The following is a 57,671-nucleotide window of genomic DNA, read 5'->3' on the forward strand; positions in this document are numbered from 1 at the left end:
GAACACGGAAGTTAAGCTCTTTAGCGCCGATGGTAGTTGGGGGCTTCCCCCTGTGAGAGTAGGACGTCGCTAGGCACCTGAAAAAGTCGAGGATTTATTCCTCGGCTTTTTTTATTTTATAGAAAAATAAAAAAATGGTACAATTGCCTAACCATATACATGATGGTCGTTGATTAATGGGGGAATTAAAAATGAGGCGTAATCTCTTTTCTACTATATCCATCATATCCTTCTTGATTACATTTTTAATGTTTGGCTATGATACATCAAAATGGTATGGTATTTTTTTTAATTTCCTTTGCGAGCTAAGTATTTTTACGCCATTTGTATTAGGAGGACTAGGAATAATTAGCGCAATTTTTGGCTTAAAAGGTGATATCCGTATGGTCTTGATTGTGCTCAATGCTTTTTTAATGATCCTATTCCTTGGTGCATATTTAATGGGAATCTTCGGGTTTTAAAATCCTTAATAAAGAACTGCAGCGTTTATATTTTTCTGCAGTTCTTTTAATATGTCTTCGATTTGTAACAATAAGATATAATTCCTTTTTAGCTTCTTCAGAAAGAAGTTAAAACTTCCGCTAATGTCACGGAATCGGAAAGGCGTTCGCATAGGATTTTAGGCTAACTGACCTGCATCCTGTTGCTGTTTCGTCTTCGTACAGAAAAAAACGTGATGTTGTTGCTACTACCCTTTCACACAGACAAAACACATTGCCGCTGTCGCTACGCTTTCGCGCAAACGAAACACATTGCTGCTGCTTCGTAAGCACTACGTTTTTGCGCAAAAAACATTTGTTGTCCAATGCCCCAGGAAAGCACCCAGACGGAACGGAAATTAACCTCACGCTATGTGAAAAATATTTTATTAATAAATCATAGATATAAAAGGTATAATGAAACTCAAATGAAGAAAAAATTTTGGATATAAGATCGAAAGGAAGAAAGATTTGGGAAAAAAGCAAATTTGGTATGAAGTAGAAGAAAACGAGACAATTGAAGATTGTTTGGCAAGAATGCGTCGAGATGGTTATATGGCAGTGGGAAGAAAAGAAGAACCGATTTTCCACTTAGTCAATGGAGAACCAACGTATTTACGTCAAAAAATACAATTCAAAGCCATGTTATGGCAAGAATTCGAGTAAATTTGACCGAAATCCGAACGTTTATAAATAGCTAAAATAAAATGTTCGCATTTTTGCATTGACGATAGAGGAATGACTTGTTAAAATGTGAGAAGGAAAAACAAATAAATCCCACATATATGCTAGAGGATTGGCTCTAGTGTCTCTACCCAGCACCGTAAATGCTGGACTATGCGGGAAAGCACTTTTGGCATGTTACGGGAAGGTGTATGTGCAGAAATGTACATTTGCATATTCTTTTCATAATAAGTCCTCAAGTAAGCTGCTTTCACGTGTATGGTAGGGAGTAGTTTATTTGGGGACTTTCTTTGTTATAAAAGAATTGTAGTAGCTATATGAGGAATAGAGGCTTGCACAATATTAGATCATTTTTCTAACGTTAAAAAGGAGCGACAATCATGAATCCGAAAATCGGTGTCATTATGGGGAGTTCAAGTGACTGGGAAACAATGAAACATGCATGTGATATTTTAGATGAATTACAAGTACCGTACGAGAAAAAGGTTGTGTCTGCACATCGTACTCCAGATTTAATGTTCGAGTATGCAGAATCAGCACGTGAGCGAGGTATTCAAGTTATTATTGCTGGTGCAGGTGGAGCTGCGCATTTACCTGGAATGGTAGCAGCTAAAACAACGCTACCGGTAATCGGTGTACCTGTGCAATCCCGTGCTCTTAACGGTCTTGATTCTTTATTATCAATCGTTCAAATGCCTGGTGGTGTACCTGTAGCAACAGTAGCGATTGGCAAAGCGGGAGCGACAAATGCAGGTTTGCTAGCAGCGCAAATTTTATCGACAACAGATGCACAGCTTGCAAAAAAATTAGATGCTCGACGTGAAGCCACAAAACAACAAGTACTGGAAAGCACAGGTGACTTAGTGTGACAAAGATAATTTATCCAGGGCAGATGATAGGCATTATCGGGGGAGGGCAACTTGGCCGTATGATGGCACTTGCTGCTAAAGAGGCAGGCTTTAAAGTTGCCGTTCTTGAACCATCAATGGATTCACCATGTGGACAGGTTGCGGATGTACGTATTGTAGCACCATATGATGATGAAGCAGCTTTAGAGGAGCTTGCAGAGGTTAGTGATGTTATAACGTATGAGTTTGAAAATATCGATTATGATGGCTTAAAACGTTTAACACAAATGGCTTACGTTCCACAAGGAGCAGAGCTTGTACGCATCACACAGAACCGTGTGACTGAGAAAGAAGCAATTGTGAATGCAGGTTGTCCAGTAGCCCCTTATTTGGTTGTAAATACATATGAAGAATTACTAGCCAATATCGATAGGATTGGTTATCCTTGTATAGTCAAAACAGCAAGAGGTGGTTACGATGGCAAGGGGCAGCAGCTTTTAAAATCTGCCGAAGACCTATCGTTGGCAAAGGAGCTTTTCTCTCATTCGCAATGTATTGTTGAGGGATTTGTGCCTTTCGCTAAAGAGGTGTCCGTCATTGTCCAAAGAAACGGTAATGGTGAATCATATTGTCAGCCAGTTGGAGAAAATATTCATGTGCATCATATTTTACATGAAACGATTGTTCCAGCTCGTATAAAAGAGGAAACAGCAAAAGCTGCAGAGCGTGAAGCAAGAAAAATTGCTGACTACTTGGATTTAGTAGGGACATTAGCTGTAGAAATGTTTGTGTTAGAAGATGGTGGAATTGTTATTAATGAATTAGCACCAAGACCTCATAATTCAGGTCACTATTCAATAGAAGCATGTAATGTTTCACAGTTCCATCAGCATATACGCGCTGTTTGTGGTTGGCCATTACGTAAACCACAACTTTGGGCACCATCTATAATGGTTAATGTTTTAGGGCAGCATGTCATGCCACTTAGTAACTCAATTGCTAAATATCCTGAATGGTCTATACATCTTTATGGGAAAGCTGAAGCTAAGGTGAACCGTAAGATGGGCCACGTAACGATTATGACAAAAAACTTAGAGGAAACACTACAACAAATCGAGAGTTCTGGCATTTGGTCAGAATAGAAGGAGAAACGCAATGATCGAACGTTACACAAGACCCGAAATGGGCGCAATTTGGACAGAACAAAATAAATATCAAGCTTGGCTAGAAGTTGAAATTTTAGCATGTGAAGCTTGGGCAGAAATTGGAGACATTCCGAAAGAGGATGTAGCTAAAATTCGTGAAAATGCTTCATTTGACGTTAATCGTATTTTAGAGATTGAAAAAGAAACACGTCATGATGTAGTTGCATTTACTCGTGCCGTTTCTGAAACACTTGGTGAAGAGCGCAAATGGGTACACTATGGTTTAACTTCTACGGACGTAGTTGATACAGCCCTTTCTTATTTGATTAAACAAGCGAATGATATTTTACGTAAAGACATCGTGAATTTCATTGATATTATTGCTGCTAAAGCGAAAGAGCATAAGCATACAGTTATGATGGGACGTACACATGGTGTTCATGCTGAGCCAACAACTTTCGGTTTAAAACTAGGTTTATGGTATGAAGAAATGAAGCGTAACCTAGAACGCTTTGATGCAGCGGCAAAAGTAATTGAAACAGGAAAAATGTCTGGAGCAGTTGGAACATATGCCAATATTGACCCTCGAGTTGAGCAATATGTATGCGATAAATTAGGACTTACAGCGTCTCCTATTTCAACACAAACCTTACAACGTGATCGCCATGCTCAATATTTAGGAGCGTTGGCATTAATCGCAACTTCAATAGAGAAATTTGCAACAGAGATTCGTGGCTTGCAAAAATCTGAAACACGTGAAGTTGAGGAAGCATTTGCAAAAGGACAAAAAGGCTCGTCAGCGATGCCTCATAAACGTAATCCAATCGGATCTGAAAACATGGTTGGTATGTCACGATTAATGCGTGGCTATATGGTAACAGCTTATGAAAACGTAGCATTATGGCATGAGCGTGATATTTCACATTCATCTGCTGAGCGCGTTATTTTACCGGATGCAACGATTACACTTAACTATATGTTAAATCGCTTCGGTAACATTGTGAAAAACTTAACAGTATTCCCTGAAAACATGAAACGTAATATGGGTCGCACTTTTGGTCTAATTTACTCTCAACGTATCTTATTAGCACTTATCGATAAAGGGTTAGTGCGTGAGGAAGCGTATGATACAGTACAACCTTTAGCGATGCAGGCGTGGGACGAGCAAGTTCAGTTCCGTACGTTAGTCGATGCAAGTGAAAAAATTACATCGTATTTAACGAAAGAAGAGCTAGATGAGTGCTTTGACTACAACTACCATTTACAGCATGTAGATATGATTTTTGAACGTCTTGGACTTAACTAAGCTAAATTGATGGAATAGAGTCACTAGCGGATGTTGCAGAATTGAATCGTATACGTACGATTCAATTCTGAACAATACGCGTGTATTTCATAATATCAGGGGGAGTAACGAAATGACTGAAGGTCAACTTTTGTATGAAGGTAAAGCAAAAAAATTGTATACAACAGAGGAACCAAATGTGTTACTCGTTGAATACAAGGATAGTGCAACAGCGTTTAATGGTGAGAAAAAAGAAGAAATTGAAGGCAAAGGCATATTAAATAACCGCATCACTTCTGTAATTTTCGAAAAATTACAAGCAAACGGAATTGCGTCACATTTCGTAAAACAATTATCTGATACGCAACAGCTTGTGAAAAAGGTAGAGATTATTCCAATTGAGGTTGTTGTTCGTAATATAGCGGCAGGCAGCTTAGCGAAACGCCTTGGCTTAGAAGAAGGTACACCATTAAAACGTCCGATCGTTGAGTTTTATTTTAAAGACGATGAACTAGGCGATCCGCTCATTACGACGGAGCATATTGACGTACTTGATCTTGCAACACCAGAGGAAGTGACAGCCATTTATGAGGGTGCACTTGCAGTGAACAAAGTGTTGGAGCCTATATTTGCGGATGTCAACGTTACACTCATTGATTTTAAATTAGAGTTTGGACGTGACAATGACGGAAATGTACTACTGGCAGATGAAATCTCACCAGATACATGCAGACTTTGGGATGCAACTACAAAGCAAAAGTTAGACAAGGATGTCTTTCGTAGAGACCTTGGTAATTTAACTGAAGTTTATACTATTATACTTTCTAGACTCGGAGGCAAATAACAATGAAAAAAGTTAAAATTTACGTAACATTACGTGAGAGCATTCTTGATCCACAAGGTTCAGCAGTACAAGGTTCTTTAGTGAACATGGGTTACGCTGAAGTAGAAGATTTACGTATCGGTAAATATCTTGAACTAACTATTAAAGATACAGAACGTGATATTGATACTCTAGTAAAAGAAATGTGTGAAAAGGTTTTAACTAACGTTGTAATCGAAGACTATCGTTACGAAGTCGAGGAGGCTAACTAATCATGAAATTCGCAGTACTCGTTTTCCCTGGGTCAAACTGTGATATCGATATGTATCATGCGATTAAAGACGAGCTAGGTGAAGAAGTAGAATATGTATGGCATACAGCAACAGATTTAAGTGACTTTGATGGCATTTTAGTACCGGGAGGCTTCTCATATGGGGATTACCTTCGATGTGGTGCGATGGCAAACCAATCTAATATTATGGCAGAGGTCAAGAAGGCAGCAGATGCAGGTAAGCCAGTATTAGGCGTTTGTAATGGATTCCAAATATTAACTGAAGCGGGTTTGTTACCAGGTGCATTACTTCGTAACAAAAATTTGAAATTCATGTGCCGTACAATCCAACTTAAAGTTGAAAACAATAATACCTTATTCACAAACCAATATGAGCAAGGTCAAATGATCAATATTCCAATTGCGCATGGTGAAGGTAACTACTACTGTGACGAGGAAACTTTACAACAATTAAAAGATAACAATCAAATCGTGTTTACATACTCAGGCGAAAATCCAAACGGTTCTTTAGAAGATATCGCAGGGATTATAAACGAGCGCGGCAATGTACTAGGTATGATGCCTCACCCAGAGCGAGCTGTTGATGCACTGGTGGGCGGAGCAGACGGTCTAGCAGTATTTAAATCAATTGTGAAGCAGTGGAGGGAAAATCATGTCAACAACTAAGTTTGAGCCAACAGCACAGCAAATTAAAGATCAGAAGTTATACGCTGGTATGGGGATGTCAGACGAAGAATTTGCAATGGTAGAAGGTATTATTGGACGTCTTCCGAACTGGACAGAGACGGGTCTTTTCTCGGTAATGTGGTCTGAGCACTGCTCATACAAAAATTCAAAACCAGTGTTACGTAAATTCCCTACTAAGGGTCCACAAGTTTTACAAGGTCCAGGTGAAGGTGCTGGTATCGTCGATATTGGTGATGAACAAGCCGTTGTATTTAAAATGGAATCCCATAACCACCCTTCAGCAATTGAACCTTATCAAGGTGCTGCTACAGGTGTTGGTGGTATTATCCGCGATGTTTTCTCAATGGGAGCACGTCCAATTGCGATGCTGAACTCACTCCGCTTTGGCGAATTAAAATCAGCGCGTGGAAAATATTTATTTGAAGAAGTCGTTGCTGGTATCGCAGGTTACGGTAACTGTATCGGAATTCCTACAGTAGGTGGCGAGATTCAATTCGATCCTTGTTATGAAGGCAATCCACTAGTGAATGCAATGTGTGTAGGTTTAATTGATCACAAAGATATTCAACGTGGAATCGCAGCTGGTGTAGGAAATACAGTCATGTATGTTGGCGCTAAAACAGGTCGTGACGGAATCCATGGTGCAACATTTGCATCTGAGGAGTTAACAGAAGAATCTGATAACCAACGTCCAGCAGTACAAGTAGGAGATCCATTTATGGAGAAACTTTTACTTGAAGCATGTTTAGAAGTTGTAAAATCTGACGCTCTAGTAGGTATTCAAGATATGGGTGCAGCTGGTCTTACTTCTTCATCAGCAGAAATGGCTTCTAAGGCTGGCTCTGGTGTAGAAATGAACTTAGATTTAGTACCTCAACGTGAGACAGGCATGACAGCCTATGAAATGATGTTATCTGAATCTCAGGAGCGTATGTTACTTGTTGTGAAAAAAGGTCGCGAAGATGAAATTAAAGCGATTTTCGATAAATATGATTTAGATGCGGTGGCAATTGGTCGCGTGACGGATGATAAAATGCTACGCCTTTTACATAATGGTGAAGTTGTAGCTGAAGTACCTGCTGATGCACTTGCAGAAGATGCACCAGTTTATCACAAGCCATCAGCAGAACCTGCTTACTACGCTGAATTCCAGGCGATGGAAAATACAGAACCAGAGGTAACTGATTACAAAGAAACATTAAATGCACTTTTAAAAGCGCCAACAGTTGCTTCAAAAGAGTGGGTTTACGATCAATATGATTATCAAGTACGTACATCAACAGTCGTTGCACCAGGTTCTGATGCAGCCGTTATCCGCGTACGTGGTACGAACAAAGGATTAGCGATGACTACTGATTGTAACTCTCGTTATATTTTCCTAGATCCAGAGGTAGGCGGTGCCATTGCAGTAGCTGAGGCAGCCCGTAACATCGTAGCAACTGGAGGTACACCATTAGCGATTACTGACTGCCTAAACTTTGGTAATCCTGAGAAACCAGAAATCTTCTGGCAAATTGAAAAATCAGCTGATGGTATTTCAGCGGCTTGTACTGCACTGAATTCACCAGTAATCGGTGGTAACGTATCTCTTTATAATGAGCGTTCTGGTGAAGCGGTTTACCCAACACCAACCATCGGTATGGTGGGACTAATTGAAGATTTAGCACATGTGACAACTCAAGAAGTAAAAGCTAGTGGGGATGTAGTATTTGTGATCGGTGATACAAACACTGAATTCGGTGGCTCGGAGCTTCAAAAATTAGTAAACAACGGGGTTATTTCAGGGAAAGCACCAGCTATTGATCTACAGATTGAAGCTGCACGTCAACAAGCTTTACTTACAGCAATTAAAGCAGGAATCGTACAATCTGCACATGATGTAGCAGAAGGTGGTCTTGCGGTGGCGCTTGCCGAAACAACATTTGGCGCTAATGGTTTAGGTCTTGATGTGACATTAACAGGCTCTGCTACAACAGCATTATTCAGTGAAACACAATCTCGCTTCGTTGTAACAGTGAAAGAAGAAAATGCAGCTGCATTTGTAGAAATTGTAAAAGACGCAAAGAAAATTGGTGTCGTAACAAACGATGCGCTTGTTAAAATCAACGGTGACAACGGTGTGCTTGTAGAAGGTACAGTGGAGGAATTCCGTTCTAATTGGAAAGGAGCAATCCCATGCTTGCTGAACTCAGAGGCTTAAACGAAGAATGTGGGGTGTTTGGTATTTGGGGCAACCCGAATCCAGCACACCTTAGTTATTACGGGCTTCATGCTCTTCAACACCGTGGCCAAGAAGGCGCTGGAATCGTCGTTTCTGACGGCCAGCATCTTCGCGCGGTGAAAGGCGAAGGACTAGTTAATGATGTTTTCAACGAAGAGAAATTAAAGGCAGTGGACGGAAAAGCAGCAATTGCCCATGTCCGTTATACGACTGCTGGAGGAGGCGGTATTGAAAATGTACAGCCGTTATTATTCCACTCGTCAACTGGTAGCCTTTCAATTGCTCATAACGGTAATTTAGTCAATGCAACGCACTTAAAACAGTACTTAGAGCGCCAAGGTAGTATTTTCCATTCTAGCTCCGATACTGAAGTACTAGCACATCTTATTAAGAAAAGCTCGCATTCACCATTCCGTGCAAAGGTGAAAAATGCCCTCTCGTTATTAAAGGGTGCTTACTCGTTCTTAATTATGACTAAAGATGAAATGCTTGTCGCACGTGATCCACATGGTTTACGTCCATTATCTCTTGGAAAGCTAGGAGATGGTTGGGTTGTTGCCTCTGAAACTTGTGCATTTGATTTAATAGGTGCAGAATTTGTTCGATCTGTTGAACCGGGTGAATTATTAATTATTAACGATGAAGGTGTAAAATCTGATCGTTTTGTAGAAATGGATAAACGTGCAATGTGCGCGATGGAGTATGTTTATTTAGCACGACCTGATTCTGATATTGATGGTATTAACGTCCACATGGCTCGTAAGCGTATGGGCAAACAGCTTGCTCGTGAATGTGCACATATTGAAGCTGACGTTGTAACAGGTGTCCCTGACTCAAGTATTTCAGCAGCAATCGGCTTTGCAGAGGAAAGCGGTATTCCGTATGAGCTAGGTCTTATAAAAAACCGTTATGTAGGTCGTACATTTATCCAACCGACACAGGAATTACGTGAACGCGGTGTGAAAATGAAACTTTCTCCAGTTGTTCAAGTTGTCAAAGGTAAACGAGTAGTGATGGTGGACGATTCAATCGTTCGCGGTACAACTTCAAGACGTATTGTAAAAATGTTAAAAGATGCAGGAGCAACTGAAGTGCATGTTGTGATTTCTTCACCACCGATGACGGATCCTTGCTATTACGGGATTGATACTTCAACACATGAAGAATTGATTGCATCTAGTCACAGTGTAGATGAAATCCGCGATGCTATAGGAGCAGATTCATTAACATTCCTTTCAGTTGAAGGCATGGTAGAGACGATTGCTAGACCATATGAAGATGAAAATCGCGGATTATGCTTAGCATGCTTTACGGGTAAATATCCAACAGAAATTTTCCCAGATACGATTTTACCACATGAAAAAGAACTATTACGTTAAGAAAAACATCTAAACACAACTAGTAATGATGGCACATGTGCCAAGTCGATTTGGATGATAAGGAGGAACTCTGCGTGTCAAAAGCATATGAACAAGCAGGTGTAAATATTGAAGCAGGCTACGAAGCCGTAAAACGAATGAAGTCTCACGTTGAACGAACAAACCGTCTAGGTGTGATGGGTACGTTTGGTGGTTTTGGCGGTATGTTTGACTTGTCAGAACTAAATCTTAAGGAACCTGTTCTTATTTCAGGTACAGATGGTGTTGGGACAAAGCTAAAGCTAGCGTTTATGGTGGACAAGCACGACACGATTGGTGTGGACTGTGTAGCGATGTGTGTCAATGATATCGTAGCGCAAGGTGCGGAACCATTGTACTTTTTAGATTATGTAGCCCTTGGCAAGGCAGAGCCAGCGAAAATTGAGCAAATTGTAAAGGGAGTTGCAGATGGCTGTGTGCAATCTGGTGCGGCATTAATCGGTGGAGAAACTGCAGAGATGCCTGGTCTTTACGAAGAAGATGAGTATGATTTAGCTGGTTTTGCAGTAGGAGCCTGTGAAAAATCAGCCATCGTAACAGGTGAGCAAATCGTAGAGGGTGACGTACTTGTTGGGATTGCTTCTAGTGGGGTGCATTCAAACGGGTACTCATTAGTTCGAAAAATTGTCTTTGCGGATAATCATTACGCAGTTGATTCGATTGTGGAAGGCTACGAGGATCTTGGTCCTATCGGAGAAGCCTTGTTAGTGCCAACAAAATTATATGCAAAACCTGTACTTGCAGCTTTAAAAGCAGCAAACGTTCATGGCTGTGCACATGTAACTGGCGGCGGCTTTTATGAAAACCTACCACGTATGATGCCTAAAGGTTTAGCAACTGAAATTGACTTAGGTTCTTGGCCGGTCTTACGCATTTTTGAGTTTTTAAAAGAAAAAGGACAGTTAGAAGACAAGGATTTATATAATGTCTTTAACATGGGTATTGGCTTCGTGTTAGCTGTACCTGCAGATGCAGTAGATAAAGTGCTTGCTACAGTAGAAGCAAATGGTGAAAAAGCATACAAAATTGGTCGCGTTGTGAAAGGCGAGGGCGTTGTATTCAATGGCTCACATGATGGGAGTTTAGTGTAATGACTGCTCCAACTAAAATTGCCGTTTTTGCTTCAGGCAGCGGCAGTAACTTTCAAGCTATTCAAGAGGCCATTGAACGTGGCGAACTACATGGAAAGATCGAACTTGTTGTGACAGACAAACCTAGCGCATTTGTAGTGACACGTGCTGAGAACTATAGTATTCCAGTGCTAGCTTTAAGTCCAAAAGAGTTTTCATCAAAGGCAGATTACGAGACTGCTATTATTGAGGCTCTTCATGAACGTCATGTAGAATGGATTGTCCTTGCAGGTTATATGCGCTTAATTAGTGAAGTATTGCTAGCGGCATACCCACAGCGCATCGTGAATATTCACCCTTCACTATTACCGGCTTTCCCTGGTAAGGATGCCATTGGTCAAGCAATGGAACATGGCGTTAAGATAACGGGGGTAACAGTCCATTTTGTAGATGAAGGTATGGACACAGGGCCTATTATTGCCCAATCGGCAGTTCAAGTTGTTGAAGGTGACCGTGAGGCAACAGAAACGGCCATTCATAAGGAAGAGCATGAACTATATACAAAAGCTTTACAGCAATTATTAAAGTAATTCAGTGGTGAGGAGTTAGGTCTTATGAAACAATACAGCCTAACTCTACTCTATCAATAATAGCAAGACATATTCGTGGCAAACACGATGAAAATTGGTTCATCACCAAAAGTTATGGATGACTTTTGTTAAAACGTCTACTATGTAAATAAGTTGATTGGAGTGGAGGCTGGGCGACTCCTTGGGGATTAGCGATAGGGGAACGAAGGCTAAGAGCATCACGTCCTGTGATAACGCCTTCGTGACCAACATCCTGTTGCCCCGACGCCCCCAGGAAGCTCTGCTCTGCGCGAAAGCGAAGCGTCAGCTACAAAGCGCCCAGCAGGAACGGAAATCAACCACACGTTTTAGTGATGATTCTAAAAATTAGGAGGATTTTGTTGTGACAAAACGTGCATTAATTAGTGTTTCCAATAAAGATGGTATTTTAGAATTTGCAAAGGAACTAGTAGTATTAGGTTATGAAATTTTATCAACTGGTGGTACGAAAAAAATGTTACAAGACAATAATGTTGCCGTAACAGCAGTAGATGAAGTAACTAAATTCCCTGAAATTTTAGATGGTCGTGTAAAAACTTTAAATCCAATGATTCACGGTGGACTATTAGGAAAGTTTGACGATGCGTCTCACCAAGCGCAAATGAATGAGCATGGAATTGAGCCAATTGAGATTGTTTGTGTCAATCTTTACCCATTTGTTGAAACAATTTCAAAGCCTAATGTAACATTGGATGATGCGATCGAAAATATCGATATCGGCGGTCCAACAATGTTACGTTCTGCAGCAAAAAACCATCAATATGTAACGGTAATTGTGGACAGCAATGACTATGCGAACGTATTAGAGGAACTTAAAGCTAATGGTGCAACGACAATTGAAACACGTCGTAAGTTAGCTGCAAAGGTTTTCCGTCACACAGCTGCTTATGATTCATATATATCAAACCACTTAACAGAAGAAGAGTTCCCAGAGAGCTTAACAATGACATATGAATTAAAACAAAACTTACGCTACGGTGAAAATCCTCATCAAAAAGCAGCGTTCTATCAAAAACGTCTAGGCTCGGATTTTTCATTAGCTTATGCTACGCAATTACATGGTAAAGAATTATCATACAACAATATTCAAGATGGGAATGCAGCATTACAGATTGTCAAAGAGTTTGAGATGCCTGCAGCAGTAGCTGTAAAGCACATGAACCCTTGTGGTGTTGGAACGGGCGCAACATTAGAAGAAGCGTTTGATAAAGCATACGAAGCAGATTCAACGTCTATTTTCGGTGGCATTATTGCTTTAAATATGGAAGTAAATGCAGCAACTGCTGAAAAACTAAGCCATATCTTTTTAGAAATTATCATTGCGCCTACTTTCTCTCAAGAAGCGCTTGATATTTTAACGAAGAAGAAAAATATTCGTTTATTAACAATTCCTTTCGAACAAGCAAAACAAGACAAATTCAATGTTGTATCAGTTGAAGGTGGACTTCTTGTACAAGAACCAGATCGCTACGGTTTTTCTAATGCAGATATTAAAGTAGTCACAGACCGTGAACCGACAGCACAGGAATGGGAGGCATTACAACTTGGCTGGGCAGTTGTGAAGCACGTTAAATCTAATGCTATCGTTGTAACAGATTCGCAAATGACTCTTGGAGTTGGAGCTGGTCAAATGAACCGTGTTGGCGCAGCTAAAATCGCCTTTGAGCAAGCTGGCGAAAAAGCACAAGGTGCAGCACTAGCATCAGATGCATTCTTCCCAATGAACGATACTGTAGAAGCAGCTGCAGCGGCAGGTATTACAGCCATTATTCAACCAGGTGGCTCTATCAGAGATCAGGATTCAATCGATAAAGCGAATGAATACGGCATTGCGATGGTATTCACTGGCGTACGTCATTTCAAACACTAAAATATCAAAAACTAGACCGAGATGTTGGCTCATCTCGGTCTTACGCACAAAGAGGAGGATTTCCTGAAATGAAAGTATTAGTTATTGGAAGCGGCGGTCGTGAGCATGCTATCGCCAAACAATTTAGTATTTCACCATCTGTTCATAAAGTATTTGTAGCACCTGGTAATGATGGTATGAAGGGCGATGCGGAAATCGTTGCTATTGATACGATGGATTTTGCTGGTCTTGCACAATTTGCAAAAGAAAATGCAATAGATTTAACATTTGTAGGGCCTGAGCAACCACTTGCTGAAGGCATAGTAGATTTCTTTACTGCTCGCGGATTACGAGCGTTTGGTCCAACAAAGATAGCAGCACAAATCGAAAGCAGTAAATCATACGCGAAAGATATTATGAATAAATATAATATCCCAACAGCGGCCCATGAAACGTTTACTGAAGCAGCCAAGGCTATAGCCTATATTAAGGAGCAAGGTGCGCCAATCGTTATCAAGGCAGATGGTTTGGCAGCTGGTAAAGGTGTAGTTGTCGCAATGACTGAAGATGAAGCGATTGAAGCTGTGGAGGATATGATTGGGAACCAACGTTTTGGTGAATCATCTTCTCGTGTTGTCATTGAAGAATTCCTGGACGGAGAAGAATTCTCCTTTATGTCCTTTGTCCATAAAGGTCAGATTTATCCAATGGTGATTGCTCAAGACCATAAGCGTGCGTATGATGGCGATAAAGGGCCAAACACAGGTGGGATGGGAGCTTATTCGCCAGTACCTCAAATTTCTCAAGAAGTAGTGGATATTGCCTATAAGACGATTGTTGAACCCACTGTGACAGGTATGGAGGCAGATGGTGTATCGTTTACAGGGATTTTATATGCAGGATTGATATTAACAAAAAGTGGCCCAAAAGTGATTGAGTTTAATGCACGCTTTGGAGATCCAGAGACACAAGTAGTTTTACCACGAATGGCATCCGATTTTGGTGCATTTATGACAGCCTTGATGGATGAAAAGCCATTTGATTTGCAATGGTCTGAAGAAGCGATGCTTGGTGTAGTTATTGCTGCAGAAGGTTATCCAGGGGACGTTGAAAAAGGACATGCATTACCTAACTTAGAGGCTCTATCATCTTCACACGCAGTATTCCATGCAGGTACAAAACTTGTTGATAAGAAGTATGTTGGGAATGGTGGCCGAGTTTTATTAGTTGGAGCAAAGGCATCTACTTTAAAAGAAGCACAAGAAAAAGTATACGCAGGCATTGCAACAGAAAAATGGGACAACTTCTTCTACCGTAAAGATATCGGCTGGCGTACGTTTAAGTAGTAGTTGAGTAAATGTTAGACGAAATTTGTTAAAATATATGCTATGTGTATAACTTGATTGAAGTACGATACGAGTGATTTATAGTAAATTTTGATCCATATTTTAATTTAGAGATGACCCTTTGTTAAAACGTATGCAATGCAATAGTTGATTGTAGTGGAGACTGGGCGACTCCTTGGGGATTAGCGTCACAGATGAGACCCTGGAGCGAGCAACGCGAGTGAAGCGGCTCATCGGACGCCCCCAGGAAAGCGCCCAGTCGGAACGGAAATCAACCTTACGCAATGGTGATGGTCACTATAATTAAATATATACTTTGAAACTTCTTATTGTTTTCAAACGTATGATTTAAAAGGGTGAGAGCCGTCTCAATAATACAATTGAGACGGCTCCTTTGACTAAGAAGGATTTTGTGCAGAACTTTTACTTTCTGAGGAATTTTGATTGGAAGTGCTGGCGTCAGATTGCTTTGATGTTGTTGCGTTTGATCCTGACGTAGTTCCAGATATAGCAGAGGAGAAATCCTTCATGAGTTTTTCGATTTGTTCAGATGACATAGAATTTTGGCCGCCGAGCATACTTTCCATAACAGAGTTGCCACTGCCACTGCTATTGCTATGGTTATTGCTGTTATTCATACCATTCTGCATATAGGAGCTCAGTAAGGCTTTAGTTGGGCAATATTTAAAGATACCCTCAGCCATTTTCATGGCACCAAATGCAATCATCAATCGACCTTTCGTACACTCAGGATTTCTTGAGATCTTAGCGATACCAAATGCCGTTAAACTTGCCCCCATGGCAAAACGACAAAAGGAATTTTTTTCGCTTAAATTCGTTTCTTGCATCATAATATTTCCTCCTTTAGTCATTGTGGAAAAAATAAAGCGGGGTGCACTTTGCTTTATGAAAGTGCTGTGTTACGATTGAAACAAGATGATTACATAAAGCACTAATTTTATGAAAAAAAGCGTTTATGCAGTAGTAGTATGTGATTTCAAGTAAGATTTACTCAATGAAATTTTACGTAATTTAGGAAGGGGCGAATAGAATGGATCCAGTATGGAAAATTACAGAATTACGTCAGCAAATAGCTGTTATTGATGGTAAAAAAGCACCGGATATAGTATTAAAAAATGCACGTTATTTACATAGCATGCTCAAACAGTGGATAGTAGGGAACATTTGGATTTTAGGGGATCGTATTGTCTATGCTGGTGATAGAATGCCTCCGTTATTAGATGGGACAGAGGTGGTTGATTGTACGCATAAAACAATTGTACCAGGATATATTGAGCCACATGTTCATCCGTTCCAGTTATACCATCCGCAATCTTTTGCTGATTTTTGTGGACAGCTAGGAACGACAACGTTCATTTCAGATAATTTAAGCTTCTTTTTATCTTTAGAAAATAAGAAAGCGTTTTCAATACTAGATAATTTGAAAAAGCTGCCGTTTTCATTTTATTGGTGGGCTCGTTTTGATTCGCAAACTGAAATGGAACAGGAGGAAGAAATTTTTTCAAACACGTCCATTTTAGAATGGCTAGAACGAGATGATGTTTTACTTGGAGGCGAATTAACGGGCTGGCCAAAGTTGTTACATGGTGATGACCAAATGCTCTATCGGATGCAAATGGCTAAAATCTATGGGAAAAAAATTGAAGGGCACTTCCCTGGTGCATCCGAACGAACTTTAGCACGTATGAAGCTACTTGGTGCAGATGGTGATCATGAAGCTATGACAGTGGAAGAAGTAGAGCGACGTATTATGCAAGGGTATGCTGTAACGCTGCGTCATTCTTCAATCCGCCCAGACTTACCACATTTATTAAAAGGAATAGTTGAAAAAGAGCTACCGATTTTTGATCATTTAATGATGACAACAGATGGCTCAACACCTTCTTTTCATGTGGATGGTGTGATGGATAAATGTATTCAAGTAGCATTAGATGCTGGTGTAGCACCAATAGATGCTTATCAAATGGCTTCTTATAATGTGGCACGATATTATAATATGTCCAACTTACATGGCTTTATCGCAACGGGTCGATTTGCCTCTCTTAATATTTTACAAGATGAATGGCATCCAGTTCCTGAGAGTGTATTATCGAAGGGTGTTTGGTTAAAACGCGACGGAGAGCGAGTGCAAAGACTTGCTGAAATTGATTATTCAGCTTTCCCTGCATTTGACTTAGATTTTTCGTTAACGTCTCATGATTTTCAATTCTCCATGCCTTTTGGCATTGAAATGGTGAATGATGTTATTACGAAACCCTACAACTCATTAATTACTAGAGAAGGGCAGCTTGCAGATCATGATGAATGTTATTTAATGCTCATTAATAGAGAGGGCAATTGGCATGTTAACACGATGATTAAAGGTTTTGCTACTAGTGTTCAAGGCTTTGCCTCCTCTTATTCGAACACAGGCGATATTTTACTGATCGGAAAAAATAAAGACGATATGTTCAAAGCCTTTGAAGAAATGAAGGCAATGCGTGGTGGTATTGTCCTTGTTGAAAAAGGAGAAGTAATTACTGCAATTCCTTTAACAATTGGCGGTCTTTTATATGATGGAGATGTTAAGGAGCTAGCAGAAAAAGAGAAGTTCTTAAAACTAGCATTAGCGGATCGTGGTTACCAATTAGGGGATGCAATTTATTCACTATTATTTTTACAATCTACACATTTACCATATATCCGTATAACGCCAAAAGGGATTTTTGATGTTATGAAGAATAAGTTATTATTACCAGCAGTGATGCGTTAGTTGAAGTTTCCCTACCGGTATAGCCACAGAAATTACAGTTGTAATGACTAAAGGAGAGTAATGCTTGTGTTCAAATCAAAGAAACTATTTATCGCCATGGCTTTTAGTACCTTGTTGATAGGAGGATGTTCCAAAGATTCATCGGAAGTGAAGGAAGATGATACGACCAAGGTTGACGATGGGACTGCAATTGAAGAGCCTGTACAAGAAGGAACGAAAGTTGCTCCGTTAACAGGTGAAGCTGTGAAGGAAGAAATTACGCAACGCCCAATTATTGTTACCATTAATAATCATCCGAAAGCACGTCCGCAATCGGGAATAGAAGCGGCAGATATCATTTATGAAATGCTGGCAGAAGGCGATGTTACGCGTTTATTAGCAGTTTATCAAAGTGAGCTGCCAGAAAATATAGGGCCTGTTCGTAGTGCTCGATCTTATTTTGTTGATCTTGCGAAAGGCTTTGATGCATTTTACGTAGCACATGGCTATAGTCCAGAGGCAAAATCGATGCTTACTAATCATGTAGTCGACAATATAAATGGTATGGATTATGATGGTACACTTTTTAAACGTTCAAAAGATCGTGTTGCTCCACATAACTCGTATATTACATCTGAAAATATAGTAGACGGAGCGAAAAAAGTGGGCGCTTCAATGAGTTACCGTGAAAAAGTACAAGAGGCTTTTTATGAACCCGATGAACGTGGTAAAATAGGCAATGAAACAAGTCGAGTTGACATTTACTACGGAAATAGTGAGTATTTCCATAATTCGTATTTATATGATAAGCAAAGTAATCGTTATGGACGACAATCGGCTGGCGTTGACACAAAGGATATGTTAACAGGTGACACATTATCATTTGCAAATGTTCTATTTTTTGAAATGAAACATCGAACTATTGATAATGAGGGGCGCCAAGAAATTGATTTAACTTCTGGTGGAAATGCGTATGTATTTCAAAATGGCTATATGAGGGAAGTTAAATGGGCTAATATTGATGGAATACCAATGGCTGTTGAAGAGTCTGGGGAGCTTGTGAAGCTAGTACCCGGGAAGTCTTGGGTTAATTTCGTACCAACTTCACCAGGATTAAAAGCAATGGTGAAAACGCAGCCTTAAAGGGAGGAAAATTGCATGCAAATCGAAAAAATTCGAGGGCATCAAACAGATCAATTATTTAAAGCAGTGTTAGAGCTGAAAGACATTGAAGAATGCTATAAATTTTTTGATGATTTATGTACGATTAGTGAAATTCAATCGCTGGCACAACGCTTTGAGGTTGCGCATTTATTACGTTTAAAGAAAACCTATGAATCCATTAAAAAGGAAACAGGTGCAAGTACAGCAACTATTTCGCGTGTACGTCGTTGTTTTGATTATGGGAATGATACTTATGATGAAATGTTAGGTCGTTTGTATCCAGATGAAAAGCCGTTTCAAGCACCAAAAGAATAGTAGGTAAAGAGGCTGGGTAGAGGTTCTGCTCAGTCTTTTTCATTTTTTTGTAGACAGTCATAAGCTATACTTGTAAACGAATAGATAGAAAATGATAGGTGGTAAAATAGATGGATTATTTAGAATGGAGACATGTGTTCAAGCTAGACCCAGCTAAAGATATTTCAGATGAAGCACTAGAAAAAATTTGTGAATCAGGTACAGATGTTATTATAGTTGGTGGAACTGACGGTGTAACTTTAGATGGTGTATTAGATTTACTTGTTCGTGTAAGACGCTTTGAAGTACCAATCGCGCTTGAAATTTCTTCGATTGATTCGGTAACACCCGGTTATGACTATTATTTCATTCCAACCGTGTTGAATAGTGATGATCCAAAGTGGATTAAAAATCTACACCACGAAGCCATTAAAGAATATGGAGATATTATGGTATGGGATGAATTAGTCGCTGAAGGTTATTGTATTTTAAATCCAAATTGTAAAGTAGCGCAAGTAACAAATGCAAAAACGGATATATCTATTGATGATGTTGTTGCCTACGCACGTATGGCTGAAAATTTCTTTAGACTACCTGTATTTTATGTCGAATATAGCGGTACTTATGGAGATATTGAGGTTGTAAGTGCTGTTAAAAATGAACTGAAAAATACTCGACTGTTTTACGGTGGAGGTATTACATCTGCTAAGCAAGCTGCGGAAATGGCAAAATATGCAGATACAGTAGTAGTGGGTAATATTATTTACGAAGATTTAAAAGCTGCACTTGCGACTGTTAAGGCTGTAAAAAATAATATATAATAAATCATATAAGAACAAATGTTTGTAAGGCGGTGCGAAATGGAGCAGTTAACGAAAAACTTATTAGCAGGTATGAACCCTGAGCAGGAAAATGCAGTTAAAACAACTGAAGGACCGCTTCTTATTATGGCGGGTGCTGGATCAGGGAAGACACGTGTATTGACACATCGTATAGCATACTTAGTAATCGAAAAAGAAGTATATCCATCAAAGATTTTAGCTATCACATTTACTAATAAAGCTGCACGTGAAATGCGAGAGCGTATAGATGGTATTCTCGGTAATGGAACTGGCGATAGTATGTGGGTATCAACATTCCACTCAATGTGTGTACGAATTTTACGACGCAATATCGATCAGCTTGGGATATCACGTAACTTTTCAATTTTAGATTCTACTGATCAGCTATCCGTTATTAAAAATGTGATGAAGGATGAAAATCTTGACACGAAGCGTTTTGAACCACGTGCGATTTTAAATGCGATTAGTTCAGCAAAAAACGAATGTAAAACTGCGGACGATTATGCAGGTCAAATGAATGAAAATAATCCTTATGAAAAAACAATTGCCCGTGTTTATAAAGGTTATGAAAAAAGACTACGCCGCAATCAGTCACTCGATTTTGATGATTTAATTATGACAACTATTACATTATTCAAGCGTGTACCAGAAGTGCTTGAATACTATCAAAATAAATTCCAATATATTCACGTAGATGAATATCAAGATACGAATAAATCCCAATATTTACTCGTTCAGTTGCTTGCTAAGAAATTTAAAAATATTTGTGTTGTAGGTGATTCAGACCAATCGATTTATCGTTGGCGTGGTGCAGATATTGGTAATATTCTTTCATTTGAAAAGGATTATCCAAATGCTAAAGTCATTATGCTTGAGCAAAATTATCGTTCAACAAAACGCATCCTACAAGCGGCAAATGACGTCATTCAAAATAATACAACACGTTATCCAAAAGAACTGCGTACAGAAAATGCCGATGGTGAAAAAATTGTATTGTACAAAGCTTATAACGAGCAAGAGGAAGCGCAATTCGTTGTTCAAACAATCCAACAGCTTATTCAAAAAGAAAATCGTTCATTTAATGACTTTGCGATACTATATCGTACAAATGCTCAGTCTCGTGTGATGGAGGAAGTACTTGTTAAGTCCAATATGGCTTATCAAATAGTTGGTGGTACTAAGTTCTATGATCGTAAAGAGATTAAGGATTTACTTGCCTACTTGCGCCTCATTGCCAATAATGATGATGATTTATCACTTGCGCGTATTATTAATGAGCCAAAGCGTAGTATAGGTGCAACCTCCTTTGAAAAAATGGCGCGCTATGCGATTGAACAAGATCGCTCTATTTTTGATGCCATGAACGATCTTGTATTCATGGGGCTTACAGGGAAGGCTGCTAATTCAGCCGAGCAATTTTATGCGATGATTAAAGGCTTTACAGAAATGCAAGAGTATTTATCGGTGACAGAAATTGTGGAGCAGGTCATTGATAAATCTGGTTATCGTGCAATGTTACAAAACGAAAAGACGATTGAAGCAGAAAGCCGCTTAGAAAATATTGAAGAATTTTTATCAGTAACAAAGGCTTTTGAAGAGCGTAGTGATGATAAGAGCTTAATTGCCTTTTTAACAGATCTAGCGCTAATTGCAGATATTGATGCACTTGATAAAGATGATGCATCGAAGGGTAATATTATTTTAATGACGATGCATGCCGCTAAGGGCTTAGAATTCCCTATCGTCTTTATCATTGGAATGGAGGAAAATATCTTCCCGCATTCTCGTTCACTAGATGATATGGATGAAATGGAAGAAGAACGTCGTCTAGCATATGTAGGTATAACTCGCGCAGAGGAACGTTTATATTTAACAAGTGCACAAAGTCGTACAATTTTTGGGCGTTCTAGCTATAATAATGTCTCACGTTTCTTAGGTGAAATTTCGGAGGATATTACAGAATCAATATCCAAAGGAGGTTCTAAGCCTGAAGTTCCGTTTGCTTCTAGTAATCGTTCGGCAGGTGGCTATCAAAAACGTACACTTGGAGCAATTCAGAAAACACAGCCTGCAACAGCTCGTTTACAAACAACTGGTGGAGACCAATTTGGCTGGAAGGCCGGAGACAAGGCGATCCATAAAAAATGGGGAACAGGTATGGTTGTTAGTGTAAAAGGTGAAGGTGATAGTACAGAGCTAGATATTGCCTTCCCACAACCTGTTGGTATTAAGCGATTACTAGCACAATTTGCACCTATTGAAAAAGGGTAAGCGGGGGAAATGAAATGAACGAAATTGAACAGCGCATTGCGGAGTTAAATAAATTATTGCACGAATACGGTCATGCCTATTACGTGCTGGATAAACCTGTCGTAGCAGATAGTGTTTATGACCAATTATTACATGAGCTTATTGCATTAGAGGAAGCAAATCCATCACTTATTTATCCAGATTCACCGACACAGCGTGTTGGTGGGGCTGTGGTAGAAGGCTTTAAAAAAGTGACGCACGATTACCCTATGCTCAGCCTATCAAATGCTTTTAATGAAGAAGACTTACGCGAATTTGACCGTAAAGTGCGTCAAGCAATCGGTGATAACTTTTCCTATGTTTGCGAGCTAAAAATTGATGGTCTTGCCATTTCATTAAAATACGAAAATGGCGTTTTTGTACAAGGAGCAACGCGAGGAGACGGTGTTGTAGGGGAAGATATTACAGCAAATTTAAAAACGATTCGAGCAATACCTCTTCGATTGAAGGAACCAATTACAATTGAAGTACGTGGCGAAGCGTATATGCCTAAAAAGTCATTTGAAAAATTGAATACCCTCCGTGCTGAAAATGAAGAAGAATTATTTGCTAATCCTAGAAATGCAGCTGCTGGCTCTTTACGCCAGTTAGATCCTAAAATAGCAGCAAGTCGTCAGCTATCAACCTTTATTTATGCAATTGGGGGAGATGGTGAGGCATACGGTATCGACGGTCATGCAGAGATGCTCGATTATTTAGAGGGTCTAGGTTTTCCATCGAACAAAGAGCGCCAACGCTGTTCAACGATTGAAGATGTACTAGCCTTTATCGAAAAATGGACAGAAAACCGTCCGAATTTAGCCTATGAAATTGACGGTATTGTTATTAAGGTGGATCGCTATGCGCAACAGGATGAGCTTGGTTATACAGCAAAGAGTCCACGTTGGGCAATTGCCTATAAGTTCCCTGCTGAGGAAGTAGTGACAACATTACTTGATATTGATTTAACGGTTGGGCGTACAGGCGTTGTTACACCAACGGCTATTTTATCGCCTGTACAAGTGGCAGGTACAACGGTTCAACGTGCATCATTACACAATGAGGATTTAATTCGAGAGAAAGATATTCGACTAGGAGATACAGTCATTATTCGAAAAGCAGGAGATATTATTCCACAAGTTGTAGGTGTCATACTGGAGCAGCGCCCAGAGGACTCAGTACCATATGAAATGCCTGAAAATTGTCCTGTTTGCGATAGTGAACTTATTCGTATCGAAGGAGAAGTGGCATTACGTTGTGTAAATCCTGCATGCTTTGCACAAATTGCAGAGAGCATTAAATATTTTGTATCACGAAATGCTATGAATATTGACGGTCTTGGCGATAAAGTCGTTGAGCAATTATTACGTGCAGATTTAATTCATGATGTCTCTGACTTGTACCACTTAACTGTAGAACAGCTTGTCGAGCTGGAGCGTATGGGAGAAAAGTCAGCGGCGAATTTAGTCAATGCTATTCAGGCTTCCAAGGAAAATTCGATGGAGCGTTTACTTATTGGATTAGGTATACGACATGTTGGTGAAAAAGCTGCAAAAATTGTTTCAGAGGAGTTTGGTACGATAGAAGCGGTGATGGCAGCAACAGAGGACCAACTAGTGGCGATTCATGAAATCGGCGATAAGATGGCTTCATCCCTTGTCGAATATTTCTCAAATGAGGATGCACGTGCAGTCATCGGGCGCCTTGCTGATGTAGGCGTCAATATGACGTATAAAGGTAAAAAAGTAGAGGTAGCTGTAGGGGATAATCCTTTTGCAGGTAAAACAATTGTATTAACTGGTAAACTTGAGCAATTGACACGTAACGAAGCAAAAGCGAAAATAGAAGAGTTAGGTGGTATTGTTACAGGTAGTGTCAGCAAAAAAACTGATCTTGTTATTGCAGGAGCAGATGCGGGATCTAAACTAACAAAAGCTGAGCAGTTAGGTATTGAAGTTTGGAATGAAGACAGCCTTGTCGAACAATTTAACCTCGCCAAATAATGAAAAATATAAAGTTCAACACCAAAAATTGTGACGGGGATGCATGGAGATTACTAATAGAGAAAAGAAGGCTTAGCTTCACCTGTGATAATGCCTTCGTGACCAACCACATCTTGGTACGACGCTCAGGAAAAGCGCCCGTCAGAGCGGAAATTAACCACATGTTATGGTGATGAGCCAAATATTATAGTAAAGTAAGATGAATTGTCCTAGCTTCTTGGTGGAAAGTAGAGGTATTTTAGAGGTCTCTTTCTACCAAGAGGTAGGTATGAAATTTCAGTAAAGGAGTATTAAAATAATGAAGTCATTTCGACTCATTCCAGCAATTGTCGCTGCTGCAATGCTAGTCGGCTGTGTGCCTTCTAAAGAGAAGGGAACAGAGCTTACACAGGATACGCAACAGGAAAAAGCGGAAACAACTATTATTCCAAGCTTACAGATTGATGAATCATATTATAGAACACTAACTCCTTACAAACCAAGTGCCAGCAGAGGATTAGTAGTTTCAAATGTTTTTACAAAATATGATATGAAGGAAGTTGAAACAGGTTTAATGCGTCTTTCTCAAAATGAGTTTGACACAGAAAACTACTTCTTCCAAGAGGGGCAGTATTTAGCGGAAAACACAGTGGGAAATTGGCTTTCACGTAGTTCACAAAAGAAGGAAGGTTTAAATCCCCCAACGACGGATTCAATGCCTGCAGAAGAACGTGCAACAAAGGCCCCAATTTATTTATCACATATTGTTGAGCAAAATTATTTAACAAAAACTAGTGATAACAAAGTAAAATTAGGCGGTATATCGATAGGCCTTTCCTTAAACTCTATTTATTACTACCAAAAAGAAAAATACGGAGATTATTTTGAGCAACCAATTCCGGAGTCAAAACTCGTTGAGCAAGGGAAGAAAATGGCCGCTGAAATTGTGTCCCGCCTAAGAAGTCGTGACGAATTGAAAGATATACCGATTGTAGTAGGCTTGTTTAAACAAAAAGCTCGCAATGACGTAATCCCAGGAACATACTTTACCTATGGCGTAGCAAAAGCAGGTCAAAACGATGTATCTGATTGGAAAGGGATTGACGAAGAGTATGTACTATTCCCAACGAGCGAAACACAGGATGTATACCGAGATGATAGTAAAAACTTTATGAATTTTAAGCTAGATGTAGATAAATACTTTTCTAACTATACTAGTGTAGTAGGAACGGGCTTCTATAAAAATAAATCAATTCAAAAGCTAACGATTGAAGTGCCAATCCAATTCTTCGGTAAGCTTGAAATTATAGGCTTTACTCAATATTTAACAGGTGCTCTTATCAAACGATTTGATAACATCAATGTTGAAGTAAGTATTACCTCAATCAATGGTCCGGAGGCATTAATCGTAAAGAATGCCAACGAAAAGGAACCATACGTCCATATCTATTAAAGTATAGTCAGCCTTGTGCTGACTATTTTTTTGTGGAAGAAAAAAGAGATTTGATAATATTCGTTGGAAGAATTAATCAGAATGATGGATAGACTCTTTAGGGTGACGGATAGAAGAGCGAAAGCGACGGAAAGATTCCTCGGAGTGACGGAAAAAGTCTTCGAATCGACGGAAAGAAAAAAGGCGACGGAAAGCCCGGCCGAAGTGACGGATAGAAAAGCGAAAGCGACGGAAAGATTCCTCGGAGCGACGGAAAAAGCCCTCGAAACGACGGATAGCCTCCCCTACTCGACAAATAAAAGAAAGCACAGCGACACAATCCACGCCTTACTCCCGAAAAGCGAAGTCTATAAAAAGGACTCTTAAGACAGTCCCTAAAGACAACACTTCGTCATAGTAGTGAAAGTTTCTTTATTTTTGGTGAAAGTTGTGATTTTTAATATGAAAAATGTTATGATTATTTGCATGGTTAACTTTATTCAACCCTATTGTTATCGACAAAAACAATGATATGAATGAGTATTCGGAGGTGTGAAAAATGGCAAAATTAACAAAAGAAGAAGTTAAGCACGTTGCAAATTTAGCACGTCTTGCAATTACGGAGGAAGAAGCAGAGAAATTTGCGGAACAACTTGGTAAAATTACAGACTTCGCAGAGCAGCTAAACGAGTTAGATACAACAAATGTTGAACCAACAACTCATGTTTTACCACTAGTAAACGTAATGCGTGAAGATGTGGCAACAAAAGGCTTAGACCGCGAAGTAATGATGTTAAACGTAAAAGAACAAGAAGATGGTCAAGTAAAAGTACCAGCTATCATGTAATACTAAAACATAGGAGGATTCCTCATGACGTTATTTGAACGTTCAGCAAAGGAGCTACAAGCTGACATTAAAGCGGGTAACCTAACAATCGCTGACTTAACAAAAGAAGCATACGAACGAGTGGCGAAGCTTGACGGCGATGTACAAGCATTCCTTGCTTCAAACGAAGAAAAAGCAACTGCACAAGCAGCTGAAATGGACAAAGTTCCATTTGAAGAGCGTGGACCACTTTTCGGTCTTCCTATCGGTGTTAAAGACAACATCGTTACAGAAGGTTTAGAAACAACTTGTGCTTCTAAAATTCTAGAAGGCTTTATGCCAATTTACGATGCAACAGTAGTAAAAAAACTACGTGAAGCTGGTATGATCACTATCGGTAAATTAAACATGGACGAGTTTGCAATGGGTTCTTCAAATGAAAACTCATACTATAAAACAACAAAGAATCCATGGAACTTAAACCACGTGCCAGGTGGATCTTCAGGTGCATCTGCAGCAGCAGTAGCAGCAGGCGAAGTACCATTCTCACTTGGTTCTGATACAGGTGGTTCAATCCGTCAACCAGCAGCTTATTGCGGTGTTGTAGGGATGAAACCTACATATGGTCGTGTATCTCGTTTTGGTCTAGTTGCCTTTGCATCTTCTTTAGATCAAATCGGACCAATTACACGTAATGTTGAAGACAACGCTCTTTTACTTGAAGCCATTGCAGGATTAGACGCAAACGATTCAACTTCTGCAAACGTAGAAGTACCAAACTACGCAGCAGCCCTTACTGGTGATGTAAAAGGTTTACGTATCGCTGTACCAAAAGAATTCCTTGGTGAAGGTGTGGGCGAAGCAGCACGTCAATCAGTGCTTGATGCATTAGAAGTATTAAAAGGCTTAGGTGCGACAGTAGAAGAAGTATCACTTCCTCACTCGAAATATGCATTAGCAGCGTACTATATTCTTTCTTCTTCAGAAGCGTCTTCAAACCTTTCTCGTTTTGATGGTATCCGTTATGGTTTCCGTGCAGAAAATGTTAATAATTTGATGGACCTTTATAAAGAAACACGTGCACAAGGCTTTGGCGATGAAGTAAAACGTCGTATCATGCTTGGTACTTACTCACTAAGCGCAGGTACGTATGATGCTTACTACAAAAAAGCTCAACAAGCACGTACACTGATCAAAGCAGACTACGACAAAGTATTTGAAGACTTTGACGTAATCATTGGACCAACATCTCCTACACCAGCATTTAAAATTGGTGAAAACGTCGATGATCCAATGACGATGTATGCGAACGATATTTTAACGATTCCTATGAACTTAGCTGGTGTGCCGGCCATCTCAATTCCATGCGGTATGGAAAATGGTCTACCATTAGGCTTACAAATTATCGGTAAATATTTCGATGAAGCAACAATTTACCGTGTAGCTCATGCTTTTGAACAAGCAACGGAGTTCCATAAACAAGTTCCTCAAATTTGGGAGGGAAAATAACATGAACTTTGAAACAGTCATTGGTTTAGAAGTACACGTTGAGTTAAAAACGAACTCAAAAATCTTCTCATCAGCACCAGCCCATTTCGGTGCTGAACCAAATACAAATACTACAGTTATCGACCTAGGCTATCCTGGTGTCCTTCCTGTACTAAATAAAAATGTTGTAGATTTCGCAATGCGTGCAGCACTTGCACTTAACATGGAAATCGAACAAGAAACAAAATTTGACCGTAAAAACTACTTCTATCCAGATAATCCGAAAGCTTATCAAATTTCTCAATTCGATAAACCAATCGGTAAAAACGGCTGGGTTGATATCGAAGTAGATGGTTACACAAAACGTATTGGTATTACTCGTCTTCATATGGAAGAAGATGCGGGTAAACTGTCTCACAGTGGCGATCACTCTTTAGTTGACTTTAACCGTCAAGGTACACCACTTGTAGAAATCGTTTCTGAGCCAGATATTCGCACACCGAACGAAGCGTATGCGTATCTTGAAAAAATAAAATCAATCATCCAATATGCAGATGTTTCAGACTGTAAAATGGAAGAGGGATCTTTACGTTGTGATGCCAACATCTCAATCCGCCCATACGGTCAAGAAGAATTCGGTACGAAAACAGAGCTTAAAAACCTGAACTCATTCAACTATGTTCGTCGTGGTTTAGAGCACGAGGAATTACGCCAAGCGGATGTTCTTCTTTCAGGTGGGGTAATTGAGCAAGAAACTCGCCGTTTTGATGAAAAAACAGGTAAAACAATCCTTATGCGTGTTAAAGAAGGAACAGACGATTATCGCTACTTCCCAGAGCCAGACTTAGTACGTCTATCCATCGATGATGAATGGTTAGAGCGAGTAAAATCAGAAATTCCAGAGCTTCCAGACGCTCGTAAAAAACGTTATGTTGAAGAACTAGGCTTAACGCCATATGATGCAGGAGTTCTTGTTATTTCAAAAGAAATTTCAGACTTCTTCGAGGCTATGGTAGCTAACAATGCGGATGCTAAGCTTTCTGCAAACTGGCTTATGGGTGATGTTTCTGCATACTTAAATGCAGAACAAAAAGATCTAAAAGATACTGCATTAACGCCAGAAAACCTTGCGGAAATGGTGAAATTAATCACGGACGGTACTATTTCTTCTAAAATCGGTAAAAAGGTATTTGCTGAATTAGTAGAAAAAGGCGGTTCGGCAGCAGAAATCGTTAAAGCAAAAGGTTTAGTTCAAATTTCTGATGAAGGTGCATTACTTGCTATCGTTACAGAAGTTCTAGACAATAATGCACAATCAATCGAAGACTTCAAAAACGGTAAGGATCGCGCTATTGGCTTCTTAGTAGGTCAAATTATGAAAGCCACTAAAGGTCAAGCGAACCCACCAATGGTCAACAAATTATTACAACAAGAGATTGCAAAACGTTAATGACAATTGCAACAAAAGGCCAAGAGAGCAAATTTGTTTTCTTGGCTTTTTCTATACATACAAAAACAAGGTAAGTGTCAGTATTGTGCTTAGGTAAGTTACTGTGTGACCATTCCGCTTCGGGGATAATGAGATGCAGCTGACCCTGGTAAGCGAGTGACCAGAACGTCCATAATGGAACATAAATTAACTTAATATGGCTAATAATTACCAAATTAGCACTTAATAGTTGTCTTAAAAGAGTATTCATAGCAAAATATAGAATAGAACATGATAAAACTTTAGGAGGTCAATCAATGAAAACTGAACAACAATATTTCAATGATGCGATTTCGATTCAACAATATATGGAAAATATGACGACGTTAAAAGAAGAAAGCTTTCGTATTTATGATGCCTTCGAAGTGCCATTAAACGATGGCTTTGTCGAACTACTGAAGGACAAGCAACCAAAAATTTTAACAATTACTGAGGACTGGTGCGGAGACGCAATGTTAAACAATCCAATTATTCGTCGAGTTGCAGAGGCAGCAGGATTAGACATGCGCACAGTACTTCGTGACGCGGACACAGATTTAATTGATCGCTATTTAACAAATGGTGGCCGAGCAATTCCGGTTTATATTTTATTAGATGATGCTGGTCAAGTTGTTGGAAAATGGGGCCCCCGTGCACCAGAGTTACAGGAATTAGTAGTGAGTAAACGAGCTAGTTTACCTGCTAATGAAGATCCTACATTTGAAGATGCACAAAAAGCGCTTTATGCTGAAATTCGTGAAGAGAATATGACGAACAAATCCTATTGGACATTTGTTTATGAGGATTTTAAAAAGCAAATAACAGCTGCATTGCAATAATGATAAGTCGTAAGGCTACATGTCAGAGAATGGAGGACATGCCTTGTTTGGGTTGACGATTGGAAGCTAATGCAACATTTAAACGAAAAATTCGTTGAAAGAAATAGAATCTTATGAAGCAGGAAGGTATGTTATGAAACGAGCAAGAATCATTTATAATCCTACATCTGGGCGTGAAGTGTTTAAAAAGCATCTACCAGAAGTATTAGCAAAATTAGAGGTAGCAGGCTATGAGACATCTTGTCACGCAACAACCTGTGAAGGCGATGCAACTATTGCAGCAAAAAATGCAGTTGAACGTGGCTTTGATATCATCATTGCAGTTGGTGGAGATGGCACATTAAATGAAGTTGTTTCAGGTGTGAGTGCATTCGAGAAGCGCCCGAAAGTTGGCTTAATCCCAATGGGTACAACGAATGACTTTGCCCGTGCAGTGCATATTCCCCGTAATATCGAAGCTGCCGTTGAAATCATAATTAAAGGCGAAACGTTGCCGGTTGATGTTGGTTTATTAAATGGGGAACGCTATTTCATCAATATTGCCGCTGGCGGACGTATTACAGAGTTAACTTATGAAGTGCCAAGTAAAATGAAAACAATGCTAGGACAGTTAGCTTACTATTTAAAAGCAGTAGAAATGATCCCATCCATTAAAGCGTCCCATATGCGTATCGAATATGATGGCGAAGTGTTTGATGGGGATGCCATGATGTTTTTATGCGGCTTAACAAATTCAGTGGGTGGCTTTGAAAAGCTTGCACCTGACGCAAGTATTAACGATGGCTACTTTACTTTATTAGTATTGAAAAAAGTAAGCTTGCCTGAATTTATTCAGCTTGCCGCAATGGCTTTAAGAGGCGAGCATTTAAATGATGATCGTGTAATTTATAAAAAGGCAAGTGTCGTGAAAGTATCTACTGAAGATGAAATACATTTAAACTTAGATGGTGAGTATGGTGGAGATGCACCTGCTACATTTGAAAACTTAAAGCGCCACATTGAAATCTTTGTTCCACTAGCAGATATTCGTGAGGAAGACCGTATGTAATTGTACATTCCGCTCGGGTTGGCCTGAAAGTGATCAGGTAGTGCCTCAAACTGCTCGGGTTGGCCTCAAATTTGATCGAGTCGCCAATTTTGAAGGAAATTTTATGACCTAAATTGGTTGAAATTCTATATATAGGTATAAATATTACCTGTAATTGGTATTGTGAATGAATTAAGAAAAATGTTTGGCAAATGTGCGTATATTACTTGAACAAAATTTGAAACCTTTATAATAGACCGAAATCTCGGTCCGTTATAAAGGTTTTTTTCGTTGTAATAGTGGAAAATGGGGGTATGAATAAGGGAAAGGAAGTGTTGCCTTTGTATAAATCACAAGAAAGAAAGCTCATTTGGCTAAGCTTTGGTGTTGCAATTATTATGCTTCTTTCCATACTGGGAAGAATATTTGGAAGTTAGGGGGGCGATGAAATGGTGAATGAATCAGCAGTCTTTTGGAGTAGAGCATTAACAGAGCTAACTTTATCGTTCCATATTATTTATGCAACGATTGGTGTGGGCGTCCCGTTAATGATTATGATTGCACAATGGACTGGGTATAAAAAGAATGATGAGCACTATATTTTAATGGCAAGACGTTGGGCACGAGGTTTTGTTATTACTGTTGCGGTCGGAGTTGTCACAGGGACAGCAATTGGCTTACAGTTATCTTTACTTTGGCCGAATTTTATGCAGCTTGCCGGTCAAACAATTGCATTACCACTTTTTATGGAAACGTTCGCATTTTTCTTTGAAGCCATTTTCCTAGGCATCTATCTATATACTTGGGATCGCTTCGATAGTCAGAAAAAGCATATGCTGCTGTTAATTCCGGTGGCTGTCGGTGCATCGATGTCAGCTGTGTTTATAACAATTGTTAATGCGTTTATGAATGCACCACAAGGATTTGACATTGTGGACGGCCAGCTTGTGAATATTCAACCCTTTTTAGCAATGTTTAATCCAGCAATGCCGACAAAAGTAGCGCATGTTGTTGTTACAGCCTATATGACATCTGCATTTGTGTTAGCAGCCATTGCAGGATATCGTCTACTTAGAGGTTCTAAGCATGTATACCATAAAAAATCTTTATACCTACTTATGAAAGTCGGGCTGATATTCTCCATTGCATCAGCGATTATTGGAGACTTTTCAGGAAAATATTTAGCAGAATATCAGCCAGAAAAATTAGCTGCAGCAGAGTGGCATTTTGAAACGGGAGACAAAGCTTCCCTTATACTTTTTGGTGTATTAAATGGTGAAGAAGTAAAATATGCTATAAAAGTACCTTATGCTTTGAGTGTTTTAGCACATAATAATCCAAATGCAGAGGTAATTGGTTTAGATCAATTTGCTAAAGAAGATCGACCACCACTGTATATTCATTACCTATTTAATATCATGGTGTTTATTGGCATGTTCATGGCATTGGTTTCACTGCTTTATGTAACCGGGAAAGCACGTGATTGGCAGTTTATTCATAGACGATGGTTTAGATGGATTGTTGTAGCAGGTGGGCCACTTTCCATTATTGCGATTGAAGCGGGATGGTGGCTTGCTGAAGTTGGACGACAGCCTTGGATCTTATATGGATTAATGCGAACACCAGAAGGGGCCACAACGAGTGATCATGTAGATTTAATGATGCTGTTGTTTACAGGTGTATATGCCGTATTAGGAATAGGAAGTATGGTGGTATTGGTTCGTATGTTTAAAAAGAATCCTATTGAACGAGAAATAGAAGACCGCCATGCTGAAAAGGGCGGTGACATCATATGACATTAGAGATTTTAGGTATTTCAGTTTTATGGATTTTCCTATTCGGCTATGTCATTGTTGCGTCAATCGATTTTGGTGCAGGATTTTTTAATGCTTACAGTCTACTGATCGGAAAAAATCACATTTTAACGAATATTATTAAGCGTTATTTATCACCTGTTTGGGAAGTAACCAATGTCTTTTTAGTATTCTTCTTTGTTGGGATTGTTGGATTTTTCCCACAAACAGCTTTCTATTATGGAACGATTTTACTTGTCCCAGTTAGTATTTCGCTAGTGCTCCTTGCCATTCGAGGCTCCTACTATGCGTTTGAATCATATGGTACACGTGGACATATTGGTTACACGCTGACATATGGAATCACAGGTTTGCTCATTCCAGCCTCACTCTCTGTTGTTTTCGCGATTGCTGCTGGGGGCTATGTGGATATTGTTGACGGGCAACCTGTTTTGAACTATTGGACATTGTATACGAGTCCATTTGCTTGGAGTATTGTCGTGTTGAGTATTGCGGCTGTACTATATATTTCAGCCGTGTTTTTAACTTGGTATGCGCATAAAGCAAAGGATCGAGAAGCAACAAATTTAATGCGAAAATATGCACTTGCTTGGGCAGCACCATTAATGGTTAGTGCGCTTGGCATTATGTACGAAATGAAATTCATCAACCCAGAAAGTTACGATCATATGGTGAATTTGTGGTGGATGTTCGCCGTTTCGGGCGTATTATTTATAATTACGGTAGTGTTCATATGGATGCGAAAAAATTATGGTTTTGCGGTTGGGTTGTTGATTGCCCAATTTGCAGTGGCGTTCTTTGCATATGGTATCGCACAATATCCATATTTACTATATCCGTATTTAACAATTTACGATAGCTTTACAAGTACTCAAATGGCGATTGCACTCGTCATTGCGTTTATTTTAGGATTGTGTCTACTGATTCCATCACTGTTCTTGTTGTTGAAATTATTCCTCTTCAACAAAAATTATGTGACTGGAAAAGAAGACAATCACGCATAGGAGGGATAAACTATGGCAAGTTTTTTAATTTTTTATGCGCCATTTATAGTCGTCATCCTTGGGGTAGTCGCTGCTTTCTGGTGGGCACCAAGAGATTATCATACAGTAAGGAAAGAGGGGAAGAGTCGCGACTAGCGACTCTTTTTTCTACTCGTGTAAATCGGATATTCGGGTAAGCTGAGCAGATTACTTTTGGTGCAAGCTGAGCAGTTTAGGATTAGAGCGGATCAAATTTTGGGCATACCTGAGCAGTTTGGGATTAGAGCGGATCACTTTTGTAGTATACCCGAGCAGTTTGGGAGCAGAGCGGATCACATTCTTGGTATACCTGAGCAGTTTAGGGTCAGAGCGGATCAAATTTTGGGCATACCTGAGCAGTTTGGGGTCAGAGCGGATCACATTTTGGGGATACCTGAGCAGTTTGGGGTCAGAGCGGATCAAATTTTGGGGATACCTGAGCAGTTTTGGAGGAAAGCGGATCACATTTGTGGCATACCCGAGCAGTTTGGGGTCAGAGCGGATCACATTTTGGGGATACTTGAGCAGTCTGGGAGGAGAGCGGATCACATTTTTGGCATACTTGAGCAGTTTTGGAGGAAAGTGGATCACATTCTTGACCTACCCGAGCAGTTTGGAGTCAGGGCGGATCACTTCCTCTACACACCCAAGCAGTTAATATGAAGCCTTGTTCTTTTTTCATCCGCCACAACATGCTACAATAAAGAGATTGAAATGGAGGATGTACGAATGTCAGCACCCGTGAAAAAGAATGACCGACTAACAGTTTATATAGAAGATTTAACACATGATGGAAATGGCGTCGCAAAGGTCGATGGCTATCCATTATTTATCCAAGGTGCACTTCCTAATGAAACGGCGGAAGTACACGTTTTAAAAACATTAAAAAATTACGGCTTTGCAAAGGTTGTAGAAATTCTCAAGCCCTCGCCAGATCGAGTAGAGGCACCTTGTGAATATTTCAAGCAATGTGGCGGCTGTCAATTACAGCATCTGTCTTATGAAGGCCAGTTAAAATGGAAAGAGAATATGGTGCGAAATGTTATGCAACGTATTGGTAAAATTGATGCGCCTGTTCTACCTGTGAAAGGCATGGAAGAGCCTTGGCAATATCGCAATAAAGCACAAATTCCTTTCTCCTCGAATGAAGCAGGACAAGCAATTGCTGGTTTCTATAAAACGAAGTCTCATAGCATTGTTGATATGGAGCGTTGCTTGATTCAAACAGGGGAAGCGGACGCTATTCTTGCTGGCTTGAAAAAGGAACTAGCGACAATCGGAATTCAACCATACAACGAGCAAACACATGAGGGAATGCTGCGCCACCTAGTGATTCGTAAAGCACGAGCAACTGGTGAAGTGATGGTTGTTCTTGTAACTAAAAAGAAAAAATTCCCGCAAAAAGAAGCTGCTGTTGGGACAATCCAGAAGCTTGTCCCAAATGTAACATCCATTATGCAAAATGTTAACAGCGACAAAACAAACGTTATTTTCGGTGATGAAACCGTAAACCTGTGGGGCAAAGACGTTATTATTGATACAATTGGCGACGTTCGCTTTGAAATTTCAGCACGTTCATTTTATCAAGTAAACCCTGAACAAACGGAAGTCCTATATAAACAAGCATTAGACTACGCTGACCTGCAGGGTGATGAACGAGTAATTGATGCTTATTGTGGTATCGGCACAATTTCATTATTCCTTGCACAAAAAGCAAAGGCTGTTATGGGGGTTGAAATTGTACCGCAAGCCATTGAAGATGCAAAACGCAACGCCGCACTAAATGGCTTTACGAATACGTATTTCGAGGCGGGACCAGCAGAGGAAGTTATTCCACGTTGGTATAAGGAAGGCAAAGAAGCGGATGTTTTAGTAGTCGACCCACCACGCAAAGGCTGCGATGATGCGCTGCTAACGACAATTTTAGAGCAACGTCCTAAGCGTGTTGTTTATGTGTCCTGTAACCCAGCTACACTAGCGCGTGACCTTCGAATTTTGGAGGATGGGGGTTATCAAACACAGGAGATTCAACCTGTAGATATGTTCCCGCATTCGACGCATGTAGAGGTTGTTACGGAACTAACTCTAAAGGAGCGATCATAATGGACGCAGCAAAAAAATGGCTCTCTATACCGAAAGATATCAGAGAAATGATCGTGAAAAACGTATTTTGTGGCAATTGTGGTGTAACGGCAATTGTGAAGTACACGATAGAAGATGGAGAATATGCCCCTGTATTGAAGGGGAAATGCAAGACTTGTGGTAGGGATGTTGCTCGGGTGATTGATTAGTAAATGATAGAACTTTGTTTATGTGTCCTGTAACCCAGCTACACTAGCGCGTGACCTTCGAATTTTGGAGGATGGGGGTTATCAAACACAGGAGATTCAACCTGTGGATATGTTCCCGCATTCGACGCATTGTGAAGCAGTCGCATGGTTGGAGTTAGTATAATAAAATAAAAGTAAAAATCTCATCAACAAAATAATAAAAATATCCAAAACACCCCGGATTTGTTCCACACGAATCCGGGTCTTTTTCTGGCATGATTGAACTTCTTTTAGCGGATGTTAGAGAAAAGATTCAACAGTTTTATCCGTAAATACGTCATGTCTTACTTTTAAGGCTATTCCTCGTAAAAATTTTTGACGACACTGAATGTCTCGTGCTCGGAAAAAAGCAGTGATTAAACTTTCACTTTTTTTATTACCAAATCACGCTGACAAGAACAATTTAAAACCGCTCGCATTATGAAAATGATCAAGAGTAGTCGTGTTGCTCTCCAATATGACTTAAAAGCGATTCTGTCAATTCTCGTCTTATTTGCGTAATATGTTTTTCCATGAGTTGTTTGGCTTGATTGGCATCACCAGCTGCGATTGCTAGGAAAATTTCCTTATGCTCATCTATGGTCTCTTGCATACGTTCAGGATCTTTCAAGCGTTGTGTTCGGGTAACACGTATTGTGTCTTGCATATGTTCACTTAGGGTTTGGAGTAATTGTAAAAATATTGAATTATGTGACGCGAGAACGATATTAATATGGAAACTTAGGTCAGCTTGAATTCCTAGTTCTACATCATCTTTAACTAGATCCATCATTTCTAATGCTTTCCCAATTCGTTCTAAGTCTTCGGAAGTGGCTCGTCGTGAAGCTAAAAAAGCACATTCAACTTCAAGTGCCTGACGAAGTTCTAACATTTCATATATTCGTTTTTTTTCAGTTTTTACAATTGTAGCTGAAAGTTCTTCTCCTAACGAATGGTATTCTGGTGTTTTGATAAAGCTGCCACTGCCTTGTTTAATTTCAATAATTCCATTGATTTCAAGTTTGCGAAGCGCCTCTCTAACCGATGTTCTACTTACATTAAAACGACTCGCTAATTCTCTTTCCGTCGGGAGTTTATCTCCAGGCTGTAATTCCCCATTTAAAAAATATTCTCTTATTTGATCAACAATTACTTGATATGCTTTTTTCTTTGGTTGTGGCATGACCAATGTCACTCCCTTCAAATACAGAGTACTGTAAACGTTTTAATCATACATGATTATCAATTTAATAAAAATATAATTATAATTATTGATATTTTCAGAATATTTAGTACAATAAAAAGAGGTTGGACCAATTTGAAGAGTTCAATAAATTGGTATGACATTTTCTAACAACTTAAATCATTTAAATATTTTGAAAGAATGAGCGTAAAAGGGGGAGAATAAAATGATTACAACAACTGAAGAATTAGTGATTGCTCTACGGAGTGTTCTTACAGATAGCCAAGTAACGATCAATCAAACGATTTTAGAACAACATAGTCGTGATGAATCGTATCATCATGACAGTCTACCAGATATTGTAGTGTTTCCGGCAACGACGGAAGAAGTGAGGAACATAATAAACATCGCAAATCAATATAAAGTATCGATAGTGCCATATGGAAGAGGAACAAGCTTAGAAGGGCATGTTATTCCTTATGAACATGGGATTACGGTTGATTTTTCCCTCATGAATAAAATTTTAGAAGTTAGGGAAAAAGACTTTCTTGTGAAAGTTCAACCAGGAGTGACACGTTCTCAGTTGAATATGGAGCTAAAAAAATATGGCTTGTTTTTCTCTGTGGATCCAGGAGCAGATGCAACACTTGGGGGGATGGCAGCAACAAATGCTAGCGGAACAACATCTGTGAAATATGGGATAATGCGCGATCAGGTTCGAGATTTAGAGGTTGTTCTCTCAGATGGTACGGTGATTCATACGGGGAATTTAGCAGAAAAATCTTCATCCGGCTATCATTTAAACGGTTTATTTGTAGGATCTGAGGGAACTCTTGGTTGCTTTACTGAATTGACGGTAAAAGTCTATGGGATTCCTGAATATGTTATGGCTGCTCGAGCATCCTTCAAAACAGTCAATGATGCTATCGAAGCAGTCGTTAGTATTTTACAAGCGGGAATCCCGATTGCAAGAGTTGAACTCGTAGATGAACTTTCAATGAAACAAGTAAATTTACATAGTCAAACAACTTATAAAGAACAACCAACCTTATTTTTAGAGTTTCATGGAAATGAAGCTGGCCTAAAGCAAGATGTTGAATTTATGAAAGAAATTGTCGCATCTCACAATTGCGAAAATATTGAATTTGAAACCGATAATGCAGCACGAAATCAACTGTGGGAAGCGCGCCATAATTTAGCTTACGCCTATGTCCATGGACACCCAGGGAAAAAACTAATGGTGACCGATGTTTGTTTACCGATTTCCGAATTAGCAGGTGCAATTGCTCATGCGAGAGAAGCACTTGATTTATTAGCACTTACAGGGGGAATTGTTGGCCATGTCGGTGATGGCAATTTCCATGTTCTTTTAATGATTGATATGAATGATTCTAATGAAATAAAAAAAGCAGATGAGTTTAATGAATTGATTGTAATGTATGCACTTGAACGAGGGGGGACTTGCACAGGAGAACATGGTGTCGGTATTGGTAAACAGAAATATCAAGAGAAAGAACATGGAGAAGCATTGCTTGTAATGGAAAAGATCAAACAAGTGCTTGATCCGGATTCACTTTTAAATCCAAATAAAATATTAAAAATAAAGAAATAGGGGTGAAAATATGAAAGTCTTAGAAGCCATTAGTACGATAGCTGGAAAATACTTTGCCGTTTGGGTCATCTGTATTGCTGTGATTGCCTTTATAGCTCCAGATCCATTTTTAATATTTGGGGGATACATCACCATTTTGCTAGGTATTGTTATGTTTGGCATGGGGCTAACGTTAAAAGCGGTTGATTTTAAACTGATCTTAACGAATCCAGTACCAGTCATCATTGGTGTTTGTGCCCAATATATTATCATGCCACTTACAGCTTTTCTAATTGCTTATATTATGAACTTGCCAGCAGAATTAGCTGCGGGGCTAGTCCTTCTTGGTTCTGTGCCTGGAGGTACCGCTTCAAACGTCATGGTGTATCTAGCTAAAGGTAATGTACCATTATCAATCACAATGACATCTTTTTCGACTTTATTAGCCCCCATTGCAACACCATTTATACTGTTATTACTTGCAGGTAAATGGATGCCAGTGGATCCAATAGCAATGTTTACTTCCATTATTCAAGTAATCATTTTCCCAATTATCCTAGGTATTGTTATAAGGAAATTTGTCCCTCAGGTTGTAGAAAAGAGCATTAATGTCATTCCACTTATCTCAGTAGTGGCTATTATGATCATTGTTTCTGCTGTTGTTGCTGGTAATGTCAATAGCATCGCTTCGGCTGGGGCCTTTGTTTTTATGGCAGTAGTGTTTCATAATGCATTCGGATTGTTATTGGGCTACTTAACAGCTCTAGCGTTAGGACTCGATGAAAGTAATCGAAGGGCTATTTCTATTGAAGTGGGCATGCAAAACTCTGGACTAGGTGTAGCATTAGCGACTGCCCATTTTGGTCCTTTAGCTGCCTTACCTAGTGTTCTTGGCGCTGTTTGGCATAATATCTCTGGTCCGATTCTCGCCACATATTGGTCGAAGAAACCAGAGAACGTAAAGATACCGTCTAATGAGCATATTCAAGAAGGCAGTGGCGAAACCCGTATTTAAAAGTGAAGTTGCTATAATTGAAAAGCAGATGATATAGAAAAATCTATATCACCTGCTTTTTTGTTGATAAAATTCCATTCAGGGACGATTTTCGTTAAAATAGACATTGCCGATTTTCACAATTTATAAATGTCCAAATGCACTTGTATTTGATAATCAGTTATTAAGCATGATATAAGTGTAAAGGAAGTGGAACATTTGGCTTTATATTTCATCGAGAGTATGAAGTGGTATCCATAGTGAGAGGATTTGAGTTTGACATGATAGATAATTTTTGGCGTGATTTACCACGACCATTTTTTGTACTTGCACCAATGGAAGATGTGACGGATGTTGTTTTTCGTCACGTAGTAAGTGAAGCCGGTCGACCGGACGTATTTTTCACTGAGTTTACAAACTCGGATAGCTATTGTCATCCAGAGGGCATGAAAAGTGTGCGAGGTCGTTTGATTTTTACAGAGGATGAACAGCCGATGGTGGCACATATTTGGGGGGATAATCCTGAATATTTCCGTCAAATGAGTATTGGTATGGCAGAGCTAGGGTTTAAAGGCATCGATATTAATATGGGCTGCCCTGTACCGAATGTGGCATCGAGAGGGAAAGGCAGTGGCCTTATTCTGCGTCCAGACGTTGCGGCAGAACTTATTCAAGCAGCAAAAGCTGGCGGACTACCTGTCAGCGTAAAAACACGACTTGGCTTTACAGAGGTAAATGAGTGGGAGGAATGGCTGACGCATATTTTAAAACAGGATATAGCGAACCTTTCTATTCATTTACGGACAAGAAAAGAAATGAGCCAAGTAGATGCGCATTGGGAGCTAATTCCGGAAATCAAAAAATTACGTGACCGTATCGCACCAAATACGCTACTAACCATCAATGGAGATATTCCTGACCGTCAGACGGGTCTGCAGCTTGCAGAACAATATGGGATTGATGGCGTGATGATCGGACGTGGTATTTTTAAAAATCCTTTTGCTTTTGAAAAAGAGCCAAAAGAGCATAGCAGTAAAGAGTACCTTGATCTTTTAAGACTGCAGCTTGATCTTCAAGATCAATATGCGGAAGTACTACCACGTTCTATCTCTGGGCTTCATCGCTTTTTCAAAATATATGTTAAAGGATTCCGTGGAGCCGGTGAATTAAGAAATCAATTGATGAACACGAAATCAACAGATGAAGTGCGTGCTGTGCTTGATCACTTTGAATCAAATAATGTTGATGACGATGGACGGTAGATAGCAAAGAGGGGCAAAGAACCCCTCTTTTTTTGTTGCCTAATTTAGTTTTGTAAAGTATCTTATCTCTTCTTTATCCGTATAAAAGCCAACAGATTCGTATAGAGTTAAGGCTGATTTATTTGTAGTTAATACCATGAGAGTAGCTTTTTCTAGCTGATGAGACTTAAGATATTTCAAAGCCTGTGTAAGTAAATACTTGGCTATACCTCGCTTTCTCCATGGTTCACGAACAAAAACGTCCTCTATTACACCGTAGTCTTCTTCTTGCCATGCCATCAATCCGCCAGCAATAGCGTCTGTTTAACGTATGACCATGGATGTCCACAGCTTGTTATTCTTGTATTCAGTTAGTCTATTAAGACCAAGGGGAGTGTCAGGCCAAATTTCAGCCTCAATATCAAGATAATCACTTTCTTCGCTAGTTGTACCCATCTTCCAATATGAAAATTGAAATCCTTCTTGTAGTTTTAAATCAGGAATCGGTGTATTCAAATCCCGATTCATGCGATATAAACTATTCAGAGGGAGGTAACCTTTTTTGATAAAAAACTGATTGTTTGCTGTTTCTTCCGAATCATTACCAACACAAAGTATTGTTCCGTATTCTTTAGGCAAAGCTTCCTTTAACTGATGTGCTCTTGTGAAAAGATATTGATATACTTTGTCGAGCAGAGCCATGTCATGTTCTCTTTCAGAAATGGTTTTCAGATTAACGTATATGGAGTGATTGCTCTCTTTTGAACGTCCGGGAGGTACAACGTTAATGATGCTAACTTGCCCCTTAGCGACCATCTTCCCATCTTCAAATGCGCAATAAACGTTACCCCAATTATCTTCGTCCCCGACCCACCAAAATGTCGCGTTTTCTTTAGCAGTTACGGATCGGTACAACTCGCCAAGTAAAGGCATATCTCCATGTTCGAAGTTACGAATGAAAATTTCTGTTGATGATTGACTCAAAATAATCCCCCTATCAGTAGTAGGGGATTTTCGCAGCCTGCTATGCGGGTTCCACATCTTGATACTATTTATACATTGTATATTATAAAATGGTATTATATGTAACAGGTTATTTAGTGTTCCTAAGTGTGATTCTTTAAATAACTCTTTCTAAAATAGTGTTACACATTTCCTAAAAGGAGAATTAACTATGTACAAACTTATGCTTATTGAAGACGATACTGAACTAAGTGCGCTTATTCAAGAAAACCTGGAGCGCTACGGGTATACTGTTGTACAGCCTGAAAACTTTTTGAATATAGAGGATGAGTTTACGAGAATTAAACCTGATTTAATTTTATTGGATATTAATTTACCTTATTATGATGGCTATTATTTATGCAGGGCTTTTCGTAAGCAATCGAATGTACCTATTTTAATTATCTCTGCTCGTAATCAAGAGCTGGATCAGATTATGGCGATTGAACTTGGGGCTGATGACTATATTACGAAACCATTTACGTTTGACATACTGCAATCGAAGGTGAAAGCGACGACTAGAAGAGTATATGGAGAATATGCAGCAAATGGACAAAATCTTACGTGTGCTGGTCAGCTATGTATTAATGCCGATACACTTGTTTTAACTTTCCGTGAAAAAAAGATTAACCTTAGCAAAAATGAATTCAAATTAATGAAAAAATTAATAGACAATAAGAATACATTTATTTCGAGAGAAGAACTAATCGAAGAAGTATGGGACTCGATTACATTTGTAGAGGATAATACATTAACGGTTAATATGACAAGAATAAAGCATATACTATCTGAATTAGGATTTGATGATGTAATCAAAAGCAAAAGAGGAGTAGGGTACATGTTTCACTATTCTAATTCTACGAGGGGTTCGCAATGTTAAAGCATATTTTAATAAAATTCTTAAAAGACAGGTTTCTACTAATCATGTTTTATTTAATAAATATGATTTGCGTTATTACCTTTTTTCATCTAAATGAGCCAGCAAATGATGAAGTTTTATATCCAGTATCGATAGGATTATTTTTATTAACTGTGTATTTAGTAATTGATTGGCTTAACTATTATCAAACGAATAAAGCCATTGAGCTTATGTTGAGAGGACGATTTGTCGAAATAAACCCACATACAGAGGAACAGAAGGCGTTTTATCAATTGCTACAGAATAATATAAGTGAACACACTCGCAAATACAACACAATGAAGGAACAGAAAAATGAAAGTCTATATTTTTTATCCCATTGGATGCACTTTTTAAAAACGCCTGTTTCTGTAATAGAACTGATCATTAGTAAAGAAAAAACAGAGGATGCTACAGTCCTTTTTGAAAAAATTCAGCGGGAAAACAAACGAATACATACATCAATAGAGCAAGCATTAACAATGGTGAGAATGGAAAGCTTTGAAAACGATTTGGACATACATGCAGTAGATTTACTTACTACGTTGAGAAAAGTCATTAATGAGCGAAAAAGGGAATGCATTTACCATTCCGTATTCCCGATTATTGAATTTGATGAAGAAGAAGCTTTGGTTGTTACTGATGTAAAATGGAATGAAATTCTATTAGACCAAATCATTTCTAATGCTATTAAATATTCAAGCTTAAAAAGCGGGAAGAAGCAGCTTGTTTTTAAAATTGAACGACTAGGGGAACACATTACATTATCTGTTATTGATGAAGGAATAGGCATGCCTTCTTATGATGTCGATAGAGTATTTCAACCATTTTTTACAGGAGAAAATGGGAGGAAGATGCCCAATTCAACAGGTATCGGACTTTATATTAGTAAAAAAATAGCAGACAAGCTTGGGCAAACGATTGACGTACAATCTGAAGTGTCGACAGGTACAACGGTAACGATTCGATGTCAAGCAGCAGAGAATCAGTTATAACCAAACCTTACAGAGTTGTAAGGTTTTTTTAGTGAATCAAATTTGTGCAATTCCACTTGAGACTTAGAATGTATTTAATAACGATTTCCGTGGGGGGAGAACAATGGTTATTTTAGATGCGAGAAATATAGTTAAAATATATGGAGAATCACTAGAAGAAGGTTCCACGACAGCCCTGGGAGGAATAAGCTTATCCATGAAGAAAGGGGAGTTTGTTGCCATTATGGGACCTTCCGGAAGCGGAAAAACAACAATACTTAATATATTAAGTGGAATTGATAAGCCGACCTCTGGTGAAGTTGTAATTGAAGGCAAAGCTATAAGTGAAATGAGCACAGACGAATTAGCGTTGTTCCGCCGACAACAATTAGGATTCGTCTTTCAGGAGTTTAACCTTTTAGATAGTTTAACGGTAAAAGAAAATATTATGTTACCTATGATCTTAGAGAAAAAAGGTGCAGCTGAAATGGAGGAGAAGGTACAAAGCTTATCTAAGTTTTTTGGCATTGATACAATCTTAAATAAATATCCCTATAACGTATCGGGGGGACAGGGGCAGCGAACGGCTGTTAGTAGAGCCCTAGTTAACGAGCCTAGTATTATCTTTGCTGATGAACCAACGGGAAACCTGGATTCGAAAACATCAGAAGTAATTATGGAATGCTTTGAAAAGATCGTTCAAGAGCTTGAGGCAACCATTCTTCTTGTGACCCATGATGTCTTTGCAGCTAGCTATTGTCAAAAAGTAGTCTTTATAAAAGACGGTGTTATTCATTCTTACATTGTGAAAAAGGGCAATAAGAAAGAATTTCTCAATCAAATCATTGATAATCTAGCAGTCTTAGGGGGAAGTTGCCATGACATTTAAGCAAGTTGTATGGAAAATGGCAAAGGTGCATTATAAAAAATATCTTTTATACTTGCTCTGTAATAGCTTTGTCGTTATGTTTTTCTTTATGTTTTCTACCCTCTATTTCAATGAGCAAATTGAACAAGTTAAAAAGCTGGAATCCTTAGATTATGTGTTGAATATACCAGCAATTGCCCTGATCATTTTTTCGATGTTTTTCATTACCTATGCGCATGGTATTTTTATCAAAAGAAGAAAAAGCGAGTTTGGACTATTCATAAAGTTGGGTATGACCAATCGCGATATTAGTAAATTATTATCGTTAGAGAATACTCTTATTGCTTTTCTTGCTATAGTAATCGGACTTCTTTCAGGGGGCGTATTTTCGAGGCTATTCTTTTTACTCCTCATAAATAGTGTGGGTTTAGAGAGAATTTCTTTTCAGTTAAATAGCAAGATGTTTTATTTCCCAATTATTATTTTCATCATCATCTACTTTTTTGCTGTGGGGAAATCACTTTATTTGATATTAAAACAAAATCTTCTACAAAGCTTAAAAAGCAATAAGGTTGCAGAATCAATTAAATTAAAAAGTCCGAAGCTTGGAGTGCTTGGACTTGTGTTAATTATTGGTTCAGTTCTGGGGCTTTTTATTACGTATGGTGGTCCACATGCTGGTGAATTTCTATATATTTGGTTCACCATAACGACTGTAGGTTTATATCTTTGTCTTTCTCAGTTTATGAGCTTTTTTTTAGAGCTAGCGAAGCAAAATAATGAATTTTATTATCAACGGTTATTGTTATTGACGAGTATTGACTATAAATTAAGGCAGCTCACCTCTATATTAATGCTGGTGACAATGATGATTATGATCACCATTTTGTACAGTACTATTATAGTATCTACATATATGTTAAATGAGCAGGAAATGCTGAGTCGAAATCCTTTTGATATAGCATTTCTCCAACCGGAAACGAAAGATAATTTATCTATAGCAGACCTTGATTCAATACTAAAAAATGAGGAAAATCCTGTTCAACAGCATATAGTGATTCCATTATATTCTTACTATGAGAAAACGTACGATGGTTGGTATAACCTTTATAACATAATGACCGTTGAACATTTTAATGAGTTAACTTCTAAAGAGGTAAAATTACAAGGGCGAGAATATCTTCACTATTTGAATGTAGAACCAGAGTATGCTGGGGATGAGAATAAAGTTATTCAAGAGTGGATAATCCCAGGTAGAGAAGGCGATATCACTTATTCACTAAAAAAAACTATTATTGAAAGTAATATTAATTCTTTTTTAGGTCTATCAGATTTTATCATTGTCAGTAAATCAGAATTAGAGTTTCTTAAAGCGAACGTAAATGGTTTTGCATCGAAACTTCATTTGATAAATGTGGTCAACTGGAAAGAGACAAGAAAGACTGTTGAGGCTTTAGAGGGAATATTTGATAACGAAAAGATTCCGCCAATTTTAGATGTTAGAGGAGAGAATATATCACAAGAGAACCCATTTCAAATTGCCTCTAAAATAGATGGCCATAATCGTAACATCCATTCTAATGGTATGGCATTTTTTGTGACGACTTTTTTGAGTATTATATTCTTTTTTGCTTCATTTATTTTATTATATTTAAATCTTTTTTCAGAGATTGATAAAGAAAAAGCGAAGTATCAAAAACTTTATAATATAGGGGTTACAACTACAGAAGTAAAGCGGATGATATGTAGGGAGATAACAATCACATTTTTTATCCCAACACTATCAGGCATGGGCTTAGCCTTTCTATATGTTATTTCTATGACAAATAAAATAGGTGGTATCTTGAGGAATCCAGAAATACTATGGCAGTTCTTTAGTGTTTCAGGAATTTACCTGATCATTCAAATAGGATTTTATCTATTTGCAAAGAGAAAGATGTTATCTCATTTAATTCAGGAGAAATGAAACATCATATCTCAACTTTCTTTTAAATCGGTGGAGCAATTGTCGGTTTCTACTCGAATGGTATGTTCGCGGGGTTTGGAGCTTTAATTAGTAGCTTCTATCCAGTGCAAATCAGAAGTACAGCTACAAATACGATTTTTAATTTCGGTAGAGCTATTGGAGGATTTTCGCCGACCTTTGTAGGTTATATTCTTCAAAGATATGATATGACGGTCGTTATGGTCTATTTAGCTGCCTTATATTGCATTTCCTTTATCGTGATGCTGACTTTTAAAAAAGGAGCAAACGAGGCTTTACAACCAGTTGAAATTAATTAAATCAATTATGCCTCGGCATAATTGCGTCTGGAATCGGCTTTGTGCTTGCACAAAGGTCTCCTTTCTGATTCCGTGACACCCGCTGAAAGAAGTTAAAACATGAAAGAACGAATTCCAATTTTAAAAAAGGGATTCGTTCTTTTTAAATTTATTATTATAATAAACCTTTTGAACGTTTTTCAGCCATTTCTACGAGGCGTTTTGTGATTTCTCCTCCGACTGATCCGTTTGCACGAGAAGAGGCTTCTGGCCCTAATTGTACATTAAATTCTTGTGCGATTTCATATTTCAATTGATCAACAGCTTCATGTACGCCAGGAACTAGAAGTTTATTTGAACTACGATTAGCCATTTTTCTCACCTCCTTGTGATTAGAATGGTCGAGAGTTGGCTAATCATACATGTTAAAAAGTAAAATGCACATTCTAAATACTATTGTAAAGTAACTTTTGGAAAGCTAGCTAAAATTGTGAATGTCTCTGCTATAATAAAGTAATGCTTCAATCCCGTGGCATGATGGTTAGAAGCGCTTTTACAGTCAAAATGGAGGTTTTTTTAAAATGACAAACAATGATATATTAATTCGTTTAAGATATGCATTAGATATCAAAAATAAAGATATGGTTGAAATTTTTAAACTAGGTGGCATGGACTTTACGAAGGAAGAAGTTTTGAACATGCTTATGAAGGTTAATGATGAGGAAGAAGCACCAGAAGAATACATCAAATGTAATAATAAAATGTTAGAGGCTTTTTTAAATGGATTTATTACATTTAAACGAGGTCCGCAAAAGCCTAAGCCTGGACAACCAGAAGGACCACCAGCTGTTTCAGGAAAAGAAAGCCCTAATAATATGCTGTTGAAGAAAGTGAAGATTGCGCTAGCCTTAACGAGTGAGGAGATGCTTGATATTTTATATGATGGAGGCGTTAATGTTTCAAAAGGTGAATTAGGAGCTATTTTAAGAAATCCAAGTCATCGTAACTATAAAGAATGTGGCGATCGCTTTGTTAGAAATTTTTTAAGAGGGCTAACGTATAAATACAGAGAATAAAATGGCTTCATACTAAAGTCTGTTCTTGATTAAAAAGTCGCACTTCTGGAATAGTCAAGCGAAAATTTTGGTAAAAGCCAATAAATTAATGATTATCTAAGCGACTGCAATTGTGCAGTTGCTTTTTTTATGATTAATTTTACATATATTTCTCCTTTGTGATAAAAAATATCTGCAAAAAAACTAATTTTTCTTAGTTAAATCTAGTTGACAGTTTGTGACGAAATTGTGTACACTTTAAGTGACACAAAGTTGTCACAAAGAGGAAAATAAATGTTCACGAACAGAGGGGTGCTTTTATGTTTGGTTTAAACATTTTATTAGTTGCTATCGCATGTATTACGATTCCACTTTTTGTTGCTTCAATTATGGTAGACATTTTTTATGCAGAAAAGAAACAGGTTCGTTTTTCATTACGCCGTACATCTATGTGGTATTCCTGCATGTTTGCTGTATCATTCATACCATCAGTCTTATACATGACACTAAAATAGATATCTTTAATATGAATAATCATTTAGGGGTAATTGATTATTTAAAATTATAGGAACAGCTACAATAGTACATTGTAGCTGTTTTACTGTAGACAAATACTTACTCGTACATAAAAACTTTATTAATGGGCAGACACCGTTTAGCATGTTGATGTGGTGATCCCTGTCTTGGCATTTAATAATTGCTATTTCACTATTTTGTTTCACATTGAAGCCAAGCTCGCGGAAAGCGCCGAGGCGAAAGTGAAGACGACCTGTGTTTATGGATACGTAAAAATTTAATTTATTCTTTTGCCAACAAGCATGCAGCTACACTATTACGTTGTAGCTGTTTTTTATTGCACTGAAGAGAATTGTGAATGAAATGAGAAAATAATGTAAAAATATTCATTTCATACCTATAGTGAAATAGTAAAAATTATGTGTATTTTCTTCTGTAACATTGACTACTTTTACCCATTGTGTTAATTTGAGGAGGAAAAAGATGGGCAAATCTACTGAAAGGTAGAGACGCAAAGCAACAGGTCTAAGGTAATAAATACTATGATGGCTGAGCTGCAAAGAAGTACTAGTTAAGTACATATATTGCTAGTTATATTCTTTGATGCCTATTTCTTTGAAATAGGTTATTTTTTTGCTAAAAACATGATAAAGGGGGAAGTAATAATCATGAAGTTGTTAAAAAATGCATCATTAAAAAACAAACTTTTATTAACGGTTTCTATTATTGTTTTGCTTTTAATTGCTATTATTACGACGCAAAGTATTAGAGAATTAAACAATCGAATGTCTGTTGATTTAGAAGAAGAATTGAAAAGTGTTGGTTTATTGACAGCTATGAATCTTGATAGTGATGATATTAAAGATTTGTTGGATAACAAGGGAGAGACTAGCGCTGAATTCAAGAAAATTCAAAAACAACTCGATAAGATTCAAGAAGAACAAGGAATTATGAGTTGGAGCTATATTTGGGATGTAAAGGATACAGAGGGCGTTACCCCGATAGGCTATACTTCGAATTTGAACGATGTATATGAAGCGGGTGAACTCTTTACTGATTTAGCAGATGAACATGTGAAAACAGCTAAATTAGCAATTGAAAATAACAGTACTGAGGTAACTAATATTTTCAAAGATCCATATGGTTCATGGCGAACTGTATTTAGCCCTATTAAAGATGACAATGGAAAACTCATTGCGTTATTAGGAATTGATTATTCTGCGGACTACATAAAAACGATCATTAAAACAAGTGTCATTAAACAAATTGTTATAGCTGTTATTGGAATTTTAATTTTATTAATTTTACTTTACATAATTATTGATCGTCTATTAAAGCCACTTAATAAGGTAGTTAATGCTGCAAATCAAGTAGCGAATGGGGAATTAGTAAATGTAGATTTAGAAATAACGAAGGACGAGATTGGAAATTTATCTAAATCCATTAATACGATGGTTTCAAATTTACAGCATATCATTTTAAATATTAGAAACACATCTGATAACGTATCTTCTGCTGCTAATCAGCTAACTGTTAATGCTGCAGAAACGTATAATAGTGCGACAAATATTGCTCAAGACATGGGGCAAATCACGCAAAATGCCGAGGCTTCAATGGTTATGACTGAGGAAACAGCTGCCGCTATGGAGGAAACAGCGACAGGCATCCAGCAAATTGCTGACTCTGCAAATACTGCCGCTGAATCTTCTATTTCTGCTTCACAAGCATCAGAACGTGGAAATCATGTGGTTCAGCAAGTCATTGCACAAATGGAGTTGATTAATGATTCTGTTGAACAAATCGGTACAACGATCAACGGATTACATATCAATACGAAAAAAATTAGCGATATTGTCAATCTTATTACAGCCATAGCAGATCAAACAAATTTACTAGCATTAAATGCGGCAATCGAAGCTGCTAGAGCTGGAGAGCATGGGAAAGGCTTCGCGGTTGTCGCTGATGAGGTGAGACGATTAGCAGAGCAATCATCACAATCTGCAACGGAAATATACAATTTAATTAGTACAATACAAGCTGATTCTAACGCTTCTATCAATGTTATGGAAAAAGGTAAAGAAGATGTAAAGGCTGGTATGGAGTTTACAAATGAAGTAGGGGAAATCTTTAAAGAGATTCTCACTTCATCAGAAGAAGTTGCAAGTCAGATTCGCGAAATTTCAGCTGCATCACAACAAATTTCTGCTTCATCTGAGGAAGTAGCAGCATCTGTCAATAATATTAAGCAATCTGCGGAGCAGTCATCTGAATTCTCTGCGAATGTGTCAAATGCAACGCAAGAGCAATTGACGACTATGCAAGAGGTGAAAGAGGCATCTTCTTCATTAGGAAACACAGCGGAAGAATTGCAGGGACTTGTAGCAAAATTTAAATTGGAGAACGATCAATAATGGAAATTAATTTTAAAGGAAAAAATGTACTCATTACAGGTTCAAGTAAAGGAATCGGCAAAGCCATTGCTTTAGGCTTTGCCGAGCAAGGGGCCAACGTATGCATCAATTATATTGGTGATGACAACGAGGCAGAGGAGGTTCGTGCACAAGCAGAAAAGTTTGGTGGACAGGCTATCAAATTTAATGCAGATGTATCGAATTCTCAGCAAGTTCAAGCTATGTATCAATATATGGACAACCAGTTAGGCGAAATTGATATTCTTGTCAATAACGCTGGCTTCGCACAGGCTTCAAGCATTACGGATTTAACAGATGAGCAGTGGGATAAAATGATTAAAGTTCATCTATATGGTTGCTTCTACAATTGCCGAGAAGCCGCAAAAAGAATGAAAGAACAAAACAATGGGAAAATTATTAATATTTCTTCTGATATTGGTAGTTTAGGTTGTGAGGAATTCACGCATTATTCAGCTGCAAAGGGTGGCATTAATGCATTTACGAAGGCTTTAGCACGAGAGTTAGCACCTTCGATATTAGTCAATGCAGTAGCTCCTAGTGGTACTTTTACAGACATCCTAAAGGAATTTGGGGAGAATTATGTAGAGGAAGAGTCTGCTAAATATCCGTTAAAACGATTAGCTCAACCTGAAGAAATCGCGAAGACTGTGTTATTTTTAGCTTCAGAAAATGCGAATTTCTATACGGGGCAAGTATTAACGCCTAATGGCGGAGTCGTTATGAACGGTTAATGTGGAGAACTGAGGAGCAATACTATGTTAAATTTAATCATCTTTAGCTTATACTTAATTTTTATTTATTACATTGGATATAAAGGATACAAACGAGTAAATACTGCGGAGGATTTGATTGTTGCTGGGTGGAGTATGCCTTTATCTGTTGTCACAGGAAGTCTAGTAGCGGCCTTATTAGCAGCTCCATTCTTTTTTGCTGCAGTAGGCTCTGGTTACACAAGTGGTGGCTTTGAAGGTTCAGCAACAATGGGCGGTTTAGGAACTTGTATGATTCTTGGAGCACTCATTTGGACGAAACCACTACGTAGATTAAAGGGCTGGACATTAGCAGACTACTACGGATTAAGATATGGTAGTAAAAAGCTAGGTGCTTATACAGGCGCTGTAATGGCGATTGCCTTTGGTGTCTTTAATGCTGCAGCGTTAACAGTAGGTGGCACGTATATTATTCAGCAGCTATTGCAAATTGACTTCGTTCCAGCGGCATTACTTTTTGTGTCGTTAACTGCCTTGTATTCTGTTATTGGTGGCTTATGGGCTGTAGCCTATACGGAAATTGTTCAGGGAGCACTAGCAGTAGCGGGTATATTGGGGATTACAATTTTTATCTTATTCTATTATCCTGACGTAACATTTAACCCAGAGTGGTGGAATATTAGTGAACTCTTCAATAAGGCTGGAGCAGAGTTTTGGACACTATATCTTGTGTTAGCATTGGGTGATATACCAGCGGTGGATTTAGGACAAAGGGTAGCCGCTGCGAAAAGTCCAAAAGTAGCACAGCGTAGTATGATTATAGCTGGCATCATTATTATCGCAATCAGCTGGATTCCGGGTATGTTAGGAGAAGCGTTTAAAACGATTTATCCGGATAGTTCAAACCCAGAGACGTTAATGCTTGCCTTTGCACAAGGATATTTCCCGCCGTTGTTAGCGGCGATCTTTTTAACGGCAATGGCGGCGATGGGGATGTCTACTGTAGCCGCATGTTATGTTGCGACTTCAGGGATTATTACCAAAAACATTTATTTAGACTTTATTAATCGTAATCCGGATCCTAAAAAACTATTAAGATTTTCAAGACTTATTATTATTTTAAGCGCTTTGCTAGGCTTAGTTCTAGCAGTCAGCTTCCAGAAAGTAATTGATTTAGCCTATTTGGCATGGGATATTGTATTCGTAACAATTTTCTGGCCTATCGTTTTGGGACCGTTTTGGAAGCGAGTAAGTACACCTGCAGTTTGGACAAGTATATCTGTCGGGTTAGTATATTACATCGTTACATCTCTAACCTATGTACCTAGTTTTGATATTCAATCTGAAGGATTTTTAGGTTTATTAAATGAGCTATGGCAGGCACCTGTATTCTCAGGAGTTGTGATTACAGGTCTAACAATTGTTATCGTTAGTTTGCTTATTCCACCTTCACAACACGTTCTCGAGATGCATAAAATTGAAAAAGATAAGACTTTGGACAATGTCGGTAGTAAAGAGGAATTAAAGGAACAATAAAATAAAAAATTTATAAACACAAGAGCATTATTTTCAATGCCCTTGTGTTTTTTTAGAATATTACCTTAAAAATGGCCATTTTTAGCTAGTTTTGGCAAATAAAAATCGATATTTAGAAAATACCAACATTGTACTAGTGGGAATGTTGTAAAATTTATTGTTACTAAAATTTCAACTTCTTTCAGCAATGGGTTTCTGTAGCGAAAGCGGAGCGTCAGCTACAAATGTTTTCAGTAGCGACAGCTAGAAATTTGCAACGGAAGTTACAGAAGCCTCTCACCTTTAGGCGCAATTAGACAGTGGCATCATTGATGTTTTGCAGTAAGCATTCACATAGAAAATAAAAAATAACTTTGGGGAGTTTTACGATGAGAAGTAGCTTAAAAATTAAAATGTTAATGGTATTTTCTATTTTACTTGTTATCTCGTGTTTACTGATTAGCTTTTTTATTTATCGTTCATCATTGGAGCTGGTAAAAAAGACAGTTGGTCAGCAAAATGTAAATATGATTGATCAGGCAATCTCAAAGATAGATAGTAATGGCTATCAAAAATTAGAAATCGGTGGCAAAAAAGATGACTATTACTATGAGTTACAAAAAGAATTGAGCACTGTTAAAGAGCTTCATAAAGTATCTAGTTTGTATACGATGACTCGCATACAAAATGGTGAGGGATATGACTACTACTATATGATAGATAGTGTACCGAATGATGATGAAACGATTGGTAATCAAGAGGACTCACCAGATTCTTACCCTAAAATGAAGCAAGTATTTGAAACAGGGCAAATACAATTTCAGCTTTCAAATGATTCACAATACGGAGCTGTACTTGCCATCTACGCGCCAATAAAAAATGATGCTGGCGAAGTAGTAGGATTACTAGGGGCAGATTTAGATGCCACAGAAGTTTATGCAGATATGAATGCTAATCAAATGAAAATCATATTGATTACGCTAATTGTACTAATAGTAGGCATCTGTATTGTTTATTTCTTCACAGATTATTTAACGAAGCCAATAAGAAATTTAACATCGCAAGTAAAACAAGTTGGCAATGGAGATTTAACGATAAAAATAGAAACAGATCGAAAAGATGAAATCGGCGCTTTAACAAATGCATTCCAACAAATGGTGCTAGATTTACAAAAAATTATTATTGGAATCAATTCTAGCTCTAAGCAGTTAATCGATACGACGAACGGAGTAGCAAGAAGTAGTGAACAGGCAAATGAGGCGATTAGTCATATTTCTGCCTCCATCCAAGAAGTGTCGGCTGGAGCACATGCACAGTATAAAAGCGCAGAGGAAAGCTCTGCTACATTAGAGCAAATGTCGGAGGGTATTCAACATATTGCCGAGGCTTCTTCCAATGTATCTCAATTATCATCTATTAGCTTACAAAACGTAGAGCTTGGAAATGGGAACATTGAAAAAGTAATTCAGCAAATGAATATTATTAATGATTCCGTCCAATTATCTGCAAATGCTATTAAAAAACTAGAGAATCAATCAAATGAAGTATCACTTATTATCAATATGATTCGTGAAATTGCTACACAAACGAATCTACTTGCTTTAAATGCTGCAATTGAAGCGGCTAGAGCTGGCGAATCTGGAAAGGGCTTTGCCGTAGTAGCTGAAGAAGTAAGAAAGCTCGCGGAGCAATCAGAAAAATCGGCGAATAGCATATCCAATTTGATCTCCCAAATAAATGAGGATACAAGCTTAACGGTGCAAACTATGAATGTAGTAACAGAAAATGTAGAAGACGGTTTACAGGCTGTTGAAGAAGCTGGAAAATCATTTGAAAGTATTCTCCACTCTATTCAGGGTGTAGTATCTCACACCAAACAAGTTTCTGTAACCTCAGAAGAAATGTCCGCATTTTCTGAGGAGATTACAGCAGGCGTTATGGAAACAACGATGCTTGCTAATAAGGCTGCAAAGGCAACAGAAAATGTTGTAGAGCGTACGATGGAGCAAGAAAGTTACAATCAAGATATCCTCCATTCTGTTTTACAACTGAACAAAATGGCAGAAGAACTAGAAAAGTCCGTTTCAAAGTTTGAAGTAGACGCTAAAAACACAAATAATTCCCACAAAATTTAAGAATGAAAAGATAATTATTAGAATAAAATTGCTATTAACATGAATGAAATCATTCTATCGATGATCTTTTTGAGGGTGGGATATGGATGAAAACCTTTTTTCTTTTCTTTCTAGGGATAATCTATTTATTACTAGCAAAGTCATTCGAATCTGCTATTTTTAGTAAAGTTTTTTTTATCATTGGTTTAGGACTTTTAATCGCAGGGATTATTCGATTTGTAAAAGAACAATATATCTATAACAATCTATTTAATGCAATGAAAGAGGCAAGTGAGGAGGAGCTTAAGGCAATTCCTCATACACATTGCATCATCTCAAATGATTGTTTAAATGCTTTATTATTAAATGAACCTACAAATAAACTTTTTCTCGTAAGTAGAGAAGATTTAGAAGAAGATTTGATAAAAAAAGAAATTCCATTCAATAAAATATATGAAGTTGCTATAGTAGAGGACGAAATGTATATTGCTAGGACTAGCAATACTTTAATAAGTGGCTCATTACTTGGAGAAGAACTGGATATAGAAGAAGAGGAATACGAATACGATGAAAAGGACCCTGAGTATAACACTGTGTCTCAATTGACGTTAAAAATTGTAGCGGATAACTTATCTGATCCTATTCTAGAATATGTTTTTCTGGATAGCGATGAGCCTTTATCAAGAGAAGAAGATGAGTATCAAGAGGCGCTAGAGTCATGTGAGGAATGGTTTCAGAAGATCAGTGTTATTATAAAACGTTATGAGCTTGAAAGGGTGCCAATTAGACAGTGGCAATAAACGAATATGTAGTAAGAAAGCTATCTCGAATTAATATCGAGATAGCTTTTTAGGTAGAGATTCTAAACGCTCAGGTAGTGAACCAAAGTGCTCGGGTGAACCAAAGAAGTGATCCGGTATCTTCTCAAAGTGCTCGGGTAAGCCAAAGAAGTGATCCGCTCTGACTCCAAACTGCTCGGGTAAGCTCAAAAAGTGATCCGCTCAACTCCAAACCGGTCGGGGTACCAAAGAACTCCGTTAGAGACTCAACACATTCACGTTCTCCAAATTAAGAATCCTAATTTAAATTTTAAATTGCTGTAATTGGATATTTAGCTCTTCCGCCATACTAGCAAGCTGATTTGCACTTCTTGAAATTTCCTCCATCGTAGCGGCAGTTTCCTCTACAGTTGCTGTTGTTTGTTCTACACCAGCTGCAGACTCTTGAGAAATAGAAGCCATTTCATCAACAGAGGTATTGATAGACTGTGAATTTTGAGCTACTTTATTTATATTGCTTGAAATGGTATTTATGTTAAGAATCATTTCTGCAACTGCATCCGAAATTTGGTCGAATGTTTCATTTGTTTGATTTAGTTGTGCTGTTCCTCTTTTTACTTCATTATACCCGGATTGTAGAGCGGTTGTTACATTGCTAGTTTCACCTTGTATGCGGTTGACGATTGTTGAAATATCAGTGACAGAGAATTGTACTTGTTCGGCAAGCTTACGAACTTCATCAGCTACAACTGCAAAACCTTTACCATGTTCTCCTGCGCGAGCTGCTTCGATGGCAGCATTTAAGGCAAGTAAATTTGTTTGATTTGAAATATCATCAATGACAGAAACTAGCTTGGTAATTTCAGCAGACTGCCTATTTAAGCCTTCTACTTTTTTCACTGAATCTAAAACGATCTCATTTATAGTAGTCATTTGTTGTGTTGATTGTTTCATTAAGTCTTTACCTGTTGTTGTTAGTTCTTGTACATGACTTGAATGCTCTTTTAATTCAATACCTTCCTGTGTTGTTTCATGGATACTGCGCTGGAAAGAAGCCATTGTTTCGGCTAAATCACCTGCTGTAGATGCTTGTGTTTCTGTGCCTGAGGCTAGCTCCTGCATTGTCACGGTAATTTGTTCTGTGCCTGACTGTACCTCATTAGAAGATTGGGCTAGCTCTTCACTACTAGCTGCTACTGTTTGAGAAACCGTA

General features: G+C 38.4%; 51 protein-coding genes, 1 rRNA gene, 2 pseudogenes and 2 riboswitches (1 of these 56 running past the window's edge). Of the genes and pseudogenes, 48 read left to right on the forward strand and 6 right to left on the reverse strand.

Translation table 11 applies throughout. The features are described from left to right. The 15 genes from rrf to purD form a co-directional block, all read left to right on the forward strand. Window positions 1–75, forward strand: a 5S ribosomal RNA gene (rrf, locus tag MOK21_RS24065); the annotation flags it as partial. Window positions 76–191: 116 nt separating this feature from the next. Beyond that, a complete protein-coding gene (locus tag MOK21_RS18550; protein ID WP_249075443.1) occupies window positions 192–461 on the forward strand; it encodes a hypothetical protein in 270 nt (89 codons plus the stop codon). Window positions 462–950: 489 nt separating this feature from the next. After that, window positions 951–1,145 carry an NETI motif-containing protein gene (locus tag MOK21_RS18555; protein ID WP_249075444.1) on the forward strand — a complete coding sequence of 65 codons (195 nt, stop codon included), beginning with the start codon at window positions 951–953 and terminating at the stop codon, window positions 1,143–1,145. A gap of 93 nt (window positions 1,146–1,238) precedes the next feature. Next, a riboswitch (purine riboswitch) is annotated at window positions 1,239–1,337 on the forward strand. A 206-nt stretch (window positions 1,338–1,543) separates the two neighbouring features. Then, the gene (gene purE, locus MOK21_RS18560) at window positions 1,544–2,032 is read left to right on the forward strand and encodes a 5-(carboxyamino)imidazole ribonucleotide mutase (protein ID WP_249075445.1); all 489 of its coding nucleotides are present in this window, start codon (window positions 1,544–1,546) and stop codon (window positions 2,030–2,032) included. Next, a complete protein-coding gene (gene purK, locus MOK21_RS18565) occupies window positions 2,029–3,153 on the forward strand; it encodes a 5-(carboxyamino)imidazole ribonucleotide synthase (RefSeq protein ID WP_249075446.1) in 1,125 nt (374 codons plus the stop codon). The genes purE and purK overlap by 4 nt, the downstream gene beginning before the upstream one ends. Window positions 3,154–3,166: 13 nt before the next feature. Then, a complete protein-coding gene (purB, locus tag MOK21_RS18570; protein ID WP_249075447.1) occupies window positions 3,167–4,462 on the forward strand; it encodes an adenylosuccinate lyase in 1,296 nt (431 codons plus the stop codon). A gap of 112 nt (window positions 4,463–4,574) precedes the next feature. After that, window positions 4,575–5,285, forward strand: a complete 711-nt coding sequence (purC, locus tag MOK21_RS18575; RefSeq protein ID WP_249075448.1) for a phosphoribosylaminoimidazolesuccinocarboxamide synthase — start codon at window positions 4,575–4,577, stop codon at window positions 5,283–5,285. 2 nt (window positions 5,286–5,287) lie between these two features. Continuing rightward, entirely contained in the window at window positions 5,288–5,536 is a 249-nt protein-coding gene (gene purS / locus MOK21_RS18580) for a phosphoribosylformylglycinamidine synthase subunit PurS (RefSeq protein WP_068986390.1), read from the forward strand. Between the two features lie 2 nt (window positions 5,537–5,538). After that, window positions 5,539–6,222, forward strand: coding sequence for a phosphoribosylformylglycinamidine synthase subunit PurQ (purQ, locus tag MOK21_RS18585; RefSeq protein ID WP_249075449.1), 684 nt, complete (start codon window positions 5,539–5,541; stop codon window positions 6,220–6,222). After that, window positions 6,209–8,443, forward strand: coding sequence for a phosphoribosylformylglycinamidine synthase subunit PurL (gene purL, locus MOK21_RS18590; RefSeq protein WP_249075450.1), 2,235 nt, complete (start codon window positions 6,209–6,211; stop codon window positions 8,441–8,443). Before purQ ends, purL begins: the two co-directional genes overlap by 14 nt. Continuing rightward, window positions 8,419–9,843 carry an amidophosphoribosyltransferase gene (gene purF, locus MOK21_RS18595; protein ID WP_249075451.1) on the forward strand — a complete coding sequence of 475 codons (1,425 nt, stop codon included), beginning with the start codon at window positions 8,419–8,421 and terminating at the stop codon, window positions 9,841–9,843. The genes purL and purF overlap by 25 nt, the downstream gene beginning before the upstream one ends. Window positions 9,844–9,917: 74 nt before the next feature. Continuing rightward, a complete protein-coding gene (gene purM / locus MOK21_RS18600; protein ID WP_249075452.1) occupies window positions 9,918–10,973 on the forward strand; it encodes a phosphoribosylformylglycinamidine cyclo-ligase in 1,056 nt (351 codons plus the stop codon). Beyond that, the gene (gene purN, locus MOK21_RS18605; RefSeq protein WP_249075453.1) at window positions 10,973–11,542 is read left to right on the forward strand and encodes a phosphoribosylglycinamide formyltransferase; all 570 of its coding nucleotides are present in this window, start codon (window positions 10,973–10,975) and stop codon (window positions 11,540–11,542) included. Before purM ends, purN begins: the two co-directional genes overlap by 1 nt. A gap of 382 nt (window positions 11,543–11,924) precedes the next feature. Continuing rightward, entirely contained in the window at window positions 11,925–13,451 is a 1,527-nt protein-coding gene (gene purH / locus MOK21_RS18610) for a bifunctional phosphoribosylaminoimidazolecarboxamide formyltransferase/IMP cyclohydrolase (protein ID WP_249075454.1), read from the forward strand. 68 nt (window positions 13,452–13,519) lie between these two features. After that, window positions 13,520–14,776, forward strand: coding sequence for a phosphoribosylamine--glycine ligase (gene purD / locus MOK21_RS18615; RefSeq protein WP_249075455.1), 1,257 nt, complete (start codon window positions 13,520–13,522; stop codon window positions 14,774–14,776). Between the two features lie 398 nt (window positions 14,777–15,174). Here the strand turns inward: purD and MOK21_RS18620 are convergent, their stop codons facing one another. After that, complete coding sequence (locus MOK21_RS18620; protein ID WP_249075456.1) at window positions 15,175–15,627, reverse strand: YgaP-like transmembrane domain; 453 nt, start codon at window positions 15,625–15,627, stop codon at window positions 15,175–15,177. Window positions 15,628–15,827: 200 nt separating this feature from the next. Here MOK21_RS18620 and MOK21_RS18625 point away from each other — a divergent pair, with 200 nt between their 5' ends. From MOK21_RS18625 to MOK21_RS18655, 7 genes are all read left to right on the forward strand, one after another. After that, complete coding sequence (locus MOK21_RS18625; protein ID WP_249075457.1) at window positions 15,828–17,549, forward strand: adenine deaminase C-terminal domain-containing protein; 1,722 nt, start codon at window positions 15,828–15,830, stop codon at window positions 17,547–17,549. A gap of 66 nt (window positions 17,550–17,615) precedes the next feature. Continuing rightward, window positions 17,616–18,671, forward strand: coding sequence for a DUF3048 domain-containing protein (locus MOK21_RS18630; RefSeq protein ID WP_249075458.1), 1,056 nt, complete (start codon window positions 17,616–17,618; stop codon window positions 18,669–18,671). Between the two features lie 15 nt (window positions 18,672–18,686). After that, window positions 18,687–19,007, forward strand: coding sequence for a YerC/YecD family TrpR-related protein (locus MOK21_RS18635; RefSeq protein ID WP_004225717.1), 321 nt, complete (start codon window positions 18,687–18,689; stop codon window positions 19,005–19,007). A 110-nt stretch (window positions 19,008–19,117) separates the two neighbouring features. Continuing rightward, window positions 19,118–19,807 (forward strand): heptaprenylglyceryl phosphate synthase, encoded by a 690-nt coding sequence (gene pcrB / locus MOK21_RS18640; RefSeq protein WP_249075459.1) that lies wholly within the window; start codon window positions 19,118–19,120, stop codon window positions 19,805–19,807. Between the two features lie 39 nt (window positions 19,808–19,846). Next, the gene (gene pcrA / locus MOK21_RS18645) at window positions 19,847–22,099 is read left to right on the forward strand and encodes a DNA helicase PcrA (protein ID WP_249075460.1); all 2,253 of its coding nucleotides are present in this window, start codon (window positions 19,847–19,849) and stop codon (window positions 22,097–22,099) included. Between the two features lie 14 nt (window positions 22,100–22,113). Further along, window positions 22,114–24,120, forward strand: a complete 2,007-nt coding sequence (gene ligA / locus MOK21_RS18650) for an NAD-dependent DNA ligase LigA (protein ID WP_249075461.1) — start codon at window positions 22,114–22,116, stop codon at window positions 24,118–24,120. Between the two features lie 298 nt (window positions 24,121–24,418). Beyond that, window positions 24,419–25,552 carry a CamS family sex pheromone protein gene (locus tag MOK21_RS18655; protein ID WP_249075462.1) on the forward strand — a complete coding sequence of 378 codons (1,134 nt, stop codon included), beginning with the start codon at window positions 24,419–24,421 and terminating at the stop codon, window positions 25,550–25,552. A 72-nt stretch (window positions 25,553–25,624) separates the two neighbouring features. Here MOK21_RS18655 and MOK21_RS18660 read toward each other — a convergent pair whose 3' ends face one another. Then, the gene (locus MOK21_RS18660) at window positions 25,625–25,876 is read right to left on the reverse strand and encodes a hypothetical protein (RefSeq protein WP_249075463.1); all 252 of its coding nucleotides are present in this window, start codon (window positions 25,874–25,876) and stop codon (window positions 25,625–25,627) included. Window positions 25,877–26,090: 214 nt separating this feature from the next. Between MOK21_RS18660 and gatC the strand changes: the two genes are divergently transcribed. The 11 genes from gatC (at window position 26,091) to MOK21_RS18710 (ending at window position 36,469) form a co-directional block, all read left to right on the forward strand. Then, window positions 26,091–26,378, forward strand: coding sequence for an Asp-tRNA(Asn)/Glu-tRNA(Gln) amidotransferase subunit GatC (gene gatC, locus MOK21_RS18665; RefSeq protein WP_010857153.1), 288 nt, complete (start codon window positions 26,091–26,093; stop codon window positions 26,376–26,378). Window positions 26,379–26,402: 24 nt separating this feature from the next. Continuing rightward, window positions 26,403–27,866, forward strand: a complete 1,464-nt coding sequence (gene gatA / locus MOK21_RS18670; protein WP_249075464.1) for an Asp-tRNA(Asn)/Glu-tRNA(Gln) amidotransferase subunit GatA — start codon at window positions 26,403–26,405, stop codon at window positions 27,864–27,866. Window position 27,867: 1 nt separating this feature from the next. Continuing rightward, the gene (gatB, locus tag MOK21_RS18675) at window positions 27,868–29,295 is read left to right on the forward strand and encodes an Asp-tRNA(Asn)/Glu-tRNA(Gln) amidotransferase subunit GatB (RefSeq protein WP_249075465.1); all 1,428 of its coding nucleotides are present in this window, start codon (window positions 27,868–27,870) and stop codon (window positions 29,293–29,295) included. Window positions 29,296–29,591: 296 nt separating this feature from the next. After that, window positions 29,592–30,152 (forward strand): thioredoxin family protein, encoded by a 561-nt coding sequence (locus MOK21_RS18680; protein ID WP_249075466.1) that lies wholly within the window; start codon window positions 29,592–29,594, stop codon window positions 30,150–30,152. 133 nt (window positions 30,153–30,285) lie between these two features. Next, the gene (locus tag MOK21_RS18685) at window positions 30,286–31,200 is read left to right on the forward strand and encodes a diacylglycerol kinase (protein ID WP_249075467.1); all 915 of its coding nucleotides are present in this window, start codon (window positions 30,286–30,288) and stop codon (window positions 31,198–31,200) included. Window positions 31,201–31,628: 428 nt separating this feature from the next. Then, window positions 31,629–32,975 carry a cytochrome ubiquinol oxidase subunit I gene (locus tag MOK21_RS18690; protein ID WP_249075468.1) on the forward strand — a complete coding sequence of 449 codons (1,347 nt, stop codon included), beginning with the start codon at window positions 31,629–31,631 and terminating at the stop codon, window positions 32,973–32,975. Continuing rightward, entirely contained in the window at window positions 32,972–33,997 is a 1,026-nt protein-coding gene (locus MOK21_RS18695) for a cytochrome d ubiquinol oxidase subunit II (RefSeq protein ID WP_249075469.1), read from the forward strand. The genes MOK21_RS18690 and MOK21_RS18695 overlap by 4 nt, the downstream gene beginning before the upstream one ends. Window positions 33,998–34,009: 12 nt before the next feature. Further along, on the forward strand, window positions 34,010–34,132 hold the full coding sequence (cydS, locus tag MOK21_RS23820; RefSeq protein WP_283164798.1) for a cytochrome bd oxidase small subunit CydS family protein: 123 nt from the start codon (window positions 34,010–34,012) through the stop codon (window positions 34,130–34,132). A 612-nt stretch (window positions 34,133–34,744) separates the two neighbouring features. After that, window positions 34,745–36,118: a 23S rRNA (uracil(1939)-C(5))-methyltransferase RlmD gene (rlmD, locus tag MOK21_RS18700; protein ID WP_249075470.1), complete on the forward strand. Its 1,374-nt coding sequence runs from the start codon at window positions 34,745–34,747 to the stop codon at window positions 36,116–36,118. Continuing rightward, a complete protein-coding gene (locus tag MOK21_RS18705) occupies window positions 36,118–36,306 on the forward strand; it encodes a hypothetical protein (protein ID WP_249075471.1) in 189 nt (62 codons plus the stop codon). Before rlmD ends, MOK21_RS18705 begins: the two co-directional genes overlap by 1 nt. Before the next feature lie 22 nt (window positions 36,307–36,328). After that, entirely contained in the window at window positions 36,329–36,469 is a 141-nt protein-coding gene (locus MOK21_RS18710; protein ID WP_374110246.1) for a hypothetical protein, read from the forward strand. Between the two features lie 306 nt (window positions 36,470–36,775). Here MOK21_RS18710 and MOK21_RS18715 read toward each other — a convergent pair whose 3' ends face one another. After that, entirely contained in the window at window positions 36,776–37,507 is a 732-nt protein-coding gene (locus tag MOK21_RS18715; protein WP_249075472.1) for a FadR/GntR family transcriptional regulator, read from the reverse strand. 226 nt (window positions 37,508–37,733) lie between these two features. On the opposite strand from MOK21_RS18715, the gene MOK21_RS18720 reads away from it, so the two are divergent. From MOK21_RS18720 to MOK21_RS18730, 3 genes are all read left to right on the forward strand, one after another. Next, window positions 37,734–39,119, forward strand: a complete 1,386-nt coding sequence (locus MOK21_RS18720; RefSeq protein WP_249075473.1) for an FAD-binding oxidoreductase — start codon at window positions 37,734–37,736, stop codon at window positions 39,117–39,119. Between the two features lie 10 nt (window positions 39,120–39,129). Next, window positions 39,130–40,113: a bile acid:sodium symporter family protein gene (locus MOK21_RS18725; protein WP_249075474.1), complete on the forward strand. Its 984-nt coding sequence runs from the start codon at window positions 39,130–39,132 to the stop codon at window positions 40,111–40,113. Between the two features lie 260 nt (window positions 40,114–40,373). Then, the gene (locus MOK21_RS18730) at window positions 40,374–41,354 is read left to right on the forward strand and encodes a tRNA dihydrouridine synthase (protein ID WP_249075475.1); all 981 of its coding nucleotides are present in this window, start codon (window positions 40,374–40,376) and stop codon (window positions 41,352–41,354) included. A 39-nt stretch (window positions 41,355–41,393) separates the two neighbouring features. Here MOK21_RS18730 and MOK21_RS18735 read toward each other — a convergent pair. Then, window positions 41,394–42,266: pseudogene (locus MOK21_RS18735) on the reverse strand (GNAT family N-acetyltransferase). A 241-nt stretch (window positions 42,267–42,507) separates the two neighbouring features. On the opposite strand from MOK21_RS18735, the gene MOK21_RS18740 reads away from it, so the two are divergent. From MOK21_RS18740 to MOK21_RS18760, 5 genes and pseudogenes are all read left to right on the forward strand, one after another. Continuing rightward, window positions 42,508–43,215, forward strand: a complete 708-nt coding sequence (locus MOK21_RS18740) for a response regulator transcription factor (RefSeq protein WP_249075476.1) — start codon at window positions 42,508–42,510, stop codon at window positions 43,213–43,215. Continuing rightward, window positions 43,209–44,228 (forward strand): sensor histidine kinase, encoded by a 1,020-nt coding sequence (locus MOK21_RS18745; RefSeq protein WP_249075477.1) that lies wholly within the window; start codon window positions 43,209–43,211, stop codon window positions 44,226–44,228. Before MOK21_RS18740 ends, MOK21_RS18745 begins: the two co-directional genes overlap by 7 nt. A gap of 103 nt (window positions 44,229–44,331) precedes the next feature. Continuing rightward, complete coding sequence (locus MOK21_RS18750) at window positions 44,332–45,096, forward strand: ABC transporter ATP-binding protein (protein ID WP_249075478.1); 765 nt, start codon at window positions 44,332–44,334, stop codon at window positions 45,094–45,096. Further along, the gene (locus tag MOK21_RS18755) at window positions 45,086–47,041 is read left to right on the forward strand and encodes an ABC transporter permease (RefSeq protein WP_249075479.1); all 1,956 of its coding nucleotides are present in this window, start codon (window positions 45,086–45,088) and stop codon (window positions 47,039–47,041) included. Before MOK21_RS18750 ends, MOK21_RS18755 begins: the two co-directional genes overlap by 11 nt. A 26-nt stretch (window positions 47,042–47,067) precedes the next feature. Further along, a pseudogene (locus tag MOK21_RS18760) lies at window positions 47,068–47,358 on the forward strand (MFS transporter); the annotation flags it as partial. Window positions 47,359–47,512: 154 nt separating this feature from the next. Here MOK21_RS18760 and MOK21_RS18765 read toward each other — a convergent pair. Then, window positions 47,513–47,710, reverse strand: a complete 198-nt coding sequence (locus MOK21_RS18765; protein ID WP_049668804.1) for an alpha/beta-type small acid-soluble spore protein — start codon at window positions 47,708–47,710, stop codon at window positions 47,513–47,515. Between the two features lie 208 nt (window positions 47,711–47,918). Between MOK21_RS18765 and MOK21_RS18770 the strand changes: the two genes are divergently transcribed. From MOK21_RS18770 to MOK21_RS18800, 7 genes are all read left to right on the forward strand, one after another. Then, window positions 47,919–48,413, forward strand: a complete 495-nt coding sequence (locus tag MOK21_RS18770; protein WP_249075480.1) for a YehS family protein — start codon at window positions 47,919–47,921, stop codon at window positions 48,411–48,413. A 299-nt stretch (window positions 48,414–48,712) separates the two neighbouring features. Next, on the forward strand, window positions 48,713–48,907 hold the full coding sequence (locus MOK21_RS18775) for a hypothetical protein (RefSeq protein WP_249075481.1): 195 nt from the start codon (window positions 48,713–48,715) through the stop codon (window positions 48,905–48,907). Window positions 48,908–49,384: 477 nt separating this feature from the next. Continuing rightward, window positions 49,385–49,470, forward strand: a riboswitch (cyclic di-GMP riboswitch). A gap of 106 nt (window positions 49,471–49,576) precedes the next feature. Then, entirely contained in the window at window positions 49,577–51,319 is a 1,743-nt protein-coding gene (locus MOK21_RS18780; RefSeq protein ID WP_249075482.1) for a methyl-accepting chemotaxis protein, read from the forward strand. Continuing rightward, window positions 51,319–52,071 carry an SDR family NAD(P)-dependent oxidoreductase gene (locus MOK21_RS18785; protein WP_249075483.1) on the forward strand — a complete coding sequence of 251 codons (753 nt, stop codon included), beginning with the start codon at window positions 51,319–51,321 and terminating at the stop codon, window positions 52,069–52,071. The genes MOK21_RS18780 and MOK21_RS18785 overlap by 1 nt, the downstream gene beginning before the upstream one ends. 24 nt (window positions 52,072–52,095) lie before the next feature. Further along, complete coding sequence (locus tag MOK21_RS18790; protein ID WP_249075484.1) at window positions 52,096–53,586, forward strand: sodium:solute symporter family protein; 1,491 nt, start codon at window positions 52,096–52,098, stop codon at window positions 53,584–53,586. Window positions 53,587–53,954: 368 nt separating this feature from the next. Next, window positions 53,955–55,700, forward strand: a complete 1,746-nt coding sequence (locus MOK21_RS18795) for a methyl-accepting chemotaxis protein (protein ID WP_249075485.1) — start codon at window positions 53,955–53,957, stop codon at window positions 55,698–55,700. 86 nt (window positions 55,701–55,786) lie between these two features. Then, complete coding sequence (locus MOK21_RS18800; protein ID WP_249075486.1) at window positions 55,787–56,479, forward strand: hypothetical protein; 693 nt, start codon at window positions 55,787–55,789, stop codon at window positions 56,477–56,479. A gap of 282 nt (window positions 56,480–56,761) precedes the next feature. On the opposite strand, the gene MOK21_RS18805 is transcribed toward MOK21_RS18800, so the two are convergent. Beyond that, a protein-coding gene (locus MOK21_RS18805; RefSeq protein WP_249075487.1) for a methyl-accepting chemotaxis protein crosses the window boundary here: on the reverse strand, window positions 56,762–57,671 show its 3' portion. It continues 785 nt past the right edge of the window; the window shows 910 of its 1,695 coding nt (coding positions 786–1,695); its start codon lies off the right edge, out of view — the gene reads right to left on this strand; its stop codon occupies window positions 56,762–56,764.

This window comes from Lysinibacillus sp. BPa_S21 (assembly GCF_023337795.1).
GTDB lineage: Bacteria > Bacillota > Bacilli > Bacillales_A > Planococcaceae > Lysinibacillus.

Coding starts and splice junctions, on each gene's coding strand:
- MOK21_RS18785 (WP_249075483.1), top strand. CDS start 51,319: ATGGAAATTAATTTTAAAGGAAAAAATGTACTCATTACAGGTTCAAGT.
- gatC (WP_010857153.1), top strand. CDS start 26,091: ATGGCAAAATTAACAAAAGAAGAAGTTAAGCACGTTGCAAATTTAGCA.
- purL (WP_249075450.1), top strand. CDS start 6,209: ATGTCAACAACTAAGTTTGAGCCAACAGCACAGCAAATTAAAGATCAG.
- MOK21_RS18800 (WP_249075486.1), top strand. CDS start 55,787: ATGAAAACCTTTTTTCTTTTCTTTCTAGGGATAATCTATTTATTACTA.
- ligA (WP_249075461.1), top strand. CDS start 22,114: ATGAACGAAATTGAACAGCGCATTGCGGAGTTAAATAAATTATTGCAC.
- MOK21_RS18720 (WP_249075473.1), top strand. CDS start 37,734: ATGATTACAACAACTGAAGAATTAGTGATTGCTCTACGGAGTGTTCTT.
- purC (WP_249075448.1), top strand. CDS start 4,575: ATGACTGAAGGTCAACTTTTGTATGAAGGTAAAGCAAAAAAATTGTAT.
- MOK21_RS18680 (WP_249075466.1), top strand. CDS start 29,592: ATGAAAACTGAACAACAATATTTCAATGATGCGATTTCGATTCAACAA.
- purS (WP_068986390.1), top strand. CDS start 5,288: ATGAAAAAAGTTAAAATTTACGTAACATTACGTGAGAGCATTCTTGAT.
- MOK21_RS18625 (WP_249075457.1), top strand. CDS start 15,828: ATGGATCCAGTATGGAAAATTACAGAATTACGTCAGCAAATAGCTGTT.
- MOK21_RS18550 (WP_249075443.1), top strand. CDS start 192: ATGAGGCGTAATCTCTTTTCTACTATATCCATCATATCCTTCTTGATT.
- purB (WP_249075447.1), top strand. CDS start 3,167: ATGATCGAACGTTACACAAGACCCGAAATGGGCGCAATTTGGACAGAA.
- purQ (WP_249075449.1), top strand. CDS start 5,539: ATGAAATTCGCAGTACTCGTTTTCCCTGGGTCAAACTGTGATATCGAT.
- MOK21_RS18685 (WP_249075467.1), top strand. CDS start 30,286: ATGAAACGAGCAAGAATCATTTATAATCCTACATCTGGGCGTGAAGTG.
- gatA (WP_249075464.1), top strand. CDS start 26,403: ATGACGTTATTTGAACGTTCAGCAAAGGAGCTACAAGCTGACATTAAA.
- MOK21_RS18770 (WP_249075480.1), top strand. CDS start 47,919: ATGACAAACAATGATATATTAATTCGTTTAAGATATGCATTAGATATC.
- MOK21_RS18690 (WP_249075468.1), top strand. CDS start 31,629: ATGGTGAATGAATCAGCAGTCTTTTGGAGTAGAGCATTAACAGAGCTA.
- MOK21_RS18755 (WP_249075479.1), top strand. CDS start 45,086: ATGACATTTAAGCAAGTTGTATGGAAAATGGCAAAGGTGCATTATAAA.
- purD (WP_249075455.1), top strand. CDS start 13,520: ATGAAAGTATTAGTTATTGGAAGCGGCGGTCGTGAGCATGCTATCGCC.
- MOK21_RS18730 (WP_249075475.1), top strand. CDS start 40,374: ATGATAGATAATTTTTGGCGTGATTTACCACGACCATTTTTTGTACTT.
- pcrB (WP_249075459.1), top strand. CDS start 19,118: ATGGATTATTTAGAATGGAGACATGTGTTCAAGCTAGACCCAGCTAAA.
- MOK21_RS18750 (WP_249075478.1), top strand. CDS start 44,332: ATGGTTATTTTAGATGCGAGAAATATAGTTAAAATATATGGAGAATCA.
- gatB (WP_249075465.1), top strand. CDS start 27,868: ATGAACTTTGAAACAGTCATTGGTTTAGAAGTACACGTTGAGTTAAAA.
- MOK21_RS18635 (WP_004225717.1), top strand. CDS start 18,687: ATGCAAATCGAAAAAATTCGAGGGCATCAAACAGATCAATTATTTAAA.
- rlmD (WP_249075470.1), top strand. CDS start 34,745: ATGTCAGCACCCGTGAAAAAGAATGACCGACTAACAGTTTATATAGAA.
- MOK21_RS18790 (WP_249075484.1), top strand. CDS start 52,096: ATGTTAAATTTAATCATCTTTAGCTTATACTTAATTTTTATTTATTAC.
- MOK21_RS18745 (WP_249075477.1), top strand. CDS start 43,209: ATGTTAAAGCATATTTTAATAAAATTCTTAAAAGACAGGTTTCTACTA.
- purE (WP_249075445.1), top strand. CDS start 1,544: ATGAATCCGAAAATCGGTGTCATTATGGGGAGTTCAAGTGACTGGGAA.
- MOK21_RS18795 (WP_249075485.1), top strand. CDS start 53,955: ATGAGAAGTAGCTTAAAAATTAAAATGTTAATGGTATTTTCTATTTTA.
- MOK21_RS18780 (WP_249075482.1), top strand. CDS start 49,577: ATGAAGTTGTTAAAAAATGCATCATTAAAAAACAAACTTTTATTAACG.
- MOK21_RS18655 (WP_249075462.1), top strand. CDS start 24,419: ATGAAGTCATTTCGACTCATTCCAGCAATTGTCGCTGCTGCAATGCTA.
- MOK21_RS18740 (WP_249075476.1), top strand. CDS start 42,508: ATGTACAAACTTATGCTTATTGAAGACGATACTGAACTAAGTGCGCTT.
- MOK21_RS18695 (WP_249075469.1), top strand. CDS start 32,972: ATGACATTAGAGATTTTAGGTATTTCAGTTTTATGGATTTTCCTATTC.
- MOK21_RS18705 (WP_249075471.1), top strand. CDS start 36,118: ATGGACGCAGCAAAAAAATGGCTCTCTATACCGAAAGATATCAGAGAA.
- purN (WP_249075453.1), top strand. CDS start 10,973: ATGACTGCTCCAACTAAAATTGCCGTTTTTGCTTCAGGCAGCGGCAGT.
- pcrA (WP_249075460.1), top strand. CDS start 19,847: ATGGAGCAGTTAACGAAAAACTTATTAGCAGGTATGAACCCTGAGCAG.
- MOK21_RS18620 (WP_249075456.1), bottom strand. CDS start 15,627: ATGATGCAAGAAACGAATTTAAGCGAAAAAAATTCCTTTTGTCGTTTT.
- MOK21_RS18725 (WP_249075474.1), top strand. CDS start 39,130: ATGAAAGTCTTAGAAGCCATTAGTACGATAGCTGGAAAATACTTTGCC.
- cydS (WP_283164798.1), top strand. CDS start 34,010: ATGGCAAGTTTTTTAATTTTTTATGCGCCATTTATAGTCGTCATCCTT.
- purF (WP_249075451.1), top strand. CDS start 8,419: ATGCTTGCTGAACTCAGAGGCTTAAACGAAGAATGTGGGGTGTTTGGT.
- MOK21_RS18715 (WP_249075472.1), bottom strand. CDS start 37,507: ATGCCACAACCAAAGAAAAAAGCATATCAAGTAATTGTTGATCAAATA.
- MOK21_RS18765 (WP_049668804.1), bottom strand. CDS start 47,710: ATGGCTAATCGTAGTTCAAATAAACTTCTAGTTCCTGGCGTACATGAA.
- MOK21_RS18775 (WP_249075481.1), top strand. CDS start 48,713: ATGTTTGGTTTAAACATTTTATTAGTTGCTATCGCATGTATTACGATT.